Below are 57671 nucleotides of genomic sequence, written 5' to 3'. Positions count from 1 at the left end.
CTGCGCCGCCGCGGCTATACGCCGCAGGCACTGCAGAACTTTGCGGAAAAGTGCGGTGTGAGCCGTGCCGCGGGCGGCTGGATTGATTACAGCGTGCTTGAGCAGAGCCTCAGAGAAGATCTTGAAGCCACGGCCGTGCGCCGCATCGGTGTGGTAAATCCCCTCAAACTTGTGATCGACAACTATCCGGACGATCTCACCGAGGAACTTGAAGCCCCGAACCATCCGCAAAAGCCCGAGATGGGAAGCCGCAAGCTCACGATGAGCAAGACCCTCTGGATTGAGGCCGATGACTTTGCGGAAGTGCCGCCGAAGGGCTACCGGCGTCTGACGATTCCCGCGGACGGTACGCCCGCCAAGCCCGTGCGCCTGCGCTACGGCTATGTGATCGTGCCCGTGTCCTTTGAAAAGGATGAAAACGGCAAGGTCACCTGCGTGCATGCCAACTATCTCCCTGAAACGAAGACCGGGACAGCGGGCGCCGATTCGGTGAAGACGAAGGCTGCCATTCACTGGCTTGACGCCAAGACCGCGCGTGCCGCTGAAATCCGGCTCTATGACCGGCTCTTTACCGAAGCTCATCCCGATTCCGCGGACGACTTCACGACCGTCATGAACCGCGACAGCAAGCGTACCGTCACGGGCTATGTGGAACCGGCGGTTGCAGAGGCTGCCAAGGACGAGCGCTTCCAGTTTGAACGTACGGGGTACTTTGTCACTGACCGCGTCGATCACACGAGCGACCATCCGGTGTTAAACCTTGCCGTCGGCCTGCGTGACAGCTGGGGCAAGGCCGCGAAGTAAGGTAATGTTGAATTAAACAGTAAAAGGCCGACGGCGGGAAGAATCCTCTCCGGACGGCCTTTTCGTTTTTGGGAAAAGTTTGAAAAATGAAGAAGGTTTTCTTATCAGCTCTTACAACGGCTGCCGCAGCGGCCTTTCTTTCGGTCGGTACGGCTTACGCTGCCGGCAACACCACGATTGACTCCTTTAACGAAGCCAAGAAAACGCTGGAGCGAAAGGTCTACATGGATCACCGTGTGACTTTCTACTGCCGTGCGGTCTTTGACTCGCGCAAAAACATTACGCTGCCGGACGGTTTTACGACGCCCAAACACGAAAAGCGGGCGCGGCGCATTGAGTGGGAGCACGTCGTGCCGGCGGAAAACTTCGGGCGCTTTTTTAAAGAGTGGCGTGAGGGCGATGCCAAGTGCGTGGATAACCGTGGCAGGAACTTTAAGGGCCGCAAGTGCGTGGAAAAGGTGAACGAAGAGTACCGCTACATGCAAAGCGACATGTATAACCTTTATCCGGCAATCGGCGCCGTCAATGCGTTGCGCAGCAACTATAACTACGCGATGCTGCCCGCAGCCAAGGTGACATTCGGCACGTGTCCAATGAAGATCGAAGACCGCCGCGCTGAGCCCCCGGAATACACCCGCGGCACGATCGGCCGCACGATGCTTTATATGGCGGACAGTTACCCCAAGATGCGGCTTTCAGATCAGCAGCGAAAGCTCGCCGAAGCCTGGGCCAAACAGTATGCGCCTGACGCTTGGGAGTGCACCCGCGCCAAGCGTATTGCGCGGCTTCAGGGTAATGAAAACAAGTTTGTTGCGGAAGCCTGCCGTAAAGCAGGGCTCTACTGATCTCTGTTGTTTCGTCTGTGAGCAGGGCGGCGTGCCCGACGCTGCCTGCTCACAATCATCCCCTGCGGCCATCGCAAGACTGTGGCTGACGCCGTCAACCTGCAGCACGGAGACGAGGTCATACCAAGGTGCGTCCGATAAGCCGTCTTTACCGACAAAGAAACTGAAAGTCTTACCGTGCGCATCGGTGTTGCCGATGACGGTGTTAAAAAGCAGCCAGTCCAGAAGGGACGCAGCCGTCCGTGCCCGAAGTGCGGGATCAGCAAACCGCACGAGAGAAAAAAGCCGCACAAGACTCACGCCGGTACGGATGGCGGCAACATCGCGGCTGTCTCCGAACGGCCGCTCGTACTTGTAGGCAGAGGTAAGGCCCAAGGCCTGACAGGCGTCAATGACGTGCCGGCGCCACACGCGTTTCTTGCCGGCACGCAACTCCGTTTTTCTGTCAAAGCGAAAAACTTCTAGAACACGGTGTTCTCCCATGCGGAAAAGCCGGGCTTGAGCAACAGGATGGCCGAGTGCACGGGCGAGCTCCAGTGACAGAAATTCGTTGATGGCGAGAAACGGAGAGCCCTTCGGCTCAAACTTCAGAATCCGGTCGGAGGCAATTGTTGAGCCTTCCGCAAGCACATAGCGGCCGTCAGTCATCAGGAGGTTGAGTTTGGGCTGGGCGCCGGCAACCGTCACGCGCGGCCGGTTGTCCCAGAGATCCATGGGATGCGTGTCAGGCGCTTCGATGCGGCTTGTAATTTCAGCGGCCGTGACCGGGCGGATTGTCTCCCTGACTTCGCCAGAGGTACCGGCCGTGAGCCTCATGGCACCTGGAAGATCGTAGCCTAACTTAAGCACCAGGCCGATTTTGTTGCCTGCCGAGATCTGTGTTGCCAAAACCAGGTTTTCAAAGGCCCGGCTTTCAGGCAGCATGTTTTCAAAAAAGGCAGTGACGGCGCGGGAGTCGGCGGGCCCGGTGAGAGGAAGCGCCGGGCTTAAGGCAAAGCCCGAGGCTTTCCAGTCATCCGTGTAGGTAAGGACCGGATCTTCGGGCGTGAGTTGTACACGGGCGGCGAGCCGGTTGCCCACCCAAATGCCGGCGGACTCAGAACCAGACAATCTCATCCGCCTTTTCCGGCTCCGGAGCAGTGATATTGAGCGTGCAACCCAGAAGACCGCAAACGGCAAGCACTGTGGACACCCGCACATCGCGGCCTTTTTCCAGCGCAATGAGTGTCTTTTTGGTAATGCCGGTCATGTCGGAAACCGCATCGAGCGTGAGTTTCAAGGCTCTGCGCCTTTTGTATACCGCTTCGCCCAAAGTAGCGGCCGCCGTGTCTTCGGTAAAAAGCACGGGGGTTGTGCTTTTTTGTTGGCTGTCAGCGAAATAGTGTAGTAAAGGATACTTTTATCGTGTCCAAAACAAAAAGTGTAGAAAAAAGATACTTTCTGTTTTCCGGTCTGAATCGGACGGCTTCAGAGATCCGGGATGCAGGCAAAGACTGCAGCGGTGCTGTTTTTCTTTGTATGCAGCCGTTACCCGGCTACATGGCCTATGCAACGCGCTTTTATAATCTTTCCGCTTTTTCGGGCACGCCTTGGTGTGCTCTCATTACTGACTACGACACTCTCAGGAAGACTTTCCCATGTTTGAATACAGCAAAACTGCCGCCGTCACCGACGCCGAAGTCTGGAAGTACATCGAAGACGAAATGCAGCGTCAGGAACAGCACATCGAAATGATTGCAAGCGAAAACTATGCTTCGCCTGCCGTGATGTCTGCCCAGGGCAGTCAGCTCACCAATAAGTACGCCGAAGGCTATCCCGGCAAGCGTTACTACGGCGGCTGCCAGTTCGTCGACGAAGTCGAGCGCATTGCCATTGCCCGCGCAAAGAAACTCTTCTGCGAACCCGCGGGCGTTGAGATGGCCGTAAACGTGCAGCCTCATTCGGGCGCTCAGGCCAATGCCGCGGTCTTTATGGCGGTTCTCAATGAGGGCGACACCTTCATGGGCATGAGTCTTGCCGACGGCGGCCATCTCTCTCACGGCATGCACCTTAATTTCTCCGGCAAGTTCTTCCACTGCGTGCCCTACGGCCTCGGAGAAGACGAAAAGATCGACTACGATGAAGTCGAGCGCCTTGCCAAGGAAGCCAAGCCCAAGCTCATCGTGGCCGGGGCTTCGGCTTATTCCCTCAAGATTGATTTCAAGCGCTTTGCCGAGATTGCGCATAGCGTCGACGCCCTTTTGATGGTTGATATGGCGCACTACGCCGGGCTTATCGCCGCAGGAGTCTACCCGAGCCCCTTCGGCTACGCCGACATTGTGACGACCACGACGCACAAGAGCTTGAGAGGTCCGCGCGGCGGCATCATTTTCTGCCGTCCGGATCTTGAAAAGAAGATCAATTCCGCGGTGTTCCCGGGCATGCAGGGCGGTCCCCTGATGCACGTGATTGCCGCCAAGGCCGTGGCGCTCGGTGAAGCGCTTACACCGGAATTTAAGGCCTACGGCGAGCAGGTTGCCAAAAACGCGAAGGTCCTGGCGGAAGAACTCACCAAGCGCGGTCTGCGGATCGTTTCCGGCGGTACCGAAAGCCACGTGATGCTCGTGGACCTCAGAGCCAAGCACTTAACCGGCAAGGCCGCTGAAGCGCTTCTCGGAGAAGCCCACATCACGGTGAACAAAAACGCCATCCATAACGATCCGGAAAAGCCCTTTGTCACCTCGGGCCTGCGCCTCGGGACCCCTGCGATGACCACGCGCGGCTTTAAGGAAGAAGAAACGCGCGAAACCGCGAACCTCATTGCGGATCTTTTGGACGCCCCCGAAGATCCCGCGGTGCTCGCCCGCGTGCGTGAAGCCGTGGACCGGCTCACCGCGAAGTTCCCGGTCTATCGCATGTAATCAGTCTGTCAGCGGGCTTATAAGCCCGCCTGACACGGACCGTCCGAAGCATCCGCTTGCAAAATCGGTGCGCTTCGGGTGTTTTTTTTGCGGTTTACGGTCTCATCCCGCATACAATTAAAGGATGCACACCCGAAAGACACCATATCCAGTGGTTGCCTGCGGCGTGCTTCGGCACAGATTGCGCCGTTTGTTTTGGGAGAGAAGGCATGCGCTGCCCCTACTGTAAGGCCAAGGATTCGGCTGTTATTGATTCACGTGCGAGTGAGGACGGATTCTCGATCCGCCGCCGACGGCAGTGCGAATCCTGCGGTAAACGCTTTACAACCTTTGAGCGTGCTGAGCTGAACCTCCCGACGGTCGTTAAGCGTGACGGCGGGCGTTGCGAGTTTGACCGCGAAAAACTCAAGGGCTCGATGCGCCTTGCGTTAAGAAAGCGTCCGGTAACGATGGAGGCGATTGAAGCCTCGATTGACGCGATTGAACTGGCGCTCATGACCATGGGCGAAAAGGAAGTTCCGAGCGCCAAAATAGGCGAACTCGTTTTAAAAGAGCTCAAAAAGCTCGACAGCGTTGCTTACATCCGCTTTGCAAGCGTTTACTTTAATGTCGACAAACCCGAGGGTTTCCGCAATCTGATGCGCGACCTCGAAGCCACGCAGCACAACAAATGACGGACGTTAAAGACATTAAGGCTGATCCGGCCGATGAATTCTGGATGCGGCAGGCGCTTGAAACCGCGAAAAACGCCGAACTCATTGCTCCTCCGAACCCGGCGGTGGGCTGTGTGATTGTGAAAGACGGCGTTGAGCTCGGAAGGGGCTCAACGCAGGCGCCGGGCTCAGCGCACGCTGAAATCAGTGCGATTAACGACGTATACGCCAAGGGCATGACGCCTGAAGGTGCCACGTTTTATGTGACGCTTGAACCCTGCTCGCACTACGGAAGAACCCCTCCCTGCGCACTGCGCCTGATTAAGGAAAAGGCGGCGCGCGTGGTGGTGGGAACCACTGATCCCAATCCCCTCGTGGCCGGCCGCGGCATCGCGATGCTCAAAGACGCTGGTATTGCCGTCACAACGGGCGTTTGTGAAACCGAAGCGATTGAATCCAACATCGGCTTTATCACCCGCATGAAGCGGGGCACCCCCTGGGTACGGATGAAGCTTGCGGCCAGTCTTGACGGGCGCACGGCGCTTGAAAACGGGATGAGCCGGTGGATTACGTCAGAAGATTCCCGCGAAGACGGGCGGCTCATGCGCGCGCACTCTCAGGGGATTTTGACGGGTGTGGGAACCGTACGGGCGGACAATCCCCAAATGAACGTGCGGCTGCCCGGCAACTGGAAGGATCCGCCGAAATTTGTGTGCGACGCCCGGGGCTCGATACCCTCGGAAAGCCGGATTCTGGAAGGCGCCCCCTGCACGGTCTTTGTCGCCGAAAGCGCGTCAGAAGAAGCCGTGGAGCGGATCACGGCCGCGGGCGCTCAGACCGTGCGCGTTGCCGAAACCGAGCTCGGTAAGCTCGATTTGGGGGAAGTGCTTCACGAAATCGGGAAAAGAGAAGTCAATGTGCTTCATGTGGAAGCCGGAGCGAGGCTTTCGGGGTCGCTGATGACCGCGGGCCTTGTGGACGAAATTGTTCTTTATGTGGCGCCCTGCTTTATGGGCAGCGGCAAGGTTCTCGCGAGCCTTCCTCACTTTGAGCGCATGCAGGATATCTACCGCTGGCGGTATCACGCCGTGGCAACGGCCGGCAGTGACCTTAAAATCGTGCTTCGCCCGCAGTCGTAAGACTGCTGGTGCGTAACGAAAACAGATTTTCAGACATCAGAAAGGAGTTTCTTGAATGTTTACCGGGATTATTCAGGCTGTGGGTAAGGTGCGCGAACCGGAAAAGCTCGGTGACGGCGTGCGCCTCACGATTAAGACTCCTGCGGAATTTCACCTCGAAGAGGTGCATGTCGGGGACTCGATTGCAGTTAACGGCGCCTGCATGACCGTGACCGGCATTGAAGGCGACTCCTTTACGATTGACGTAAGTGCCGAGAGCCTCTCCAAGACCGTTGGCCTTAACACCTTCGGGTTTGTGAACCTTGAAAAAGCCATGCGGCTCGGTGACCGTGTGGACGGCCATCTGGTGAGCGGACACGTCGACGGCGTCGGTCAGGTCGAAGTGATGGAACCCAAGGCCGAGAGCTGGCACCTGGTGATTCTTGCGCCCAAAAAGCTCTCTCCGTACCTTGCCTACAAGGGCTCTGTGACGGTTAACGGTGTGTCGCTTACGATTAACTCCGTGGAAGACACGCCGGTGGGCGCCCGTATTTCCATCAATCTCATCCCGCACACCGTGGAAGTGACGACCTTAAAGAGTCTGAAACCTCAGGACGGCGTGAATCTTGAGATCGACACGATTGCCCGTTACGTTGAGCGCATGATCAGCCTGCGCGACAACACGGACGATCTTTTCTAAACGAGCATTTTGCAGCGGAGGCCTTCATGACGCTCTTATTTTCACCGCTCACACTGGGAAAACTGAAGCTTGTGAACCGCCTCTGTGTGCCGCCGATGTGCCAGTACCGCGCCAAAGACGGGGTGCTTCAGGCCTGGCACCGGGTGCATTATGGAAAATTGGCGGGGTCGGGTGCCGGGCTCGTCGTTGTGGAAGCAACGGCTGTGACGCCTGAGGGCCGCATCACGCCTGCGTGTCTCGGGCTCTGGAACGATGAGCAGACCGAGGCCTTTAAGGCGCTCACCTCGGAATGCCGCGCCGTAAGCCCCGAGACCAAACTCATGATTCAGCTCTCGCACTCGGGCCGCAAGGGAAGCCGTACGGTTCCCTGGGAAGAAAGCCGCTTTCTGACGCTTCAAGAGGGCGGCTTTGCGATTGAAGCGCCGTCCGCCGTCACGTGCGGAGAATCCGAAAGCCTGCCGCGGGAAATGACAGAAGATGATATTCACCGCGTGATTGAAGCCTTTGCGGCGGCCGCAAAGCGCGCTCAGGCTGCAGGTTTTGACGGTATTCAGATTCACGCGGCGCACGGCTACCTCATTCATGAATTTTTGTCGCCGGTGACAAACCGCAGAACGGACGGCTGGGGCGGAAGCCTCGAAAACCGGATGCGCTTTGGGCTTGCCGTCATTAAGGCCGTGCGCGAAGCCGTGCCCGATATGGCGCTTGCGGTACGCGTTTCCGCCACCGATTGGATCGAGGGCGGCTGGACGGTGGAAGATACCGTGGCGTTTCTCAAGGCCGCAAAGGCGCTTGGGTGCGACGCGGCGGATGTGAGTGCCGGAGGGCTTGATAAGGCGCAGCAGATGCCGGAACTCAAACCCGGCTATCAGGTCGAATACGCGCGCGTTGTGAAAAAAGAAACGGGGCTGGTGACCTTTGCCGTGGGACTTATTAAGGAGCCCCTGCAGGCTGAAGCCATCCTTGCCGCGGGGGACGCCGACGGGATCTGCGTCGGCCGCGAGATGCTCAGAAACCCCAACTGGGGGTGGACCGCCGCACAGGCCCTGCACGCCATGGTGGCCTTTCCGCCGCCTTACCTTCGGGCCTTCTGATTTTTCTGCGGTTTCTTAGTATTTCGGCCAAGGCGCAGTGCCCGTGGCACGGGTAAGATTCCGCCTCATCCGAATGTATGAATTAAACCGCGGCCTTGGTCCGCGGAAAAGTCTGATGGTACGACATTTTTCCTGCGTAGCCGCGCTCTGTCTCGGGGCCCTGGTTTTTCAGACGGCAGCCGCCGCTGACGCGCTTTCCTTTGACGAAGCCCGTGCGCTTTTTCACGAACGCTCCGATATCTTCCGCGCAGACGCCGCGGAAGTGGAGCGCGCCCGGTTAACGGCCGAAAGCGCCAAATGGCTCTCCGGTCCCAAGATCGACATGATGGCCATGCATATGGAAGGCCGCAAAGAGCTCGACCTTGATATTGACGTGCCCGCGAACCTGCAGGCGATGGGGCCGATGCTGGGTGCTGCTTTGGGCGTTGGTCCCATTTCCATCCCTTCAACGATTAACGTCGGCCAGGAGCTTGACTTGGGTGGGCCGCGCGCAACCATTCAGGCGTATTGGCCGCTTTATACGGGCGGGCGGATTTCCGCCAAGCAAAACGCGCTGGAGCAAAAAGTCCGGGAAGCCGATGCCGCCAGGAGTGAACGCTTTGAGATGAAGGACGCGGAACTTGCGGGCCGCTACTGGGGCGTGCAGCTTGCGCGTTCCGTGGAAAAGCTCCGAAGCGACATGCTCGCCGATGAAGAGGCGCAGCTCTTGCGTGCCGAGCGCTTTGAAAAGAAAGGGATGATTTCCAAAATTGAGCGCATGAGCGTGGAAGTTTCGCGCGATACGGCCCGCCGGGAACTGGCCTCAGCGCAGACGGGCGCGAGGGTCGCGGAAGCTGAACTCATGAGTGCGCTCAGAGAAAAAACGCTCCCGGAACTTTCAACGCCCCTTTTCGTTCTCACCGGGAACTTGGGCGTACTGTCCGAATGGCAGAAAAAGGCGCGGCTTAACGCGCCGCTTCTCAGAAAAATCGATGCGCAGCGAAATCAGGCCGAAGAGGGAGTGAAGGCCGCGGAAGGGAATTTTCATCCCCAGGTCTTTGCCTTCGGCATGAAAAACTTGGTGAAACACTACCTCACGCCGGTGGAGCCGGACTGGATGGCCGGAATCGGCGTGAAGTTCACGCTTTTCAGTAACAGCGACCGCATGTCCGACATTGCGGCGGCAAGGCAGCTCGTCACCAAAGCTGAAGCCGCGCGCGCTGAGGCCGATAATGCCCTGATGACCGCGGTTGAAGTGGCGTTTCTGCAGACCACGCAGGCCCGTGAGGAATATGACCTAACGGCCTCGACCGTGGCGCTCGCCGCGGAAAACCTGAAATTGCGGCAGATAAGTTTTAACGAGGGGCTTTCCACGGCCCTGGACGTACGGGAAGCCCGCACGCAGTTAATCGGCGCGCAGATCGCGCAGCGTGCCGCCGCCTTTAAGTTTGTCGTTGCCTGGGTGCGGCTTCATGCCGCCAGCGGCGTGATGCCGGAATTCATGCAGACGCTCACGCGTGCGGACCTTGTGCCTGTTAAGTAAACGGATTAAAAACAAAAATTGCAGTCAGCCAATCAGAAATTTTCCAAGATTCCGGCCGTTATCGGGGGCGCTGTTCTTTTGGGCGCGGCCGCCTTTATCGGCTGGGGAATCTGGCAGGCGATGGCGCCGGTGGCGGTTCCTCTTCAGGGGATGATTGATGCCCGTACGGTTTCAGTGGCCGCAAAGGTCCCGGGGCGCCTTGCCAAGGTCCTTGTCAAAGAAGGAGACACGGTGACGGCGGGGATGCCCGTTGCGGAACTGGCGTTACCTGAAATCAATGCCCGTGTGGCGCAGGCCAAAGCCGTGGAGGCTGCGGCGCTTGCGAAGTCCGATCTTGCACAGGAGGGCGCGCGCACGCAGCAGATTGAAGCGGCGAAGGCAGACCTTCAGCGGGCGGCCGCAGCGGCGGCTCTTGCCAAAAACACCTTTGCCCGTATTGATGCGCTTTACAAGGAAGGCCTTGTGAGCGAACAGAAGTGGGATGAAGTCAGGACCCAGCTTTCGGGGGCCGAGAAGGTCAGGAAAGCCGCGTTTGAAAAATTGTCTGCCTTAAAGGAAGGCGCCCGCACGCAGGAAAAGGCGGCCGCAAAGGCGCTTGCGGCGCAGGCTGCCGGGGGTGTGGCTGAAGCTGAGTCTTTGGCCGGTGAAGCTACGGTGCACGCCGTGACCGCGGGCGAAGTCACGCGCATCGTGATGCATGAAGGCGAAGTGGTTCCTGCGGGTTTTCCGTTGGTGCTTGTCACGGACCTCACCGACAGCTGGGCTGTTTTTAACGTCCGTGAAGATGAACTCCCCGGCATGGAAAAGGGAACGGTTTTAAACGCTTACCTGCCGGCCCTTAAAAAGACCGTCGCCTTTAAGGTCTACTGGATCAATCCCAGAGGCGAATACGCCGTGTGGCGCGCGACGCGACAGTCTTCCGGCTACGATATCCGCACTTTTGAAGTGCGGGCCCGCCCGGTTGAGCCCGTCGCAAACCTGAGGCCCGGCATGACGGTTGTGATTGAACGCAAGTAACCCGGGGGCACGATGCTCTGTTGGTTTAACCGTGTTGCGCGTGTGGCAGCCGCTGAAGTGCGGCAGGTTCTCGCGCACCGAGTGGAGTGGCTTACGGCCGTCGTTGTGCCGCTCATCTGGCTTGCGGTGTTAACGCTTGCGTTCGGGCCAGGGCTGATGACGCAGTTGCCCGTGGGGCTCGTTGACGCCGATAAGTCGGCTGCCTCGCGCGAAGTCGTTGAGACCCTGTCCGCCATTCCCTCGGTGCAGTTTAAGTCCTTTGAGTCCACACTGGAAGCCGATAGGGCGCTGCGCGGCGCCAAAATCTACGCAGCGCTTACCATCCCTCCTGACTTTGAGCGGGAACGCCGCCGCGGGGTGGGTGCCCCTGTGGTGCTTGAAATCAACAAGACCTATTACGCGATCGGCACGATTCTGGAACTTGACGTCAAAACAGCGCTTGCCGCACAGAAGGTCGCCAATTTGGCCGTGCGCATGACGCAAAAAGGCGGAAACTTCACGGAAAACGCCAAAAATCTGCGCGTGACGATGCCCGAAGTCTATTTTCTCGGGAACACCGGTTTTAACTTCGTGGCCTATCTGCTCCCCACACTCATTCCGGGCGTGATGGCATTGGCTGCCCTTTTGGCGTTTGTCAGTACGCTCGTGCGTGAGTGGCGCACGGGGCGCGTGAGAGGACTTCTGAAAACCGCCGGGGGATCGGTGACCGCGGCGGTTGCGGGGAAACTTGCGCCGTGGCTTGCCTTCTGGCTTTTGATGTCCTGCATCTGGGTCGCGGGCTTTGCGGGCTGGGGCGGCTGGGGAACGGCCGGCCCCGTGATTCTCTGGTTTACGGCCGCGTGGCTTCTCATACTTTCGATGGCCGCGCTTGCTGTTCTTGCGGTTGCCGTGTCGCCCACCTGGGTGATTGCGCTTTCCTGCTCGATCTGCCTCATTGCCCCGACCTTTCCCTTTACCGGGTTTTCGTTTCCGCTCGACTCAATGACGGCGGGCGCGCGTGTCTTCGGGATGCTTTTGCCTCTCACGCACTTTCTGGAAGCGCAGGGCCAGATTTGGGTGCTGGGGTCTCCGCTGGACGCCATAGCGAAAAAGGAACTTTTGATGTGCCTTTTCCCTGCGGTCTTTTTCACCGCGGGCCTTTTGATTCTTTCGGTGCGGATGAAGTCCTGGAAGGCCAACGAACTCGCCGCACGTGATGTGCCGGCAGTAACGGCAAAGTACCGGGAGGAACTCACGGGGTTTTGGCGCACCTTTGCGCTTACCTTAAAAAAGATATTCATTTCCCGCGACACCATTGCGGTATTCGGTGCGGCCGTTGCCTTTTACCTTCTCTTTTACGGCTGGCCCTACAGCACGCAGCAGATTGAAAACGTGCCGGTGGGGGTGGTGGACTTGGACAGAAGCCCGGCTTCAAGGTCGCTCATTTCTGAGCTTGACGCGGCAAGCACCTCCAAAATTGTGTTTGTGGTGCACGATGAAGCCGAAGGGCTTGACGCCTTTAAGCGCATGAATGCCGATACCCTCATCACGATTCCGCACAATTACGCCGAGGAACTTGCGCGCGGCAGAAACGTCACCGTAAACGTTTTGGGTAACGGCGCGTACCCCGTTAAAACCCGTGCCGTGCAGGCAACGATTGCCCGCATTGTCGGGGACACGGAAGAGCGCATGAATCATGCCTCCTGGATGACGGCGGGGGTTTCTCCGGAACTTCTTGCGGCGGCGTCCCGCCAGGCACCCGACATCATCGTGAAGTACCGCTTCAACGAGATTTCCGGTTACGGCAACTACACCGTGCCGATGGTGGGGCCGCTCATTATTCAGGCGGTGCTGTTTTTCGGCGTGGGGCTGTCTTTCGGAGGGTGGCTCAATGAAAAGCCGCGCCAGCGCTTTATCCGTGATGCGGTCAGAAACCCTTTTTACGGGGCCGTGGCGGTGTTTCTTGCGTTTTGGTCGGTGGCGCTCGGGTGGTTTTTGTACATGCAGGGCTTTGACTTCTCGTTCGGGGAGTACGGGGCCATGCAAAATCCGTTTGCGGTGTTTTTGGTCGCCTTTTGCTTTACGGCGGCCGTGACCGCCTTTGCCATGGCAGCGGCCACGCTGACCGGAAACGGGTGGACGGCGCCCGCGGTGGTCATCATGTCGGCGCCGGTGTTCTTTATTTCGGGGGCCGTGTGGCCCCTGGAAAACCTCAACCCCTTCGTGCAGGGCTTTGCGCAGCTTATTCCCACGACGCCCGGGATTGTGGCTTCTGCCGCTGCCGCGCAGGACGGTGCGGCGACGGCGGATATTCTGCCCGCGTGCCTGCAACTGGTGCTTCTGACGGCGCTTTACCTCACAATTCTCTTTTGGCGGCTGTTTGCGGTGCGCCGCAATGCTTTGTAAATACAGTAATTTTTCAATTTGCTCAATGCGCACGGGTAATTTACTCAGTCGGCTGAGTAAATTTACTCAATCGACTGAGTAAACGGCAGAAAGGATGTTTGAACGCGAAGAAGTTGCTGTTTTAAGAAGCCGTCTGGCTGAGCCGCGCCGCCGCATCCAGATCGTTTCCGGTCCGCACGGTGTCGGTAAGACAACAGCCGTGCAGCAGGCAACCGAGGGACTTCAGGTGCCCGTGCTCTTTGCGTCTTGTCCGCAGGACGCGCGACGAAGTCCGGTGTGAGTGAGGTTTGGCAGATGGCCCGGCAGATGATGGCGGCACAGAGGGCGCCGGAACTCGTTTTGGTTCTGGACGGCATTGATGCGGTTTTTGACTGGCGCGAGGCGGTGAAGTGCGAGTGGGATACGGATGGCCACAATGGAGGATGTAAGGTTTTTTGTGTCCGGGCGATAATAGCGCTCCCGTAGGGCGCGAAAGGAATCACGGTGGCACACCGTACACCCAAAATAAACGACACCGTAAAATTTACCGACCAGCAGCAGGCCATTCTGAACGATGCCGCAGAGCAACTGATGGAAGCCGGCGGCTTAACGGCCTTAACGCAGGCTCATTTCAACGAAGCGATGAAGATCGTAGCCCAACGCTTCATCAACGCCGCCCTGTAAGGGGAACTGAAGCACCATTTGACACAGGAAGACGAAAATCTCAACGAAGAGGAATCGGCGGCTGAGCGCGTTGAAAACAAACGCAATGGGTACAGCAAGAAAACGCTTCAGCATTGTGCACTCAGGCGCCGTCGGTCACCTTGTAGAAAAGGCGCGCAAGACTCATGTCGACGCCCTCGGGCGGCACAAGCGCGATGACAGCGAAAAAAGCAGCGCAAGCCACACGCAAAACTGAAGAAAGTCAGCAGGGCGCGCAATGCGGGGTAAAGAAAAAGAGAAGGCTTTCATGGTGAGTGAAAGTCTTCTCTTTGGTGCGTCAAAAACGCGTCAAAGTCGCGTTAAAGCCGCGTGAAATGCCGTAACAGAAGCAAAATCCGGAAAAACGCCCGAAGGCATTTTCCGGATTGTGAGAAAGGCTTAAATCAGTCCTTGTTCTTGCGGTTTCTGAAGAAGTTCGCTTTTTCGATGTCGTTGGTGCGCACCGTAAAGAGATCGTTCATGAGGCGTTCCACGAGCTCTTCGGTTTCGGCAAAAATCCGCACGCTGAAGTTCTGCAGAAGGTCGTCGGCAGCCTTCTTGTCCGTGGCGGCAAGTTCCGTGTAAGCCGTTTCAAAAACCTGCATGCGTGCGACAATCTGGGTTTCATGATCGGCAAAGGCCTTTTTGACGATCGGCGCAAGCTTCGGGTAGTCCGTCATCGCAAGCGTCTGAAGCTTGCGGAACTTCCAGTAAAGCGACACCGAGTCGGCGTGATCGGTCCCCATGCCGAAGTGAAGCGGCACGGACTTGAGGCCCTGATAGAAGGGCATGAAGCAGGAGAGATCGGCCATACCGAAGGCGATGTAAATAACGCAGCCGATTTCCTTGGGCATGTTGGGACGGACCTGCAGGATGTGCGCTTCATACGTTCTGAAAACGCTGATCGGACGCCAAGGTTCGTTGCCGTTTAAGCCGTTGGAATACGGATCGTGATCGGTGCCTTCGTAGTGGTTTCTGAGGCAGAACTTCAGATCATCCACCGTGATCTTCGCTTCGGGCTTGAGGTAAACCGCGAAGTTGCGGCCGTCGTCCACGGGCTGCTCGATCGAGGGGTTAAAGTGCTTCTGCATCACCCAGACGCGCGGATCGTTGTAGACACGGTCGCGGCTGTCGTCACGGGTGTAGGCCGCGGCAAAGTCAAAGTCGCCCTTTGCCGGATCGTAAAAGCCGTGTTCGGCGGCAAACTTCACGACGTTTTTGCTCGCCATCATCCCCGGGCATTCCGGAGAGTACTTCCTCAAACGGCCCTGGTTGCCGGTTGCCATGTACTTTTCCGGCGGGCAGCGGTGGGCAAGCCACTGATGCGCCGTGCCGGTTTCAAGGTACCAGACGTCCTTATCATCGATAAAGCCCACACCAAAGCCTTCAGCGGCACCGATCTCTTCGATGATGCTCCCCAAAAGTGCGCAGGCTTCTTTCGCAGACGACGCGCGCGGCAGAATCACGTCCGGAATATCGTCTTCGCTGATGCCGGTTTCTTTGTTCCAGGGATCAACCAAAAGGGCGTCATCGCGGGCAAAGATGGATTCGGTGCCGGTGAGACCGACGCCTAATTCATTAAAGCCCACGGCGCCGTGCAGCTGCGTTTTCCAGTTTGCAACCGTCGTAAAGCGCAGGCTGTGCGCAGGCAGCGGATACGTGAAGTTGTTGAGCCCGTGGTGTGCGGCGCAGCTGTAGACGCTGCCTACGGGGTTATCGCAGGATTCGTGAATGATGAAGTGCTGGGCCTTCATGGCGGAGCTGTCCGCGCTGCGGGCAATCATGAAGGAGCCGTCGGCGGTGGCTTTCTCTCCGACAACAACAGAAGTACACATGGGTGAAATTTCCTCTGTTTAAAAGTGGATTTTGAGAATAGGCAAAAAGCCTTAGATTCGGGGCATTGTAGAGGAAAGGAAGTGTTAGGGGGATTTCGAAAAAGGCTTGTGTCAGGAGAGGAAAGCGAGTGAAGGGATTCTTGGAAAAAGAAGCTGACGGTCGGAGCCGTCAGCTGCCTCAATGCGTTAAAGGGCGTGAATTACTCAGAGGCCGGTTTCGCGCGTTTTTTGCCGGTCTTTTTAAATTCTTCCCAATCGAGCGGATCCCCGTCATAACGAACCGACCCCAGGCGCGTGAAGTCATTGTCGCCGGCTTTTTTGCGAAGAAGCGGCTGCAAAAGCTTCAGGATTCTGTCGCCCGTAACTTTCAGTGAATGCTGCTCGGCATTTTTCCTGCAGCCCTCCTGCCACTTTTCCGTGTTGTCGTAAAGCTCATAGAGCGCATCGGCCCAGGGGCGACACTCTTCTTCGCTCGGCAGTACAAGCCAGTTTTCGTCTTTGCCCTGATTTGACTCAGGAACGGGAAGCGTAATGCCGCCCGTACCAACCGCTTCCGGAATGCCGCCGCTTTGCGAAGCAAGCACCGGAATACCGTTCATGGTGGCCTCCGTTGTCACGCGGCCCCAGCTCTCATACCAAAGGGAGGGCGCAACGAGCACCTTGGTGGTTGCGTAGATCTCGGAGACGTTAAACGTTGCATCGCGCAGCGCAATGTTTTTAAACGTCTGATTCTGAAAGGCCGAACCCACTTCGTCGCCCGGCTTTTTAAGTGCCCGCAGGGCATCGGCAAACTTCTTGCGGCTTTCTACCACCATAAAGGAGATGTCGGGCCGTTCTTTATTGGCCATGAGAATCAAGCGTGCAACAATCGCCACGCCCTTGGCAAAGGCCGGGTTAATGAATGTGACGGTCTGAGGATTGCGTGTTTTAGCGGTGACGAGATCCGCATTGATACAGATGCCGTACGGGTGAATGGTGAGTCCTTCGGTTTCTTTGTAGATTTTGGCTGTAGCTTCCGAGTCCGTGAGCACCATGTCGTGCAGCGGGAAGCGGTAATGATGATGGTTGCCGTTAAAGACGTGGTAGACGGTCGGGATACCGAAGGTGCGCGCTTCCATCCACAGGGACCGGCAAAGTGCATCACACCCGTAGCCCATCACGAGGTCGGGCTTAAAGGTTCTCAGCACCTCGGTGTACTTGTTGAGGAAGTTTGTTTCCTCTTCGTGCGTCATCTCATTCCAGACGGTCGAATGAAAGCCCGTAAAGAACCAGTGCGTGATGGGATTTTCGGGATTGGCGGAACTGTCCTTGTTGATCAGCACGGCCTTACCTTCGTTTTGCTTGATCTGTTCGGCAAGGTTTGGGATGCGGGCGGCACCCGCGGGATCATCAAACACACCGCCGCAGAAGGTGGCGGTGTCAATCCCGCGGCGGGAGAACTCCTGCAGCAGCGAATAGATCTGCATGGAGGCGCCGTTACTGACGTCGAAAACGGTCTGCGGACAGGCAAAAAGAATGCGGTAAGGACGTTTTGTGGCCATGATGGACTAAAAAGAAAAACAAATAAAACGGGTACAGGACTTTAGGTTGCCAATGCAAAGGTTCCGGCGGCGGAGATGGTCACGGCAGCAGAGCCGGAGGAACCGACAGACGATACAAAGCCGGCGAAGCGTTGTGCTTCACCGGCTTTGGAAAGTGATGGGGTGAGAAGCAGTGCATCGGGCAGAGTGTCCGCTGCGAAAGGCAGAAAGTTACTGTTCGGCTGACTTTTTGCTGATGGTGCGTTTCCTGCGGGCAGGCTGCCTGAAGTTTTCCCAGTCGAGCGGATCCCCGTCGTAACGCACGGACCCCAGACGCGTAAAGTCGTTGTCTCCGGCCTGCTTTTTGAGAAGCGGCTTGAGAAGCTTGAGCAACCGGTCTCCCGTCTTTTTGAGCGAATTCTTCTCGGCGTTTTTGGCGCAGCCGCTGTGCCCCCCCCCTCGCGTCCACTTCTCGGTGTGGTCGTAAAGATCATAGAGGGCATCAGCCCAAGGGCGGCACTCTTCTTCGGACGGAAGCACCAGCCAGTTTTCATCGGGCCCCTGGTTTGATGCGGGCTTTTCAAGCGTAATGCCGCCGGTGCCTACGGCTTCCGGCAGGCCGCCGCTCTTACTGGCAAGCACAGGGATGCCGTTCATCGTGGCTTCGGTTGCAACGCGCCCCCAGCTTTCATACCAAAGGGACGGCGCAAGGAGCACCTTTGTTGTCGCATAGATTTCGGAGACGTTGTAGGTGGCATCACGCAGCGCAATGTTCTTAAACGTCTGGTTCTGAAAGGCCGAACCCACTTCGCTGCCCGGCTTTTTAAGTGCCCGCAGGGCGTCGGCAAACTTCTTGCGGGTTTCAACGACCATGAAGGAGATGTCGGGGCGCTCTTTGTTGGCCATGAGAATGAGACGTGCAACAACCGCCACGCCCTTGGCAAAGGCGGGATTAATGAAGGTCACCGTCTGGGGATTGCGCTGTTTTGCAACCACGAGGTCGGGGTTGATGAAGTTACCGAACGGATGAACCGTGAGGCCGTCTTCATCCTTGTAAAGTTTGGCGGTGGCTTTGGAATCACACAGCACGATGTCGTGCAGCGGGAAGCGGTAGTGATGGTGGTTGCCGTTACAGATAATGTAGGCAGTCGGAATCCTGAAAGAGCGTGCTTCCATCCACATCGAGCGGCAGAGCGCATCACAGCCGTAGCCGATCACCAGATCGGGCTTGAAGGTGCGCAGCACCTCGGTGTATTTGTTGAGAAAGTTCGTTTCCTCTTCGTGCGTCATCTCGTTCCAGACAGTCGAGTGAAAGCCCGTGAAGAACCAGTGCGTGATGGGGTTTTCGGGATTGGCGGAACTGTCCTTGTTGATGAGCACGGCCTTGCCCTGATTCTCCTTAATCTGCTCAGCCAAATTCGGAATGCGCGCGGCACCCGCAGGATCGTCAAACACACCGCCGCAGAAACTGGCGGCTTCGATGCCGCGGCGGGAAAACTCCTGCAGCATCGAGTAGACCTGCATGGAGGCGCCGTTACTCACATCGAAAACGGTCTGGGGGCAGGCAAAGAGAATACGTGACGGACGGGCTGTCATGGCGGCGGCAAAAACAAAGAGTCGGGATAGAAACTACTTATTTTAAAGGCGGGGCCGAAATTTTGAATTCTTTCGGCAAGGGCGCGGTAGCAACGCTTTGCCCGGGCTTTTCGGAGCCTTTTCCTTTTCTGCCGACTTCCTGCCTTTTTCTCTCACGAGCGGATCAATTGCAGAATCGGACAGTAGCTTTGTATGCCAATAAATACGGGCCCAGGTGGTTTGTAAACACAATGTTCTGCTGATTTTTCGTCAGAAAATGTGACTTGCCTGAATCTCTCCGACTGAAGACAATATGCAGCAAAAGAGGTTTTTTCGGAGCAGAGAAATGACGGAATGCGCTTCCCCGATCATCGATGAGATCAGGCGCCTTGTGATGCAGTACGCGGCGGACAAGACCGGTCTGCAGATTGAATCCCCGATTGACGGGCTCTTTTTCTCCGTGCGCTACGGCAGCACGGGAACGTGCACGTGTTCGGTGTATGAGCCGTCGGTTGCACTGATGCTGCAGGGCCGCAAGATGACGACGGCCGGCACGCGCGTTTATACCTACGGCCGCGGAGACCTCCTCATCACCTCCATGGACGTGCCCACGACCTATCAGGTTTTGGAAGCCTCGCCCGACAAGCCCTTTGTCGGGATAGGCATCAGGATCGACGCGGTGGTGATGACGGACCTCATCCGGCAGCTGCCGTTGGAGGACGATGCAGCTGACGACGCCTTCGTGCGCGCGATTACGCTTTGCCGCGCCGAAGCCGCGCTTGAAGAAGACTTTCTGCGTCTTGTGCAGATTCTGGATTCCCCGCGGGAATGCAAGTTCAGGGCGCTGCTTATTATCCGCGACATCTATTCCCTGCTTCTTTTGGGGGAACACGGGGAGAGCATCCGCAGAATCTTCACCAATAACTCGCGCTCAAGCCGCATTTCGCAGGCAGTGGGCTGGCTGAGAGACAACTACCGCGAGCCCTTAAGCGTGGAGGCGCTCGCAGACCGCGTGCATATGTCGGTGTCGTCCTTTCACCGACATTTTAAGAGTGTGACAAGCGTCAGTCCCCTGCAGTTTCAAAAGCGCCTGCGCTTGAGCGAAGCCCAGCGGCTCATGCTCACCGAAGGCAAGGACGTTGCCACTGCGGCCTACGAAGTGGGCTACGCGAGTCCCACGCAGTTTTCCCGTGAATATAAGCACGCCTTTGGGGAAGCCCCGGGCAGAGACATTGAAGCGCGCCGCAGGCTTGTGGAGTGCCCCGTGTGCTGTCAGGCGCCGCAGGCGGCTTAAGCCTTCGTTTTTTCGCTGATGCGCTCTGCGATATAGGTAACGACAAGGAGCATTCGGTAGCGGGCCACGGCAGAAAGAGTGAGACCGATTGCGACAAGCACCATGTCGCTGGCGTACGAGGCGGCTTCAGGCTTGTCGGTGTAACCGAAGGTCATCGCGAGCATAAAAATCACGGCAAAGACGGTGACCGCGAGCGCTCTGCGGAAGGCCGAGCGGCAGATAATCCCGGGCTCATCCGTGATGTTGCCTTTGAGAAGCCCTCTGACGGCTGCGTCCACGGGCACGGCCCGCATCAGTTCTTTTTCGGAGAGAAAGACGCCCGCGGCGCGCATTCTTTCCTGCACTTCGCGGTATTTTCCTTCAAAGCGCAGCGCCCACTTGGGGTAAAAAAGGCGCAGACACTGAAACAGCAGGTAAAAAAGCGCCAGCGCAAAGCAGAAGGTGGTGATGAGCGTGTCGGTCTGATCGGTCATGGAAAAAGGAAAATGCGTTGCCGGGATTGCCCGCTATTGTGCCACCGCCGTCAGCGCGTACCGAAAAAAGAAGGCCGGACGAACGCAAAACCGGTCGGCAGCCCGCTAAAATAGGTCTAACAGAGAAAATGGAGCACCTGTGGGCGGCAGGCCTTGAATTTAAGGCGCCGTGCCCTCACGTATGGGTGCGGATTTATTTTAGGAGCTCAGTCAGTTATGGCAGTCGACGTTATTGAAACCAATCTTGACGGTACCGGCCTTTCGATCGGTGTCGTTGTGTCCCGCTTTAATGAATATGCGGGCAAAGAGCTCTATGCCGCCTGTCTGGCTGAATTGAAGCGCCTGGGCGTCATGGAAGAAGACATCACCTACGTGACGGTGCCCGGGGCGCTCGAGATCCCGTTTGCGCTCTCGCGCCTTGCCGACACCGGTGACTACGATGCGCTGATTGCTCTCGGAGCCGTGATCCGTGGTGAAACGTATCACTTTGAAATCGTCTCTGACCGTTCTTCCGAAGGCATTGAACGCGTGAGCTACGACTTTGACATCCCCGTTGCCAACGGTGTTCTCACCTGCGAAAACGACGAGCAGTGCAAGGCCCGTACCGCGATGAAGGGTAAAGACTGCGCGCAGTGCGCCGTGGAAATGGCGCGGCTTGCGGAAAAGTTCCCGAGCGACTTCGCCGACTACGATGAAGATGACGACAATGATCGATAAACAGCATCTGCCGCTTGCCGGTCAGCGCCGCAAGGCCCGTGAGTTCGCCCTTCTTGGGGTGTATGAATCCCTGATCAATAAGGATGCGGACTTTGCGGAAATCGATGCGGGGCTCCTTTCTGTGATCACCGACGCCGATGGCCCGATTGCGGGCTGTGACCTCATGCCCGAAGACTTTGATCACTGTGATCAGGCTTTCTGCCGCGAGATTCTGGCGGGCGTGATCGACAACCGTGCCAAGCTCGAAGAAGTGCTCTCACACCACGTTGACCGTGAGCTCACAAGGCTCTCCATGATCGAGCGTGCGTGCCTGACGATCGGGACGTGGGAACTCATGAACTGCCCGGAGACGCCCTACCGCGTGGTGATTAACGAAGCGGTGGAACTCTGCAAGCAGTTTGGGTCCGATAAGGGCTATAAGCTCGTGAACGGTGTTCTTGATAAGGTTGCCGGCGAAGTGCGTCCGCACGAGGCGGCAGCAAAGAAGTAAGCAATGCAAAACGGACGGATGCGGATTGTGCTCAGCAAAGCGCACCCGCAGACCGTCCGAAAGGCAATATTCGAAAGGGCGTGTTTCGGCTTCAAAATTCGGCCGGATCGCGCTCTTTTGCTTTGGTGCGTGCGCCAAGGCAAAAGTTAAAGGTGAAGAAAATGGCTCAAAACGGTGAATTTTCCATTATTGCGCAGTACTTCACGCACAACACGTTCGGTGCCTGGAAAAGCAAGGGCGTGGGAGACGACTGCGCCATCATCGATATGCCGGCAGGGCGTATCGCGGTCACGGCCGACATGATGGCGGTGGGCACGCACTTTTTGCCCGACACGCGCCCGGAAGACATCGGCTATAAGGCTCTCGCCGTCAATCTCTCGGACCTTGCGGCAGCGGGAGCTCTGCCGCGGGCCTTTTTCCTTTCGATTGCGTTGCCTGACCGTGACGACGCGTGGCTTGCGGGCTTTACGGCGGGGCTGATGGAACTTGCGCGTGAAACGCAGTGTCCGCTGTTGGGAGGCGATACAACCCGTACGGCAAGCGTGGGAGACGTCAGAGCCCCTGCCACCTTTTCCATTACCGCGATGGGAGATCTGCCGCCGCAGATGGGTTTGACGCGCGCCGGAGCGCACCCGGGGGACGACATTTGGGTTTCAGGCTGTGTGGGCGGGGCCTATGCCGCATTAAAGCACCGCTGGGGTGAGTGGACGCTGCCCGCGGAACTTTATCCGGCTGCAGCACAGTGCATGGACCGCCCGCAGGCGCGTCTCGCGCTCGGCCGCGCGCTTTTGAGTTCCGCTTCGGCCTGCGCGGACGTCAGCGACGGCCTGGCGCAGGACCTCGGGCACATTCTGGAAAGAAGCGGTGTGGCAGCCGACATCCTCTGGGACGCGGTGCCGCTGCATCCGGCAGTAAAAGCCCTCAGCGCCGACCGGCGCATTGAAGCGGCGATGAACGGCGGCGACGACTACGAACTCGTCTTTACGGCGCCGCATGAGAAAAAGGGCCTCATTGAACAGGCAAGCATCTCAGCGCTGACACCCGTGACCTGCATCGGCCGCATCCGTGAGGCGGACGACGCGACCGAGCGCCTCCTCATGCATGACGACAAGGGCAACACCGTTCTTTTGCCCGCGGGCGGCTATGATCACTTTGCATAAGTCAAACCATCTGCTGTAGCTGCCATGGGTCTGAGAGAAAAATATTCGTCTGATAATCCCGCCAACCGCGTGCGCCCGGGCTGGGTCTTTACCTACCAGCATCCGGCGCATATGCTCGCGCTTTTTTTCGGGGCGGGGTGCCTGAGACCCGGGCCCGGCACCTGGGGAACGCTCGCAGGCGTCATTGTCTGGGCGTTTCTCGTGCAGTTTTTTGACTGGAAGGCGCTGCTTCCCATCATCATCGCGGGCTTTTTCTTAGGTGCCTGGGCAAGCCAAAAAACAAGTGACGACCTGGGTGTAGAGGACGCGGGCTGCATTGTGATTGATGAAGTGATCGCCGTCTGGGCCGTGTGCCTTTTTCTGCCGCAAAACTGGCTCGGGTGGCTTTCGGCCTTTGTGGCGTTCAGAATTTTCGATATCGTGAAGCTGCCGCCCGCTTCAATCATTGACGCGCGGCTTCACAACGGCTGGGGCGTGATGATTGACGATGTGCTTGCGGCCGTCTGGGCGCTTGCGGCGGTGCTTGCGCTTGACTGGGCCTGCACAACGCTCGGCATTTCCTATCTCGGTATTTTCTGACGGGTGACAACGATGGATTTAACGGCCATTGACAGACTTTCTGAGGAGCTCGGGCGCGCGGCGCAAAAAGCGGGCGCCGTTTTTGCCACGGCCGAAAGCTGCACCGGGGGCGGTATTGCGGCGGCGATTACCGACATTCCGGGGTCAAGCGCCTGGTTTGACCGCGGGTTTGTCACCTACAGTAATGCCGCCAAAACGACCTTGATCGGCGTAAAGGAAGAAACACTGAAGGCGCACGGCGCGGTAAGCGAAGAAACAGCGCATGAAATGGCGGTGGGGGCGCTGACGCGCTCGCTTGCTACCGCCGCGGTTTCCGTGACCGGCATTGCAGGACCAACGGGCGCCGTGCCGGGTAAGCCTGTCGGAACCGTGTGCTTCGGGTTTGCAGAGCGCCGCAACGGCAAAGTCACGTGCCGCACGGAAACCATGCACTTTACCGGTGACAGGGCAGAGGTGCGGCAGCAGACGGTTGCGCATGCGCTCAAAGGGCTGCTAACCATTGTTAAGGCGGCATAACCGAAATAACTCAATTTGGAATTGACTTAATCGGACATTGACTCAATCTGAGATTGAGTAACTTCTTCAGCGACTTGCTCCGGTTTGGTCGGCTTGCCGATGAAATCTGAAAAACGCGCTCCTTTTTGAAGGGCGGCCGTCGGCAACCGGCGAAAAGCCCTATAACCCGATGGCGTCTACCGGTACCAACATGGCCCAGAGTAATCCGGACCTGCAGAAGGCCGTGAAGTACTGTCCCGCATGCAGCATAATTGTCTTTCCCGCAAAAAGACGCGGTGACTCAGTTGCGGTCACAGTGGCTGATAACGGTCCGGGGCTTCCTGACGGAAATCCCCAGCGGCTTTTTGATCCCTTCCGGCGCGGCAAACGTGAAACGGCGGTTTCGGGGACCGGGCTGGGGCTGGCGATCTGCCGCACGATTGCGCGTGTGCACGGCGCGGAAATTTTTGCGACCGATTCGGTCTGGGGCGGGGCGGCCTTTACGCTGGTGCTCCCTCACGTGCCGATGGCCGAACTCGATGACGAAGATGCAATTGACGATGCAGACGATGTGTCTGCAACTGAAGCCGGCGGCGGCCGTGGTTCCGCACTTCCGGCAGGAGGTGGAAAATGACCGCTGATATGCCGGCAGCCCGGATTCTCATTGTGGAAGCCGAAACGACGATTGCGCGTTTCGTGTCGGATGCCTTAAAGGAAGAGGGCTTTACCGTCTTTATCGAGGGGACGTTGAAGGAGGGCCTCACCGCCTGCTCAACGCGCCAGCCCGATCTCGTGGTGGTGGATCTGGGGCTTCCGGACGGCGACGGCCTGGATCTCATCGGGTCGTTCCGCACCTTTTCTACGGCCCCGGTGATTGTTCTGTCGGCCCGCACCGATGAGAAAAACAAGATTCAGGCCCTGGACCTCGGGGCGGACGATTACATCGCAAAGCCCTTCGGGATGGGGGAGTTGCTCGCGTGTGTGCGGGCGCAGCTGCGGCGCCGCGCGCTCATTAATCCGGAGACACCGGAACCGGCGGTGGATATCGGGGATGTGCATGTGGACCTCGGGGCCCGTACGGTGACGAAAAACGGGGAGCCCGTGCATCTCACAAAGCTCGAATACCGGTTGTTGCAGACCCTCATTGAGTCGCGCGGCAAGGTTCTGACGCAGCGGCAGCTGTTGCAGCGTGTCTGGGGGCCTGCTTACGTCGAGCGCCCCCACTATCTGAGAATTTACATGTCGCGGCTTCGCGCCAAGCTCGAGGACGACCCCGCACGCCCGAAGTGGCTTTTAACCGAAGTGGGCGTGGGGTGCCGGCTCGCACTCTGAGGTATTAACCGCGTGCCGCGAGGGCTTTGGCCTTTGCGGCGTTAATGGCGTCGCGTGTGGCCTTAGCGGCAGCAGCGGAAGCCTGGGCAAACATTTCGTCCTTGCCCGCGTAAAGAATTGCGCGGCTTGAATTGACGGCAATGCCAAAGCCTGCGGCATCAAGCCCTGCAGCCACGGCGGCGTTCACGTCACCGCCCTGAGCGCCGATTCCAGGGATTAAAAGCGGCAGTGTCGGAGCAAGGCTTCGGATACGGGCAAGTTCCGAGGGCTGTGTGGCGCCCGCAACGAGCCCGAGCTCACCGTTCTTGTTCCATTCCTTCTGCGCTTTTTCCGCGACGATTTCAAACACCGTGCGACCGTCGGCGGTCTTGAGTTCCTCAATGTCGCGCCCGCCGGGGTTGGAGGTGCGGCACAAAAGGAAAATGCCTTTTTCCGGGAAGTTCTCCATGTAGGGCTCAACCGTGTCAAAACCCATGTAGGGCGAAAGCGTCACGGCATCGGCCTTGTAGCGCTCAAACGCTTCCCGGGCGTACTGTTTGGCGGTTGACCCGATGTCGCCCCGTTTCGCGTCCAAAATCACCGGAATGCCGGGATGGTTGGTGTGGATGTAATCGATGAGGGCTTCCAGAACGCTCTCAGCGCGCAGCGCGGCAAAGTAGGCAATCTGCGGCTTAAAGGCGCAGGCGTACTGAGCCGTTGCATCAATCACGGCGCGGCAGAAGGTGCCGACGGGATCGGGGCCGTTTTTGATGTGTTCAGGAAAGCGGCTGATGTCGGGGTCAAGTCCCACGCAGAGCAACGTCTCGGCGGAACGGGAGCGGGCGGAAAGCGACTCGGTAAAGGTCATGATTATTCTCTTGAGTCCGTGAGGTTGGGCGCGTCAGAGCGCCTGAAGTGACTGTAATTCTAAAGAGGTTGATATGACAGGCGGTCTTTTTACCTTCCTCAGCTGAGAAGAGGCAGACGCGTGACAGATGGCCTGGAAAAATTGTTGTAAAAGTTACGACAAAAAAGGAAATTGTCGCTTTATTTATGACGCCGTGGAGAACGACGTAAGTTTTGCGACAAAATTTTCGTCTGAAAACATTGAATTAGAGGGCTGTTTTGCAGAAATAGGTATCCGGGCTCAAGGTCGAATCATGAGGAAAATACGGAGAAGTTAGCCTTCTCCTGCACGACATCAGTGCTTTTCATGGCGCGCACGCGTTTCTTTGCCGTTCCAAGAACAGCATTGAAGAGCTGGCGTGCATCGGAGAAGTAGGTCTCCAACGCACTTTCCTGATCCTCTCCGGTTTTCAGGCCCAGCTCGATGACAAAGGACGGTGTGCGCGATTTCATAGCGGCTGAATATCCCTTAAGCGAAAACTATGTGCATGGTTTGGCTGCGTTTGGGCCAAGATTAAAAAATTTCGAAAGCCCGCATTCCTCCCGGGGCTCAAGCCCCGGGCTTCCTGCGGGAAATTCTGTGAAAGGCGCCGGTCACGCAGATGACCCCTGGTTTCAGCTCCAGGCGATTGCCCGTGTTGTAAACTGGCTCAAACTGAAACTCGGCGGCGAAAAAGCTCGCGAGAGCAAGTAAGCGCCGCACTCATCAAACCTTTGATTCTTTTCAATGGCTCAGTACAAACGTTCTGACTTTGAACTCATGGCGCCCGCAGGGAGCCGCGAGTCCCTCGCCGCTGCCATCGCCGGAGGCGCCGACAGCGTCTATTTCGGTGTGGGGCGGCTTAACATGCGGGCGCACGCCGCAGGAAACCTCATGGCCGAAGAAGTCCCCGAAATCATGGGGATCGTTCACGGGGCGGGGAAAAAAGGGTATCTCACCGTCAACACCGTTATTTACGATGAAGAAATCGGGGAGATGGAAAGCTTGGTCGACGCAGCCGTCACTGCGGGCGTTGATGCGGTCATAGCGTCCGATATGGCCGTCGTGCTTGCGTGCCGCAAACGCGGCATGCCCGTGCATCTTTCAACGCAGCTCAATATCTCCAACGCCGCAGCATTGGCCTTTTACGCGCAGTGGGCGGACGTGGCGGTGCTCGCGCGAGAGCTCACCCTCACGCAGGCCGCGGCCATTGCCCGGGCTGTTCAAACGCAGCCCATTACGGGGCCCTCGGGCGCGCCCGTGCGGCTAGAGATGTTCTGCCACGGGGCGCTTTGTATGGCCGTGAGCGGCAAGTGCTACATGAGCCTTCACACACGCGGCAAAAGCGCAAACCGCGGGGAGTGTCTGCAAAACTGCCGCCGAACCTATGATCTCGTTGACCGTGAACGGGGCACGCAGTTAAGGCTTGAGAACGGCTACGTGATGAGCCCGCAGGACTTAAAGACGATCGGTTTTTTGGACAAGATGGTTGCCTCGGGCGTCAGAGTCTTCAAAATTGAGGGGCGCGCCAGGGGCGGCGACTATGTTCGTACGGCCTGTGAGTGCTATGACGAGGCACTTAAAGCCATTGCCGACGGGACTTACACGGAAGCGTCACGCACGGCCTGGGACGATCGTCTTGCAACCGTTTTTAACCGCGGCTTTTGGTCTGGCTACTACCTGGGTGAAGAAACGGCAAAGCTTGTTTCCTCCTACGGGTCATGCGCCACGGAAAAGAAAGTTTTTGTCGGCCGCTGCATCAACTTTTTTGCGAAGAAATCAATCGGGCAGTTTGAGCTTTTAGCCGGCAGCATCCGCCCCGGCGATAAGCTCCTTGTCACCGGTCCCACGACGGGCGCGGTGTATGTAACGCCCGCACTCATCATGGATGATGCGGGTGAAGTGAAGGAAGTCGGCAAGGGCGTGTCTGTGACGTTTGCGGTCCCTGAGACCGTGCGGGCTAACGATAAGCTCTATCGGATTGACGCGACGCCGCACCGGGCTAAGGAACAGTAAGTCCACTACCCCTGACTGAAGTCAGAGGCTTGGCAACAAGTCTTGGTTGACTAGCCTCAGTCCGTTTTCGGACGGACTCCGTTGGTTGGGAATCCGTTCCGTCGCAAGACGGGACGCAAACAGGCACCGTGGGATGTCGATCCTAGTCCCGCGCTCTGCGGTCTGCGGTTAAAAGCTCTGAGAGGTAGGAGCAGTGCTTCAGACAACAAACCCCTTCCAACATTGGCGAAGGATCACCACCGACCGCAAGGTCGAGCAGACGGAGCCCGTGAGGTATCCGTCAATGGAGAACACTTTGAAAGTTTTTGTGTTGAATATGCGCGGGCAACCGCTCATGCCGTGCTCCCCGCCCAAGGCGCGTAAGCTCCTTCGGGCCGGGAAGGCCGTGCCTGTGCGCCGAACGCCCTTTGTGATTCAACTGACGGTGCCGACGGGCGAAACCAAGCAGCCGATCACCTTGGGTGTGGATGCGGGCTACAAGCACGTCGGCCTGAGCGCAACGACCGCCAAGGAAGAGTTGTTGGCTTCCGAGGTCGAACTGCGGCAGGACGTGACGGGCTTGCTCTCGAATCGCTTGGCACTTCGCCGCGCCCGACGCAACCGCAAGACCCGCTACCGTGCGCCGCGTTTTGATAATCGCGTTCGATCAAAGCACAAGGGCTGGCTTGCGCCGTCCGTGGAGAACCGCATTCAGGCGCACATATCGCGCATTGAAGCGGTTTGCCGAGTGCTTCCGATCACCAAAATCGTGATTGAAACCACATCCTTCGACATTCAGAAGATCAAGAATCCCGAAGTCGAAGGCACGGACTATCAGCAGGGCGAGCAGCTTGGCTTTTGGAACGTGCGCGAATATGTGCTGTTCCGCGACGGTCACGTTTGCCAAGCCTGCAAAGGCAGATCGAAAGATCTGATTCTCAACGTGCATCACATTGAGAGCCGGAAAACGGGAGGCGACGCGCCGGGCAATCTCATCACGCTGTGCGAGGCGTGCCACAAGGCGTATCACGCAGGCAAGTTGAAGCAGTTCAGTCCCCGGCGCGGCGCTTCTTTCAGGGCAGAGACTTTCATGGGCCTCATGCGTTGGACGGTGCTCAACCGCCTGCGCGAGCGCCATCCCGAATTACCTGTCACGAATACCTACGGGTATCTGACCAAACACAAGCGCATCGTCGCGGGCTTGCCGAAGACGCATTGCGCGGACGCTTTCTGCATTGCTGGCGTCCTCGACGCAAAACGTCGGGGCGAATACCTGTTTCAGAAACAGACGCGCCGCCACAATCGCCAAATCCACAAGCTGACGATTCTCAAAGGCGGTGTGCGCAAGCGCCATCAGGCTCCGTACCTCGTGCACGGCTTCAGGCTCTTTGACAAGGTGCTGTGCAAAGGGGAAGTCGGCTTTATTTTTGGCAGACGCTCCTCGGGTGCATTCGATGTGCGCCGTCTGAACGGTACAAAGATTTCTGCCGGTATTTCGTACAAGAAACTTTCGCTTCTTGAGAAGCGAAAGACGTTTTTAACCGAACTGAGAAAGGAGGACCGCGATTCCTCCCGCGTCTGAAGACGCGGGTTTCCTCGCGGAATTTCTATGAAGAATATTCTCGTCATCGGCGCAGCCGGTCAGATCGGCAGCGAACTCGTGCCGGCCCTCAGAAAACTCGGCTTTATGACGGTCGCAGGCTTTTCCAGAACGCCATTGACGCCAGAGCTGGCCGCTGGCGGCCCTTCGGAGAGAATCGATATTCTCGACGGCACGGGGCTCGTTGACGTCATCCGCCGTCACCGCATCGACACGGTCTTTAACCTCGCGGCGATGCTCTCGGCAAAAGCCGAAGCCCAGCCTTTGTCAGCCTGGAACGTGGGTGTAAACGGCCTGTTAAACGTCCTTGAAGCCGCCCGTATCGAGCATTGTGCGGTCTTTACGCCGAGTTCAATCGGCGTCTTCGGGGACTCGACCCCGCACGCGAAAACGCCCCAGGACACGGTGTGCCGTCCCAAAACCGTCTACGGCATCACGAAAGTCACCGGAGAGCTTCTTTCTGACTACTATTTTCTGAAGTACGGTGTGGATACGCGCTCGGTGCGTTATCCCGGGCTTATCAGTTCCGTGACCCCGCCCGGGGGCGGCACCACGGACTACGCGGTCGACATTTTTTACAGCGCCGTGCGCGGTGAAACGTATGTGTGCCCGATTGCGGCGGGGACCTTCATGCCCATGATGTACATGGATGACGCCGTTGATGCGGCCGTCAACCTCATGACCGCGGATCCCGCCGGCCTCATCCACCGCAACAGCTTTAACGTGACCGCGTATTCCTTTGATCCCGAGGGGATCGCGGCTGAAATCCGCCGCGTCATACCGGACTTTTCGATGCGCTATGAAGTCGATACGATGAGACAGGGTATTGCCGAAAGTTGGCCGGATTCGCTCGATGACACCGCGGCCCGCAGCGAGTGGGGATGGGCGCCGAAGGTGACGCTCTCCGACATGACTGAACGGATGATTGCCGCTTTAAGGCAGCGCCTGTAAGACAGCAGAGAGGCGTTGGACTCAGTTATTTTTGGTGGCACAAAAAAGCCGCGGATCCCGAAAGATCCGCGGCTTGGAACTACTTGGATTCGTCAGAGACGACGGGTGATTACATCATCCCCATGCCGTCCATGCCGCCCATGCCGGCCGGAGCCGCAGCGGGCTTATCTTCCGGATAGTCGGCGACCATGCAGTCGGTGGTGAGGATGAGGCCGGCGACGGAAGCCGCGTTCTGCAGCGCCGTGCGGGTCACCTTCGTGGGATCAAGCACGCCCATGGCGACCATGTCACCGTATTCGCCGGTCTGAGCATTGAAGCCGTAGTTGCCTTCGCCCTTGCTGACGTTGTTCACGACAACGCTGGGTTCGTCACCGGCGTTGGCAACGATCTGGCGCATCGGTTCTTCCATGGCGCGCAGCACGATCTTGATGCCGGCGGTCTGTTCGTCGTTGTCGCCCTTCATATCCTTGATGGCGAGCTTGGCGCGCACGAGAGCCGTGCCGCCCCCGGGGACGATGCCTTCTTCAACGGCAGCGCGGGTGGCGTGCAGAGCATCTTCAACGCGGGCCTTCTTTTCCTTCATTTCGACTTCGGTCGCGGCACCAACCTTCACAAGGGCCACGCCGCCGGCGAGCTTGGCAACGCGTTCCTGAAGCTTTTCACGGTCGTAATCGCTCGTGCTTGCTTCAATCTGCTGACGGATGTTGGCAACGCGGGCAGCGATGGCATCGGCCTTGCCGGCGCCGTCGATGATCGTGGTGTTTTCCTTCGTGACTTCGATGCGCTTGGCGGAACCCAACTGCTCAAGCGTCGTCTTATCGAGCGACAGGCCGAGGTCAGAGGTGATGACCGTAGCGCCCGTGAGCACTGCGATATCTTCGAGCATGGCCTTGCGGCGGTCGCCGAAGCCCGGGGCCTTCACAGCCACAACCTTCAGAATGCCGCGGATGGAGTTCACAACGAGCGTGGCAAGGGCTTCACCGTCAACGTCTTCAGCGATGATGAGAAGCGGGCGGCTCGCCTTGGCGACCTGTTCAAGAACCGGGAGCAGATCACGGATGTTGCTCACCTTCTTGTCGTGCAGCAGCACGAAGGGATTCTCGAGCACGGCGGCCTGACGTTCCGGCGTGTTGATGAAGTAGGGCGAGAGATAGCCGCGGTCAAACTGCATGCCTTCCACGACTTCGAGTTCGTTGTTGAGGCTCTTGCCGTCTTCGATCGTGATGACGCCTTCCTTGCCGACCTTTTCCATGGCCTTGGCAATGATGTCGCCGATTTCAGTATCGGAGTTCGCGCTGATGGCGCCGACCTGAGCCACTTCCTTGTTGGTCGTGGTGGGCTTGGAGAGCTTCTTGAGTTCAGCAATCGCGGCGGCCACGGCCTTGTCGATGCCGCGCTTGAGATCCATCGGATTCATGCCGGCGGCAACGTACTTCATGCCTTCGTCAACGATGGCCTGCGCGAGAACCGTGGCGGTCGTCGTGCCGTCACCGGCGTTGTCGTTGGTTTTGCTCGCGACTTCGCGGACCATCTGAGCGCCCATGCTCTCGTACTTGTCCTTGAGATCGATTTCCTTGGCAACGGTCACACCGTCTTTGGTAACGAGCGGACCGCCGAAGGCGCGTTCAAGCACCACGTTGCGGCCCTTGGGACCCAACGTAACCTTAACGGCGTTGGCAAGGGTATTGATGCCGCGGACCATGCGCACGCGGGCGTCATCACCGAAAAGAACCTGTTTTGCAGCCATTTTGACTACTTCTCCAAAAAATGATTTGTGTTCAGAAAATTCCGTGCGGTGTCAGAGGCAATCAGCCTTCCACAACACCCATGATGTCTTCTTCGCGCATCACGAGGAATTCCTCGCCGCCGACCTTCACGGTCTGGCCGGAATACTTGCCGAAGAGCACGCGGTCACCGACCTTCACATCCATCGGCAGAAGCTTGCCGGCTTCATCGCGCTTACCCGGGCCCACGGCGACCACTTCACCCTGATCGGGCTTTTCACCGGCGTTGTCGGGAATAACGATGCCGCTGGCGGTGGTGCGCTCAACTTCCAGGCGCTTGACAATAACGCGATCGTGCAACGGACGAATCTGCATTTTTTGAACTCCAAACTGATATTGAAATCTTCATGTGGACGGGTTTTTGATTTCCGCCCGCAACTTTGATTGGTTGGGAGCCGGTACCCGTGAGGGCCCCCGGCTCAGGCTTTTGGCTATATGGGGACTGGGCCTGTTTTTTTCAAGGGGCGCACCCGCTAAACTGTTAAAAATCCTCTAACGGCCTTCGTCTTGTCCCGATGTTTTCTTCGAAATTTATTAAAAATCAGACCTGTGCGTTGGTTCTGTCTGCCGCAGCGGCCGCGGCCTGCGCATCGCAGCTTCCGCCGGAACTTGCGGCCGCCGCCAAAAAAGCGGGGATTACGGAGACCTCTCTCGGGCTTTGGGTGTCGAAAGCCGGGGCGGATAAACCGGTATTGTCCGTCAACAGCCGGCGTCCGATGAATCCGGCAAGCGTGATGAAGGTCGTGACCACGTATGCGGCGCTTGACCTTCTGGGCCCGGCGCACCGCGAAACCACCACGCTTTATTCCGCAGCCGGGATTGATGAAAAGGGCGTTCTGCGTGAAGCGTTTTTAAAGGGGACCGGGGACGCGCATTTTGTCGCTGAAGACGTCTGGCTTTTTGCCGAGCGCCTCGCGGGCCTGGGCGTAAAGCGCATCGCCGGCAACATCGCTGCCGACCGCACGGCCTTCGATGCGGCAAGCCGTGTGGAGGACCAGGGGAGTTTTGACGGGGCAGCCTCGCGGCCCTACAACGTGGGGCCCGACCCATTGGCTGCCAACTTTAAGACGGTGTCGCTCACCTTTACGCCGCAAACTCAGGGCCGCGTGCGGGTTTCGGCGCTGCCGCGCCTTTCCGGCATCACGGTTCCCGAAACTATCCGGGGAGTTAAAGGCTTCTGCGGGGACGTGAAAGCCAAGGTGGGTGTGACGCTAGAGGGCAGCACGATCCGTTTTTCCGGGCCGTATCCGGTTTCCTGCGGCGTAAAGACCGTGCACTATGCGCTTTTTGACGAAAACGTCTATCTCACGGGGATTTTGAGGGACGCTTTGGCGCGCGCGGGGATCACCTGGAGCGGCCGTATCGTCGACGGGGAGGTGCCCGCAAGAGCCAAAGCAGTTGCTTCGGCTGAGTCGGCGCCCCTTTCTCAGACCGTCACCTGGATCAATAAGTTTTCCAATAACGCGATGGCGCGGCAGCTTTTTATGACGCTTTCCTTTGCGGACGCGGACGGCATGACGCGCCCCGCAACTCTGGCAAGAAGCCGCGCGGTCGTTACCCAGTGGCTTCAAACGAAGGGCATCAACCCCAAGAGCGTTACGATCGATAACGGCTCGGGCCTTTCGCGCACCGCACGGATTTCAGCTGAGACACTCGGGCGCGTGTTAAACCGCGCATGGATGAGCCCCGTGATGCCCGAGATGATGGCGAGTCTTCCTGCCGCGGGCGTTGACGGCACGATGAAAAAGCGGGGCCTAAAGACGGGCTCAGCGCACATCAAAACGGGCTATCTGAAAGACTCGCGCTCGGTGGCGGGGTGGGTGACAACACCCGCGGGTGACCGCTACACCGTTGTGATGATGGTTAACAGTAAGCGCCCTGATGGCGCCAAGGCGTTTTCTGACGCCGTTCTTGCTTGGTGCGCCGGGCGCCGCTAAGCAGCGTGTAAAGAAAAGGCCCGGTTTGTTTTCCCGGGCCTTGTCGCGACTAGTTCGCGTTTTCTTCAAGCGCCTTAATGAACGCGTCTTCGGTTAAGAGTTCCGGCAGGATCGTGGCCTTCCCCTTCGTGTTGTAAAGAAGGTAAAGGGGAACGCCCGTGCGGCCGAAGCTGTTTAAGGTCTTTGTGATCGTTTCATCGCGGCTTGTCCAGTCGGCGGAAAACCGTTTGTAGCCCAAGCGCGACATCACGGCTTCGCTCTTGTCGGTCCGGATGGCGGTTGCCTTGTTGTACTGACAGGTCACGCACCAGGCGGCGGTGAAGTCAACCATCACGGGTGCCCCGCTGTTTACCGCTTCGCTTACCGCTTCCGGAGACCACGGCTGCCAGCCGTCTTCTGCGTCCCCTGACGCTGTTGACCGGGCATCAAAAAGGCCCGCGGCAATCAGCCCCACGCACACGAGCGTGAGAATGCCGCCGAAGTACTTCAGAACCGTTGCTTCACCCCGGCCGTACTGCTCACGGCCCACGGCCCAGAGGCACGCGGCAAGTGCCCCTGCCGCAAGAAGCACGGCCACCAGGCCGTAGCCGTTCACCTGGCGCGACAAAACCCACACAAGCCAGAGGGCGGCCGCAGCCATGGGAATTGCCATGATCTGCTTAAAGCGCACCATCCAGGGGCCGGGCTTCGGAAGCCAGCGCGTCCACACGGGCACAAGCGTCAGGATGAGCCAGGGCAGAGCCATGCCAAGGCCCAGCGCAAGGAATACGGCCGAGGCCGTCACCGTGCTCTGCGTCACGGCGTACCCGAGTGCCGCACCCATAAAGGGCGCCGTGCAGGGCGACGCAACAACCACGGCAAGCACACCGGTCCAGAAACTTCCGGCCGGCCCCGTTTTAGGCAGTTCCCGCGCCGCGCGGCTGTCCGCGAGATGGCTTGCCGCCGTAAATTCAAAGGTGCCGATGAGGTTCATCGTAATTGAGGTGAAAAGGAGCGCCAAAACGGCAACTACCCACGGGCTTTGCAGCTGAAAGCCCCAGCCCACGGCGCTCCCCACTCCCCGAAGCACCATCAGGGCGCAGGAGAGAAGGAGCATGCACACCAAAACGCCCGCGGTAAACATCGCTCCGTGCAGCGCCAGAGATCCTTTGCGGCGGCTGCCGTCCACAAGCTGCAGAATCTTGAGGCTTAAGACCGGAAAGACGCAGGGCATGAGGTTCAGAATGAGGCCGCCTAAAAACGCAAAGGCAACGGCGGCTTTCACCGACATCGAAACCGAAGACTTACCCTCAGCCCCGGCCTGCACCGTGATGCGGGTGTCCGCAACAGGCGTAGAGGTGCCTGAGACAGCGGCGGGCGCAATGCCCGCGACTTCACCGGCCGCAACCGGAAGCGTCGTCTGAATCGCCCAGCCGCCGGCTAACGGCCCGTCGTCCGCGACAATCACACCGGTGAGAGCCTTCGTTTCCTTACTTTCCACAAACTTTTTGTGGGCGGTGAGGTAAAGCGACGTGCTTCCGCCCGACTTTTCAATGCGCGTGGGCTCTTTGAGGTCAATGACGTTACGCTCAACGGGATAAAACGCGACCGTCTTATCGATCTTTCCGGCTAACTGCGTGAAGTCAATGCGGATGCGGTTTTCTTCCATCACCGCCTTAATGCGGTCTGTCTGCACCGTTTCCGGGGTGTTGCGTTTGGTTTTCTCAAAAAGGGGCGCTGCGTCAGAAGGTTCAGAGGCAACGCGCACCGGCACGGAGAATTTGAGCTCGGCTTCGCCCGGAATGCAGACGTCCTTGCAGGCAAGCCACTCGACCTTGGCGCTGATGCGGCCTGAGGTGCCGTAGGGCGTGCCCCAGGGGATATCAAGATTAAAAGGCAGAAGCGCTTCGCCCGAATACACAAAACTTGTGAGGTGTCCTGTCTTCTGTACTGAGGGCAGCGGCCAGTCCAAGGGCGTTATCTGCCAGTTTCTCGGCAGTTTCCACTTTATTTCCGTGGGGTAGCCGGTGTCCCCAGGAAACTTCCAGTAGGTGTGCCACCCCGGTTCGTGCTTTAAGCGGATGCCGACATGGTAGGCCGCCTTGGGGGTGCCTGCCGTGCGGTCGGCAACAATTTCCGCCGTGATCGTTTTGGGAGCGGCCGAGGGCCCGAAGGGCGAAGACTGAGCCAGAGCCGGAAGAGCGGTAAGGCCCAGTGCCGCAGCGCCAAAGGCGCAGGCGGCACTTTGAAGACGGGATAAAAACGTCATGCAGGTTTACAGCAGTTTGAAGGATTCACGGGCCGCGGCAATCGTGGCGTCAATGTCGGCATCAGTATGCGCCGCCGACACGAACCCGGCTTCGAAAATTGACGGAGCGAGGTAAACGCCTCTTTCAAGCATCGCGTGAAAGAACGTGCCGAAGACCTTGGCGTCGGCCTTCATCACATCGTTAAAGCCCTGCGGCAGCGCCGGGAGGAAAAAGAGCCCCATCATGCCGCCGATGCTTCTTGCGCAGAAGTCAACGCCCGCGTCTTTGGCGGCTGCCGTGAGCCCGTCGGTGAGTTTCTTCGTCTTGGCGCCGAGACTTTCATAGCACCCGGGCTTCTGGATTTCCTTAAGCGTTGCCAACCCGCAGGCGACCGCGACGGGGTTGCCGGAGAGGGTGCCTGCCTGATAAACGGGGCCCAAGGGAGCGATTTTGCTCATGATTTCGCGGCTTGCGCCGAAGGCTGCAACGGGCATGCCGCCGCCGATCACCTTACCCATCATCGTGATGTCGGGAACGACGTTGTAGATGGACTGCGCACCGTGCAGCGCCACGCGGAACCCCGTCATCACTTCGTCGACAATCAAAAGCGCACCGTACTGGGTGCAGAGTTCCCGCATCGTGTTGATGAATTCCTGCGTGGCAGGGACCATATTCATGTTGCCCGCGACGGCTTCAACGATTACGCAGGCAATGTCTTTGCCGTGAGCCTTAAAGCAGTCAACAAGCGCCTGCGGGTTGTTGTATTCGAGAACGAGCGTGTGTTCGGTAAAGCTGGCGGGCACACCGGCAGAAGAGGGGTTTCCGAACGTGAGCATGCCCGAACCCGCTTTCACGAGCAGGCTGTCGGAGTGACCGTGGTAGCACCCCTCAAACTTCACGATCTTGTTGCGGCCCGTGTAGCCGCGCGCAAGGCGAATCGCGCTCATGCCGGCTTCGGTGCCGGAACTCACCAGACGCACCTGCTCGATGTTGGGCATGATCTTGACGATTTCTTCCGCGAGCTCCGTTTCCCCTTCGGTGACGGCGCCGAAAGAAAGGCCTTTTTCAACGGCTTCCTCAACGGCCTTAATTACCGCGGGGTGATTGTGCCCGAGAATCATCGGGCCCCAGGAGCCGATGTAGTCGATGAACTGCTTGCCTTCAGCGTCCCACATATAGGCGCCCTTGGCCTTACGGATAAAGCGGGGAGCGCCGCCCACGCTTCTGAAAGCACGCACCGGGGAATTCACGCCGCCCGGAATCGTTTTCTGAGCGCGTTCAAACAGTTCTTCATTAATGCCCATTTTTGTTGCCTTTTTGTTCTGTACGGGATCGGCAGACTGTCCTTGCGGCAGGCTGCCCGCGCCAAAGCCTTGTTAAGAAGCCTTCGGCAGGAAAATGTTTGCTTTCGGACTGACTTTTCGGGGTCGCTCCGACAGGCGGCAACAGTCTAGCAATCTGAGGGCGGGTTTTGCCTTAAGGAAAACGGTGCGGAAAGGGGATGTAAGGCTTTTTGTGTCCAGGCGATAATAGCGCTCCCGTAGGGCGCGAAAGAAATCACCGTGGCACACCGCACACCCAAAATAAACGACACCGTAAAAATTACCGACCAGTAGCAGGCCATTCTGAACGATGCCGTAGAGCAACTGATGGAAGCCGGCGGCTTAACGGCCTTAACGCAGGTTCATTTCAACGAAGCGATGAAGATCGTAGCTCAACGCTGAACTCCGTCCGACTGACGCTGCCCTCAGTATTGCCGGGAGCCAGAGAGTTGGAAGCGCTTTTCAAGGTATCGATACTCTGATGCCTGAGCGTCCCCGACTCACAGAGCGTGCCATGGGGGCATTGCACCCAAAATCGAGCCCCGCGTGAATTTTGGCCATGCTGTCCCCCCCCCCCAAAAAAAAAATTTTTTCTCGATTTTTTGCCTCGAATTAGCCTGCCTTTCTGAAAAAACAGACTGGTGCTAAATTCAGGTTAGAACGCAAAGCCCGCGCCGAGGTAAAACTGAACGGGTGACGGACGGAAGGTGTTGTCATTGGCCGGCGCCACATCATGAAAGCGCGGGAAGTGCACGTTGATGCCGCCCAAAATACGGGTGTTCTGGGTCGGTGCCCAGGTAATGCCGCTCTGAATCGTCGGGTACACAGAGTCCGAAGACTGGTCCGTATCCTTGTTTTCGAGCTCCGAGTAACCGATACCAAGACCCGCATGCAGGCGGATGCTTTCAGCCATCCGGAAGTGGTACTGGAGGCTTGCGGTGTAGTTTGTCTGCTTCCAGGAGCCGGTCTTTACGCCGCTTTGCTTGGTGTCGTGATCCGCACGGCTTGCTTCAAAGTCAACGGCCCAGCGTTCCGACACAAAGTGGCGGATACCGACAAGGCCGCCCGCGTCCGAGGTAACCGTAAAGCCCTTTTCCGAGGCAGAGTCAGTCTTTTCCCAGAGACCCGCGCCGTAAATTTCGGTGCGTGCCGCAAAGCGGTCGCTGCTTGTGAGCGGGAAGAGACTCGTTTCCTTATCGTCCGTGCTGATGCGGGAGAAGAAGAAAAAGACGTTCGTAAAGGGGATGTACGTCATGTAGACGTCAACGGGACCGGCACCCGCGCCGATCAAAGGCAGAGGCGCCGGAACCGGCAGCCACTTGTAGTCGTCGCGGAAGGTGAGCCCCAGAAGGTAACCCGCACCCACATGAAAACTTTCCGTGAGGTTCCAGCGCGAGAGCCACGCATACCCCATGAAGGGTTCAAGCTTGTAGTGCGAATCTGAAAACGCGAGGAAATAGGTCATGCGCTCGTTGCCGCGCTCGTCAATGACGGAGCGCACCACGCCGCCCCCGTAGGGAAAAGCGTTTTCTTCATGGAGGTTATCGTAGTCCCAGGCCGGGTGAATCGTGTAAAGCGGCAGGATCAGGCCCGTGTTGCCTTCGCTTATGACGTTTTTAAAGCCCTCGACCTGCTTTTGGAAAAAGCCCTGTTCTTCGGAGGTGTTGTAGCCGCCCGGAAGGGTATCAACGGCAGCAGACCAAAAGCCCGCGTGAGCAGGCAAAGCGAGGGCCGCAGCGCACAAGGCAGCCGCAGCGGAAATACGGTGAAAAGCCACTTTTCGCAAAATTCTGAATAGATAAAGTCGGCCAAGAAGGGGCGGGCCGGCATTGTTATTGTTTTTGAGACCGCAAATATACCAGTCGAAACAAAGACCTGCCCATAAACGGGCGTAAAAAATCCGGCGATTGACAGGGATATAGGTCAAAGAAGCAGCCGGAGTATGCAAAACTGGGAGCCCAACCGGTCGCTGCGGTACAATGCCGGGCGCTGCAGCCGGACAGCTGATCGCGGGCAAGATTGTTTTGCATGAGGAAAGTCCGGACTCCGCAGGGCACCGTAGCAGGTAACGCCTGCCCGCCGCAAGGTGAGGATCAGAGCAACAGAGACGAGCCGGTTCAGTCCGGGTGAAACGGGCAATCTCTACGGGGAGCAACATCAAGTAAGCAGTCGTTTGATTTCGGCCCGAAAGAAGACTGCGGGTAGATGGCTTGAGGCGCCGCGTGAGCGGCGTCCTAGATGAATGATCGGCAACGCGCTTCCTTCGGGATCTGCGTCACTGAATCCGGCTTACAGTCCGGCTGCGGCTTTTCTCTTCCAAACTCAACCATATCCTTTGAGAATGCATCAGGCACAATGCGTGCTGCTGCAGGATTGAACCTGCGCGGAGTGTGCTGTGTATCTCAAACGAAAAATTGACGGGTGCCTTGAGGATTGGAAAGCGGATCCAGACCGGCTGCCGCTCATTCTGAACGGGGCGCCGGGCGTCGGAAAAACCACCGCCGTGCGGCGCTTTTCCGAATCGCATTACGCATCCGTCATCACCGTCAACCTCCGTGAGCCGCGCTTTCACAGAATTTCCCGCAGGAAGCCCGGGGCTTGAGCCCCGGGAGGAATGCGGGCTTTCGAATTTTTTTAACCTTGGCCCAAACGCAGCCAAACCATGCACATAGTTTTCGCTTAAGGTATATTCAGCCGCTATGAAATCGCGCACCCCGTCCTTTGTCATCGAGCTGGGCCTGAAAACCGGAGAGGATCAGGAAAGTGCACTGGAGACCTACTTCTCCGATGCACGCCAGCTCTTCAATGCTGTTCTCGGAACGGCAAAGAAACGCGTGCGCGCCATGAAAAGCACTGAAGCATGGAAGCTGACGGCCGCGATGCCCAAGGGCAAAGACCGCAACAAGCGGTTTAAGGAAATTCAGAAGTCCGCCTGCCTTTCCGAGTATGCCCTGCATGATGTCGTGAAAGAGCACCGTGCCAAGGGCGGCTTTACAAAGCGCATTGGCATCAACGAAGCGCAGAAAATTGCCACACGCGTCTGGCAGGGCATTGAGCGCTGGCTGCTTCATCAGGGCGGTCAGCCGCGGTTTAAGAGTGCTAAACGGGGCTTGCACAGCGTTGAGGGAAAATCAAACAAAACAGGGTTGCGTTGGAAGGCTAAGACGTGGACGCTCGAGGTTCTGGATCTGGTGATAAAGGCTGAAGCGCCGGATGCCTGGCAGAAAGAAGCTCTTCTTTCAGCAACAGATCCGTCCGGTTTTAAGCGTGTCAAATACTGCCGTCTTGTCCGGCGGATGATCCGCGGCCGTATGCGCTACTTTGTTCAGCTCATTGTCGAAGGCGTACCGCCCGTCAAGCACGTTTATGCTCCCAAAGATCTCAAGGTGGCTGTTGACCCGGGCCCGAGGACCATGACTTTTTACAGTCCCGAGTGGCAGCAAAAGATTTTGGTGAGCGCGGGCACTGTCTCTCAGGAAAAGGAGATTGCGCGTCTTTTACGTGCCATGGACCGCTCCCGTAGAGACACGAATCGGGAGTGCTACAACGCGGACGGCACCGTTAAAGCCGCCGGAAAAAAGATTGTCTGGAAGGAATCCAAGACCTATAAGGCAACAAAGGCAAAACTTGCGGATCTGTACCGCCGCCAGGCGCAAACCCGCCGTTGCCTGCACGGCGAAGTGATTAACCAGGTGTTCGGCAGGGCCGGCACCGTCATTGTGGAGAAGAACTCATACAAAGCATTTCAGAGAGCCGGATACGGCAAGAGTTTGGGCAAAAGCGGTATTGCAGGATTGATAACCCGGATGACAAGTAAGGCTGAAAGCGCCGGCTGTTGTGTGGTGGAGGTCAGTCCCCGGAAACTGCGCCCGAGTCAGCACGATCCCGAAACGGGAACGCACCGTAAGAAGGCTCTTTGGGAGAGAAGTCATCAGTTGGGAGATACGGGCTGGTACATGGACCGCGACCTTGCGGCCGCCATGAACCTGTATTTTGCGGATCCCGCCACTGACAGCTACGATCTGAAGGCTGAGCAATCAGCGCTTGCGAGGCTCAAACAAGTCTCAGGGAACGCCGGATCGATAGTGCAGTACAAACCAGCGAATCGGCAAGACGAAGCAGTCCTTCGCCGGAACCGACGGATCGAGCTGATGAAGCCCGTACCCGTAGAGCGGTTGCGTTTTAAATGTTCCTGTGGTGCAGGGGACGCCCGGGCAGACAAGGCCTCAAAAACCTTGCCTGTTACGGGAAAGCCTGCACCGTGTCAGGAAACCCCGCGCTTTCAAGCGCGGGTTGTTTAGGCGTGTCGAGAGCGTGAGCGTTGGTTATCAGACGCGCCTGCAGCTTAATGCCTTCGACATTGAAGAGTTTCTTTGGACGAAGGGTTTGGGCGGGGCCGTCACAGCTTTCTTTGCTTCAGCATGTGCTGGAACTCAAACCCTTCGCGCCGGAAGAGCTTTCCCGCCTGAACACGCTTTTCCGGACGTATGTGCGCGTGGGCGGAATACCTGCCGTCGTGCGCCGGTATCTGGAAACAGGCTCCTTGGAGGCGGCCGCAAAAGAGCAGAGGGTGTGCCTTAAAGCGGTCCGCGACAGTGTCCGGTGGTGTCCGGTGGTTTCCGGCGGGCGCAGAGCAAAGGCGGTCTCTTGCCGTGATTGACGAAGTGCCGCGGCAGCTTCAAAACCGCAACAAACAGTTTGCCGTGTCGGGAATCGGCCCGCACGCAAGGCGAAGGGATTACATGGGAGTCGTTGAACGGCTTACTGACGCCGGAACTGCCGATCCGCGGCAACCGAGATCCCGAGCGGATGAATCTTTATTTCCACGATACCGGTCTTTTGGCGGCAGCAATGAAAGAGCACGCCCGAGAATCTTGTGCCGGCGGAGATTGCGGCAGGGGCTTCGCCTCACACGAAGATGCTGAAAACGCTGATTGAAAGCCCGGACTATCCCGACATCACCTGGGGACTGCGCTTGGCGGAGGCCAATATCAGCCGCAGCGGCAAGATCCTCTCATTTCCGCTTTTCTGCGTCTTTCTGATGCGACGCATCCTGAGAGAACTCGATTTTCCCGCATAACGAAAAACCCGCCGGCCGGTGAGCCCGCGGGTTTCTCAAGCATTTCAAAGCGGCAGTGGGTTACGCCAGACGAATACGTCCGTCCACGGCAATCGCTTCACCATTCTTTTCACTGATCATCAGCGGATTGATGTCAAGTTCTTCAATCGCCGGGAAGTCGGTGACAAGCTGCGAAATCCGCTGAAGGGTTTCTTCGACCTTGGCGATATCGGCGGGTGTTGTGCCGCGGGCGCCTTCAAGTAACTTATAGGCCTTAACGGAGCGCACCAGGTCGTGCGCGTCGATGTCGGTGAGGGGCGCGAGCGAAAAAGACACGTCCTTTAACACCTCAACAAAGACGCCGCCCAAGCCAAACATGATCATGGGCCCGTACTGGGGGTCTTTGGCTACGCCGCAGACCATCTCGCGGTTACCCTTGACCATCTCCTGGATGATGACGCCTTCAAGCCCTTCGAGAATGCCCTTGGCCTTCAGTTTCGCGATGAGGTCCTGATACTGGACTTTAAGTTCTTCCACGGACTGGATGTTCACACGCACGCCGCCCACATCGGTCTTGTGCGAAGTGGTTTTGGAGGTCATCTTCATGACAACGGGAAAGCCCACAGCTTGAGCGGCCTTGCAGGCCTCTTCTTCGGTGCGTGCAAACTGTGCGCGGCAGACGCGGATACCGTAGGCGTCGAGCACATCAATACTTTCGCGCGTGGTGAGTTCACTGCGCCCGTCGGCTTTGGCCGCGGCAAAAATGCCTTCGGCGCGAGACTTGTCGACCGTAAAGGTCTTGACGGCCCCGGCAGGGCGCGCAATCCAGCGCCGCTGCTGATCGAGCCGAGCCAATGCGTCCACGGCCTGTTCGGCGTACATGAAGAAGGGCACCGTCACGTCCATGTCGGAAAGTTCCGTAAAGAACCGGTTTTCCGTCATGAAGACGCCCACGATCGGCTTTTCAGGGTGATCAGCGCGGATGCGCATCAGTTCCTTCGCAACGTCAATGTCTTTAAGACCCAGGAACGGCAGATAGATGACGATCACCATATCGACGTTCGGATCTTTGAGAATCGTTTCGGTTGTGCGGCGGTAGTGTTCAAGGGGCGCGGAAGCGATCATGTCGACCGGGTTTTTCACGGAAGCCGCCGCGGGCAGGAACGTTCTGAGTTCTTCTTTTGTGGCGTCCGTGATCGGCGCCATCACCATGCCGTGCTCACAGATGGCGTCCGTGGCCATGATCCCGGGACCGCCGGAATTCGTGATGATCGCCACACGGTTACCCTTGGGGATCGGGCAGTTGGCAAAAACCTTCGCAGTCGCAAAGAGTTTTTCCAGAGAAAATTCACGGATCACGCCGCTCTGACGCAAAAGGGCGTCGGCGGCACGGTCTGACCCCGCAAGGCTTCCCGTGTGAGAGCTCGCGGCGCTTGCGCCCGCGGCGGAGCGCCCGGATTTAAGCGCCAGAATGGGTTTCTTTTTGGAAACGCGTGCGGCGAGGTTGCGGAAATTCGCCGGGTTCTGGATCGATTCCATGTAAAGGAGAATCTGCCGGACGTCGTCCACGTTTTCCCAGTATTCAATCGCGGTCTCGGCGTTCACATCGGCCTGGTTGCCGATGGAGATGAACTGCGAAAAGCCGATGTTGAGATCCTTAAGGATATTGAGAATGCCGCCACCTAAGGCCCCCGACTGCGACACAAAGCCGATGTCGCCGCGCTGTGGGAGGCTTTCTGCGAAACAGCCGTCCATGCGCACGGCCGGGTCGGTATTGACAACACCCAGGCAGTTCGGGCCCACACAGCGCATGCCGTAAGCCTTCACCTTGGCAGCAAGTTCTTTTTCCAGAGCCGCACCCGCTTCATCGGTTTCCTTAAAGCCCGCGCTGATCACCACAAGACCCGTGATGCCTTTTTCATGACACTGATCAATCGTGGAAAGCACAAAGGTGTTTTTCACAACGATGATCGCGAGATCCACGTCACCCGGGATATCAAGAACCGACGGGTAGGCCGTAAGCCCCTCAATGACGCCGCCCTTGGGGTTGACCGGGTAAATCTTTCCGTTAAAGCCGTACTCAATGAGGCGCTTTAAAAGGTCTGAGCCGATCGTGTTGGGCTTGGTGGAAGCGCCCACCACAGCAATCGAGCGCGGCTTCATGATGGAGTCAAGACTGGCCATGATGCGTTGGTCTCCGGTAGAAAATCAATTCGGGTGTGAGTGCGCAGCCTGTGAAACATCGGGGCACGCAGAAGGTGCCGGCAGGCAGGGCAGCTCAAAGGCAAAAATAATCTTTCGAGCATATCACAGCCCGAAGCTCATGGAAATCGTCCTGACAGACGAAAAAAGCCGCCCGAAGGCGGCTTTTGGTAAATGCCGGCAACCCGGTTACGGACGTTTGGCCGAGAGTTTGACGTTTAAGTCTTCCGTGGGCAGCGCCCCCTGAACGATGGTGCCGTCGGCAAAAATGATGGAGGGGGTGGACGTAAACCCGAACTTTTCCCCTAAGGCGAGGTTGCGGTCAAGAACCGAGGCATCGCACTTATCAGCCGCTTTTGCTGGTTCCGTGCCGTCCAGCATATGCGCCTGCCAAGCGGAAGCGGGGTTTTTCGAGCAGACGATGTCGCGGGCCATTTCCTTGGAATTGAGGATCGAATAGATGAAGTTGTAGACGGTGACGTTACCCGCGGCCTGAAGGTTACGCTCAAGCATCGAGCAGTATGTGCAGCGGGCGTCCGTGAACACCACAACCTTGCGCTCGCCGTTACCGTAGGTGACTTTGATCGCGTCGTTTAAGGGCAGGGTCTTCCAGTCCACACGGGAGAGTTCCTTCATGCGCTCGGCGGTGAGGTCGGTTTCCGTCTTCGTATCAAAGATCCGGCCGACAATGAGGTACTTCGCGGACTTATCCACGTAAAAGACGCGGCGGTTCATGAAGACTTCCCAGAGGCCTTCAATCGGAGCGGGCGTCACTTTGTCGACCTTCATGCCGGTCGTGGAGAAAATCCGGGCGGCAATTTCCTTTTCCTGAGCCCCGGTATCGGCGGCATTCACGGCGGCGGTGGTGAGAAGTCCTGCGGCAGCAACAGCGGCCGCGGCGGCAAAAGTACGAATACGCATGAGTGAGCTACTCCGTCAGAGAGGCCGCAAGTTTAGCGGGTTTCAATCAAAAGCCTGAAAACCAATTGCAAACAGATTTAAAGCGCCAGATAACGAAAGCCGCCCGACTTGGGGGCGGCTTTTATCGTGCATCAGATCGTGGGTTTTGAGTGATCGTCTCTGTTTTTCATTTCGACAATCAGGTCCCGCGCCCGCTTTTCCGCAAAGAGCATGTCGGGCACGAGATTTGCGCCCAAGGTCTGCGCAATCCCCGTGCGGTTAAGCTGGCGCAGGGGGTGGCCCGCAGCGCCAGCGATGATGAGCTCGTGCCCCCTGCGATGCAGGGCTCTCAGGTACACCTGGAGAATGTCCATCGCGGAGTTGTCGATATTGAGAAGATCTGTGAAGTCCAGAATCACGACCTTGGCGGCGTTCGCAGCCGTGATGCGCTTGGGATCGGTGACGCCTTCCAGTTTACTTACAGAACCGAAAAAGAGGGCGCCCGTCACCTTCCAGGCTTCAACGCTCGCGGGCATGTCAAAGGGCAGCGTTGTCTGTACCACGCGCGTGAGCGTGTTCATGCGGTAGATGAAGAACACACAGGAAATCACAAGCCCCACTTCCACGGCAACCGTGAGGTCAAAGATGACGGTGAGAAGGAACGTTGCCACAAGCGTCACCTTGTAGCTCATGGTCATCGCTCTTAAGCGCGAGAATTCCTTCCAGTTACCCATGTTCCAGGCCACAAACATGAGAATGGCCGCCAGGGCCGCAAGCGGAATGTCGCTTGCCAGGGGCGCCGCCGCGAGAATCACCACCAAAAGCGTAATTGCGTGCACGACGCCCGCCACGGGGCTGGCCGCACCGCTTTTGATGTTGGTGACCGTACGGGCAATGGTGCCGGTTGCGGGAATGCCGCCGAAAAAGGGCACTACAAAGTTGGCAATGCCCTGGCCCATCAGTTCCTGGTTGGGGTCGTGGCGGTCATCGGTCATCGCGTCGGAAACACGGGCGCACAAAAGGCTTTCGATGGCGCCCAAAAGCGCAATCGTGAGCATCGGGCCGATCAGCCCGCGCAAGGCTTCGAGACTGAAGTCAGGAAGCTGCAGATCGGGTAACTTCTGCGGGATTCCCCCAAACTTCGTGCCGATGGTTTCGACGGGCAGATTAAAGACGGAGACCACAACGGTGGAAAGCACCAGCACAATGACGGTTCCCGGCAGGTGCGCGATCCACCGCTTCCACGCGGGGCCTCCCATGGCGTAGCCCTTGGGCCAGAACTTCACCACCAGAAAACTCACCAGTGCCACCGCAAAAGCCCAGGGGTTAAAGGTCGCAATGTGAGAGGCAAGTGCTTCAATCTGACCGAAAAAGCCCGCGGGCATCTTGTCGATCGTAAGGCCCAGAAAGTCCTTGACCTGGCTTAACCCGATCAGAACCGCAATACCGTTGGTAAAGCCGATGACGATGGAGACCGGAATAAAGCGGATGAAACTTCCGAGCTTAAAAAGCCCCATGAGGAAAAGCAGAATTCCTGAACCCACGGTCGCAAGGAGGAGGTTTCCGAGTCCGTACTGCGCAATGATGCCGTAGATGATGACGATAAAGGCGCCGGCGGGACCGCCGATTTGCACGCGGCAGCCGCCGAAAACGGAAATGAGAAACCCTGCAATGATCGCGGTGTAGATGCCCGCTTCTGGCGGCACGCCGCTGGCGATACCGAAAGCCATGGCTAACGGGAGCGCCACCATCCCGACCGTCAAACCGGCGCTGATGTCACGCGTGAGCATGCGCGTGTTGTAGTTTTTGAGCGTATCAAGGCTTACCGGGTGAAAGGGCGCCATCGGCAGGTGACTTAACGCCCCTTTGATCGAAGCAAACAGAGACATGGTGGTCTTCGGGCAACAGTCGTCTCACGACGAGGTTTTTATGTACGAGTGTCCCCGCGAAAGAGAGCGGACTCTTTCGAACAAACAGACTGACGGGGAGAAAGCGTGATTGTAAAGGATTGCAACAGAAATTTCGCCTGTGGTTTCCGTCGCGGCGGACATGAAAAAGGGCGGAGATTATTTCCGCCCTTGGGTTGCTTAAGGCTGTTTCTCAGTGAGGATAACGGCAGCCGAGGATGCGGGGGCCCGCGGCGTTGGTGACATCGGGGAGGTTGCCGGCATCACGGTTGATGTAGGCCCAGGCAAGCCAGGCAAAGGCCATGGCTTCCACATGCATGGGCGAAACACCGAGCGTTTCGGTGCTTCGCACAAGGATATCGTCGCCTGCGGCGTGCCGCAGGGCCTTCATGAGCGCCCCGTTTAAGGCGCCTCCGCCGCAGACATAGATTTCCCGGGTGCGGCCCGCAAACTTTCTGACGGCGTCCACAATCGTGCGGGCCGTGAGTTCGGTAAGCGTTGCCTGGACGTCCGCGGGTTCTTCGCCCGAGAGCTTTCCTTCAAGCCACGCAAGATTAAAGTACTCCCGCCCCGTGCTCTTCGGGGGTTCCTTCGTGAAGTAGGGGTCTGCGAGAAGCTTTTCCAAAAGTTCCGGGCGCACGGTGCCCGTGTCGGCCCAGGCGCCGTTGGCGTCAAAGGCGCGGCTGAGGTTTTTCTGGCACCAGGCGTCAAGCAGAATGTTGCCCGGGCCGCAGTCAAAGCCAGTTACCTTGCCGTAGCTCTTTTTCGGGGGCAGGAACGTGATGTTGGCGATGCCGCCGATATTGACGATGCTTCTTGCGGTGTCGCTTGTGAAGACCTGGCTGTGAAAAGCCGGCACCAGGGGCGCACCCTGGCCGCCCGCGGCCACATCGCGGCTTCTGAAGTCGGCGATCACGTCAACGCCCGCAAGTTCCGCGATCCACGCGGGGTTATTAAGCTGCAGCGTCCAGCCTTCTTCGGGGCGGTGGCGGATTGTCTGGCCGTGAACGCCCGCCGCCGCCACTTCCATGCGCGGAATGTCGGCTTCGTTCAAAAGTTCATGAATGGCCTGCGCGTAGAGTTTCGCAAGCGTCACGGACATGCGGCCCGCGCGGTCAATTTCGTTGTCGCCCGGAGAGCACAGGCTTAAGAGCTCGGCGCGGACTTCCTTCGGGAAGGCCTGGTAGTGGTGTCCGAGAAAAACGGGCGACGTACCCGCAAAATCAACGGCGACGGCATCAACGCCGTCAAGACTCGTGCCGGACATCAGTCCGAGGGTAATGGTTTTTTTCATAATGAAAGCGGTTTCGGGCGGACAAATCAGAGAGGGCGCCATCGGGCACCCCGACCGGCCTCATTTTAGTGCCCTGCCGCTTTTTCGTCTGAGGACTTCTGAGCAGATGCTTTGGCGGAAGCCGCCTGCACGCCTTCGAGCATGGCGAGTTTTTTCTGCAATGGGATCGAACGCACTTCCATCTGTGCGATCTGATAGGGGGTTAACACCGGCTGGTCGGGGAGGTTCGCGGTCATGGGGTTGATCTGCACGCCGTCCACCTTGAGTTCGTAGTGAAGGTGCGGGCCTGTGGCAAGCCCCGTCTGTCCTACTTTGCCGATGATTTCACCGTACTTCACGGTGTCGCCCTTTCGTAAGCCCTTTGTGATGGAGGAAAGGTGTGCGTACACGGTCTGGTATTCCGGTCCGTGCTGCAGACGGATGTAGTTGCCGTAACCGGTGCCCGCACCCGCGAACACCACCACGCCGTCGGCGGCGGCTCTCACGGTTGCACCCCAGGGTGCACGAAAGTCCGTTCCCTGGTGCGGGCGCACGATGCCTGTGATCGGATGGCGCCGCAACGGCGCAAATTCCGAGCTCACGCTCTTGACGTCAAGCGGTACGCGCATAAAGACGCGCTTGGCGATATGGCCCCGGGCGTCATAGTAGTGTCCGCCCTTACCGTCGTTACCAAACCAGAAAAGTTCAGTGGTTTTGCCTTTGTGATCAAGCGCCATCGCAAGGAGCTTGCCGTAGCGCACGAAATTGCCTTGTGCGTACTTCGTTTCGTAGATGAGGCGCCAGGTGTCGCCGGGCACGAGTTCCGAGACAATGTCGCGGTCAAAGTCAAACGCATCGTGCATCTGACTGACAATATTTTTGGGAATGCCGGCGCGGGTGAGGCTCGCCTGGGGATTATCCTCTACGCGGCCGCTTGCGAGGTTTTGCTGCACTTCGTAGCGGAAAGGCTTGATTTCGGCCGTGAGTTTGCCGGCCGGATTGCGCGCAATATTTAAAACGCGGCCCGCTGTCTCATCGCTCCCGTCGGTGTAAAGGTCAAGCGTTTCAAGCCGGCCGTCGGCGCGGATGGAGGCCATCACGAAGTTGCCTTCAGCCGGGCTCACCAGGCCCCGGGCATCGGGATTGGTTTCAATAAAGCGGAAGGCCTCAGTATCGCGGATACCGAGGCGGGCCATGAGTGAGGTAAGCGTATCGGCGTGCTGCGTAAAGCCGCTTCGCACAACGGGTTCATCGGCAATGGTGATTGAGGCAACCTGATGCCTCAGGTCGGGCATGCGGATCGGGATATAGGCCGTTCTCTGATAGCTTTCCAGGGGCGCTGAGTCCTGCGGCACCGTTTTCCAGAGCGCCCAGGCGCCGGCCGCAGGAAGAAGCACAACGACCGCACCGGCCGCAAGGCGCGAGCGCAGCATGCGCCGCGTCTGCGGCGTGTTGCGTGCATAGTCCGACGCCGTTTTTAAAACGGCGCGGCCCAGGCTGCGCAGGGCGGAACCCATGAGTCTCGGAGAGGTCATTGCAATGAGAAACAGTGGAAAAACCGTGTCGGGCTCCATTATAGATGGGCGGTATCTGCGGGCCCTGCGGCGTTACAATCTCTCATTTACGGTTTACATGCCGCTTCCTTTACATTCGCAGACGGTGCATCATGGCTGAAAACAAGCGTCCGGACACGGGTTCGGAAACCACGGAAACGAAAAAATACGAAGTAACGCCCGACATTGTTGAGGCGATGAATACCATCCGCCGCGGAACGGATACGCTTTTAATCGAAAGCGAACTCGAGCAGAAACTCGCCCGCAGCAAAGTGACCGGTGAGCCGCTGCGCTGTAAGCTGGGTCTTGACCCCACGGCCCCCGACATTCACGTGGGGCACACGGTGGTTTTAAATAAACTGCGGCAGCTGCAGGACCTCGGGCACACCGTGATCTTTCTGATCGGTGACTTTACGGCCGCCATCGGCGACCCCTCGGGCCGCAACGTGACGCGTCCGCCGCTTTCTCCCGAGCAGATCAAGATTAATGCGGAGACGTACCTTAATCAGGCAGGGCTTGTGCTGGATCTCACGAAGACCGAAGTGCGCTACAACAGCGAGTGGAATAACGCTTTGGGCGCAACGGGGCTCATCCGCCTCGCGTCGCGCTATACGCTTGCGCGTCTTCTGGAGCGCGATGATTTCGCAAAGCGCTTTGCCGCGGAACTCCCCATTGCCATGCATGAGCTCATCTATCCCCTCATGCAGGGTTATGACTCGGTGGCGTTAAAAAGCGACATTGAATTGGGCGGGTCGGATCAGCGCTTTAACCTTCTTGTCGGCCGTGAACTGCAGCGCCAGTACGATCAGGAACCGCAGTGCATTCTGACGATGCCGCTTCTAGTGGGCTTGGACGGCGTCGAGAAGATGAGTAAGAGTAAGCACAACTACATCGGCATCACCGATACCCCGAACGATATGTTCGGCAAGGTGATGAGTATTTCGGATACGCTGATGTGGAACTGGTACGACCTCTTAAGCCTCAGGCCCAACGCCGAGATAGCAAAATTGAAGGAAGAATGCGCCGCGGGACGTAATCCCCGTGACGCGAAGGTCCTGCTTGCCAAGGAAATCATCGCGCGCTTTCATTCCGCCAAAGAGGCTGACGCCGCGGAAGCCGAATTTAATGCGCGCTTCAGAGGGGGCGCTGCGCCCTCGGACATGCCCGAAGTCACGGTGCAGGCTGAAACCGCGGACGGCATCGGCATTTTGCAGATGATTAAGGAAGCGGGGCTCGCGCCGAGCAACACTGAAGCCGGCCGCAACGTTGCGCAGGGCGGCGTGCATTTGAACGGCGACAAGGTCTCGGACAAGGGCCTGCGGCTGAAGGCCGGTACCTACACGCTTCAGGTCGGTAAGCGTAAGTGGGCCAAGGTCACGGTGGTCGTGAAATGATCTGCATTCTGCAGCGCGTGCGTGAAGCGCAGGTGACGGTCGATGACGCCGTTGTCGGAAAAATAGGCCGGGGCCTCATGGTTCTCGTCTGCGCCGAGCGCGAAGACACCGAAGAAAAAGCGGTGAAACTCGCGCAAAAGCTTTTGCGCTACCGCGTTTTTTCGGACGATGCGGGGAAGATGAATAAGTCCGTGAAGAACATCGCAGGCGACGTGCTTGTCATCTCGCAGTTCACACTTGCCGCCGACACCAATTCCGGCAACCGCCCGAGCTTTACGCCGGCAGCCGCGCCTGATGTCGGACGTCACCTCTACGAAGTATTTTTGAAGGAAGTGCAAGCCTCGGGCTTAAAGACCGAACACGGGATTTTCGGTGCGCACATGATGGTGTCGCTTACCAACGACGGCCCCGTCACCTTTACGCTCAGAAATTAAAAAGGCCTCCGGCCCGAGCTGAAACAATCGGGTCGGGAAGCCTTATTCAGCGGGAGAAAGCTTTAAAAGCAGCCTTCTCCCGTTTTTACTGCCTGCGTCAGTCCTCTTCGTCCTTACGCTGATAGTGCGACGCAAGTTCCTGCGCCTTCTGCGCGGGCACCGTGTGGTAGTCCGCGAGATCCATCGTAAAGGCTCCGGCGCCCTGCGTGAGGGCATGAAGCCTTGCGGCGTAGCCGGTGAGTTCGGAAAGCGGGACCAGAGCCTTGATTTCCATTACGCCGGGCGCGAGGTTGTCGGTGCCCTGCACCTGACCGCGGCGGGCGGCAATGTCGCCCGTGATCGCACCCATGGTGCTTTCCGGAGCCGATACCGCAATCTCAACAATGGGTTCGAGAATCTGCGGCTGGGCTTTGGCAAGCGCATCGAGCATGGCTTTGCGGCCGGCGGCCACAAAGGCCACTTCCTTACTGTCCACGGGATGGGACTTGCCGTCATAGACCGTCACACGGATATCGGTGATGGGGTAACCGGCCATATAGCCCGTGGCAAGCACTTCCCTCACGCCTTTTTCCACGGCCGGAATGAGGTTAAAGGGAATGACGCCGCCCTTAACCCTATCCACAAACTCAAAGCCGGCGCCGCGCGGCAGGGGTTCCACCTTAAGAAACACTTCCCCGAACTGGCCGGCACCGCCCGTCTGCTTCTTGTGGCGGGCGTGGCCTTCGGCGGCTGCCCCGATCGTTTCACGGTAGGGAACAGAAGGCGCGCTTGTCGTCACTTCAAGCTTGAACTGATCCTTCATGCGCTCAAGCACCGTGCGCACGTGCATTTCGGTAAGTCCCCGCAGCACCGTTTCGTTTAATTGCGCGTCATGATCCACCGCAAGCGTGGGGTCTTCGGCAAGCATCTTCTGCAGAACTTCGCCCATGCGGCTTTCGTCCCCGCGGCGTGCGGGTTCAATCGCAAGGCCGAACATCGGACGGGGATAGGGCGGGCGCGGCAGCACAATGCCGGCGTCGGCCGGGTCTGAATGCAGCACACAGCCGTAGTAGAGGTCGTCCACCTTACTTAAGGCGCCGATGTCGCCCGCGTGCAGTTCATCGGTGTCCGCTGTGTTTTTGCCCTGCAGTAAGAGGGGATGCACAATCTTAAAGGGTTTCTTGGCGTCTCCGGCGTAGAGCTCGGTCCCTGCCTTAATGCGGCCGCGGTGCACGCGGAAAACGCCGATCTTGCCGACAAACGGGTCGCTCACCACCTTAAAGACACGGGCAATCACGGGCTGGTCCGGATCGGGGGCAATATGCACGGGGTTACCCTGTGCGTCCACAAAGGGCGCGGCATTGGCTTCCACAGGTGCGGGCATATGGCGGATGATGACCTTGATGAGGTCGCGGATACCGATCAGGTTTTTGGCGCTTGTGAAGCACACCGGGATGATGTGGCCTTCGCGGAGGGCCTTGGTGATCGGAGCGTGCAGCGTACTCGGATCGGCGTCGCCTTCTTCGAGGTACTTTTCCATCGTGGCGTCGTCGACTTCCACCACGCGCTCAATAAAGGCGCGGTGCACGTCCGAGACCGTCATGATGTCGCTTTCGCCTGTGTCGCGGTCAAAGCAGTCGATGACGCGGGTCATGCCCTTGGCGGGAAGGTTAATGGGAAGCACGCCGTCACCGAACGCTTCTTTGAGTTCGGTAAGAAGCTTCGGCAGATCCACGCCCTCGGCATCAATCTTATTGATCACAATCATGCGGCAGTGGCCGCCGCGGCCCGCCCACTTCATCATGCGGCGGGTCATGAGTTCAATGCCCTTGGCGGCATCAATCACCACGACGACGTTTTTAACGGCATCAAGCGCTGACAAAGCCTGACCCACATAGTCCGGGTATCCCGGGGTGTCGATCACGTGCACGCGCACGGGCGTCAGGTCAGGCATCGCGGTGTCAAGATGCACCACGGCTGTTCTCAGAGAATGACCGACCGCTTTTTCCTGCGGGTCGTTGTCACAGACCGTTGTCCCTTTTTCGATGCTGCCGCACTCGGCGATCGCGCCCGTGCGCATGAGCATGGCTTCAATCAGACTCGTTTTGCCGGCCCCGCCGTGGCCGACCAGCGCTACGGTACGAAGGTTCTCAGTGGAGTAATTGGACATAGGTCTTTCTCCTTATCTGTCGATTGGTTCCTCCATTGTGCGCTGTGTCGACTCAAAAAGAAAGGAAAACGGCAAAGTTTTTTCGCACCGGTAAAGAATTTCGGAATATCAGGCCTTCGGACAGCAAAAAAGCCCGACCTTGCGGACGGGCTTTCAGCGGAAATTGCTCCTTAGGTCAGAGCAATTCAGACCGATTAGATCTTACCGACGAGATCGGCACCGGGTTTCAGCGTCTTGGCACCCGGGGTCCAGCGGGCCGGGCAGACCTCACCCGGATGCGCGGCAACGTACTGAGCGGCTTCGAGCTTACGCAGAAGTTCCTTGGCATCGCGGCCGATGTTGCCGTTATGAAGTTCGATCACAACGATCTGGCCTTCGGGGTTGATGAGGAACGTGCCGCGTTCGGCCATACCGTCGGCTTCGATCAGAACACCGAAGTTACGGGAGATGGTGAGCGTCGGGTCACCGATCATCGGGAACTTCACCTTACCCACGGCCGGGCTCGAAGAATGCCAGGCCATGTGCGTGAAGTGGCTGTCGGTGGAAACCGCGTAGATTTCGCAGCCGAGCTTCTTGAAGGTGTCGTAGTTGTCAGCGAGGTCTTCGAGTTCGGTCGGGCAGATGAAGGTGAAGTCGGCCGGGTAGAAGAACACCACGGACCACTTGCCTTTGAGTTCCTTGTCGGTGACCTGAACGAAGTCGTTGTTGAGGTAGGCCTGTGCCTTAAAAGGCAGCACGGTCGTACGAAGAAGAGACATTGTTAACTCCAGTATTTAATCATTGGTGTGAAGGACAAAACAAAGGAAAGTGACGCCCGAAGGCGATCGCTTTTTCCTTCACGGACGGCCGTGACGATAGCATGAGGCTTAGCCCTCAAGCCTTACGTTTTTTTCTGCGCAGGCTGAGCAAATGTTTCAAAACGCGATTTCGCTTTAAATTCAGTGCGCAAAAAAATCTGCCGATTCGTGGAGCTTAAAACAGCCAATAGCCAAAAGCAAAAATCGAATTCCGCCACCTCCGGAAGTGTCTTATGAAGGCGAGGCCTGTGAAGCCGCTTAAAATGAAAAGACTCAAAAACAGCCGGAGGCTTATCTTGGCACGCACGACTTACACCGCTCCGATTTCCGCGGAAGAAAAAGCGGAATTTGTTCCTTTTCTGAACCGCCTCATTGACACGGCTTTTGATGAGATCGTGCCGCGGTTTCTCACGGGTATTGCCGTTGAGGACAAAACGAACGGGACGCCCGTGACGCAGGCCGATAAGACCGCGGAGGAAAAGATGCGGCTTCTCATTGAAGAGACGTACCCCGAGCACGGTATTTTCGGTGAGGAGTGGGGCGAAAAAGAGGTAAGCCACAACAGTGAGGGTGTCCGTTACCGCTGGATTCTGGATCCCGTGGACGGCACAAAAAGCTTCATCACTAACTCTTTCCTTTTCGGCACATTGATTGCTCTTGAGCGTGATGACGGCACGGGCTTCAGGCCGATTCTCTCGTCCATCAGCCACGCGGCGGCCAACGTCCGGACAATCGGGACGCTGGACGGCACGCACATGCACCTGGAAAACCGCGGCACGGTTGTGGACCGCGATCTGCATGTGCGGCACTGCAGGCGGCTTGAAGACGCCACGCTTCTGGCGACAAGTCACTGGACCACGCCCGAGCAGCACGGCTCAGCCAACATCCAGAAACTCATTGACCGCGTCAAGATGTATCGCACGATGGGAGACTGCTTCGGCTACTTTGCGGTGGCAAGTGCCGGGGCCGACATCATGATCGACCCGGAACTCTGCTACTGGGATGTGGCCGCACTTCTTCCTGTGGTGGAAGGCGCGGGCGGCGTCATCACGTCGATGACGGGCGGCAACCCCTTAAAGGAAATCAACGCGGTCTGCACGGCAGGCGACATTCACGGTGAAGTCATTGCCCTTCTTAACGCCTGATACTTAAGCGGCCGGTACCGTGAGCGTCATGATGAGGCCGTGGGGCTTGCGGTTGACGGCCGCAAGGCTCCCGCCGTGGCGCTCTGCGGCGCGCTTGGCAATCGCAAGACCCAGCCCAAAGCCCGACCCTGTGGCTTCATTTTTACCGCGCACAAAGGGCTGAAAGATTTTGGCAAGGTCCTCGGGGTCCATCCCGGGACCTTCGTCAGAGACGCGGATCACAAAGTTGTCGGCTTCTTTTTTCGCGGTCACCGTAACCGTGCCGCCCTCAGGCGAATACCTCAGCGCATTGCGGATGATGTTTTCCGCAGCGCGCCCGAAGCTGTCCACATGAAGTTTCAGTGTCTGCGCGGCAGGTGCGTCAAGCGTCACCGCCACGTGCCGCGGCGTTCCCTCAAAGCGCGCGTTTTCAACGATGTCTTCAAGCAGCGGCACAACATCGGTTTCCACAAAATCCATCGGGGCGTTGTCGTCAAGCCGCGCGTAGGTGAGAAGTTCATCAACGAGGGCGTCTAAGGCCTGCACGTCTTTTTCAATGCGCGTTAAAAGTTCCCCGCGGCGCTCGGGATTTTTTTCGGCAATTGCAACCGCAATTTCAATGCGCGCCAGGGGGCTTCTCAATTCGTGGCTTACGTCATGAAAGAGGCGCTTTTGCCGGGCAATGAGGCCGTTAATCTTTTCAGTGGTTGCGTCAAAGCGTTGCGCCAGAGCCCCGATTTCGTCGTAGCTGTGCCCGACTTCAGGCGCCACACGGACGGTCAGGTCGCCTTCGGAAGCCCGCCGCATCGCCCAGTCGAGTTTTTTGATGGGGCGTGCAAAGCGCCAGGCAAGAAGCCCTGCGGCAATGCTTGTCGCCAAAAGCGCAAAAAGGATGTGCACCCAAAGGGGCGTGTGCCAAAAAGCCGAAAAGAGGTTTCTCGGCGGCAGGTCCGTGCGTACGGCAAAGAAGTTAAGGTTGAGGCAGTCGATGTTGTTGCCCCTCATATG

The 57671-nt window shown here is 57.9% G+C and carries 50 protein-coding genes, 1 other RNA gene and 2 pseudogenes (2 of these 53 cut by a window edge); 32 read left to right on the top strand and 21 right to left on the bottom strand.

Translation table 11 applies throughout. The features are described from left to right. Together NXF97_RS04935 and NXF97_RS04930 are read left to right on the top strand one after the other, a co-directional pair. Positions 1-804, top strand: partial view of a glutamine--tRNA ligase gene (locus NXF97_RS04935; protein ID WP_084765846.1) — the 3' end only. The gene continues 1296 nt to the left of window position 1, outside the view; the window shows 804 of its 2100 coding nt (coding positions 1297-2100); its start codon lies beyond the left edge, outside the window; the stop codon is at positions 802-804. Positions 805-890: 86 nt separating this feature from the next. Beyond that, positions 891-1649 (top strand): endonuclease, encoded by a 759-nt coding sequence (locus tag NXF97_RS04930; protein WP_274956659.1) that lies wholly within the window; start codon positions 891-893, stop codon positions 1647-1649. Positions 1650-1718: 69 nt separating this feature from the next. On the opposite strand, the pseudogene NXF97_RS04925 reads toward NXF97_RS04930, so the two are convergent. Then, positions 1719-2765 (bottom strand): annotated as a pseudogene (locus tag NXF97_RS04925) (HipA domain-containing protein); the annotation flags it as partial. Next, positions 2746-2994, bottom strand: a complete 249-nt coding sequence (locus NXF97_RS04920) for a helix-turn-helix domain-containing protein (protein WP_274956658.1) — start codon at positions 2992-2994, stop codon at positions 2746-2748. The pseudogene NXF97_RS04925 and the gene NXF97_RS04920, both read right to left, overlap by 20 nt. Positions 2995-3286: 292 nt before the next feature. On the opposite strand from NXF97_RS04920, the gene glyA reads away from it, so the two are divergent. From glyA to NXF97_RS10770, 11 genes and pseudogenes are all read left to right on the top strand, one after another. Beyond that, complete coding sequence (gene glyA / locus NXF97_RS04915) at positions 3287-4549, top strand: serine hydroxymethyltransferase (RefSeq protein WP_274956657.1); 1263 nt, start codon at positions 3287-3289, stop codon at positions 4547-4549. A 209-nt stretch (positions 4550-4758) separates the two neighbouring features. After that, the gene (nrdR, locus tag NXF97_RS04910; RefSeq protein WP_022373921.1) at positions 4759-5223 is read left to right on the top strand and encodes a transcriptional regulator NrdR; all 465 of its coding nucleotides are present in this window, start codon (positions 4759-4761) and stop codon (positions 5221-5223) included. Next, entirely contained in the window at positions 5220-6341 is a 1122-nt protein-coding gene (ribD, locus tag NXF97_RS04905) for a bifunctional diaminohydroxyphosphoribosylaminopyrimidine deaminase/5-amino-6-(5-phosphoribosylamino)uracil reductase RibD (RefSeq protein ID WP_074009711.1), read from the top strand. The genes nrdR and ribD overlap by 4 nt, the downstream gene beginning before the upstream one ends. Positions 6342-6396: 55 nt before the next feature. Beyond that, on the top strand, positions 6397-7020 hold the full coding sequence (locus NXF97_RS04900) for a riboflavin synthase (protein WP_022373919.1): 624 nt from the start codon (positions 6397-6399) through the stop codon (positions 7018-7020). Positions 7021-7046: 26 nt separating this feature from the next. Beyond that, entirely contained in the window at positions 7047-8114 is a 1068-nt protein-coding gene (locus NXF97_RS04895) for an NADH:flavin oxidoreductase/NADH oxidase (protein ID WP_274956656.1), read from the top strand. 115 nt (positions 8115-8229) lie between these two features. Next, positions 8230-9636 carry a TolC family protein gene (locus NXF97_RS04890; RefSeq protein ID WP_274956655.1) on the top strand — a complete coding sequence of 469 codons (1407 nt, stop codon included), beginning with the start codon at positions 8230-8232 and terminating at the stop codon, positions 9634-9636. Between the two features lie 18 nt (positions 9637-9654). Next, positions 9655-10653 (top strand): HlyD family secretion protein, encoded by a 999-nt coding sequence (locus NXF97_RS04885; protein WP_274956654.1) that lies wholly within the window; start codon positions 9655-9657, stop codon positions 10651-10653. Positions 10654-10665: 12 nt separating this feature from the next. Further along, complete coding sequence (locus tag NXF97_RS04880; protein WP_274956653.1) at positions 10666-13038, top strand: ABC transporter permease; 2373 nt, start codon at positions 10666-10668, stop codon at positions 13036-13038. A gap of 94 nt (positions 13039-13132) precedes the next feature. Further along, on the top strand, positions 13133-13318 hold the full coding sequence (locus NXF97_RS04875) for a hypothetical protein (RefSeq protein ID WP_274956652.1): 186 nt from the start codon (positions 13133-13135) through the stop codon (positions 13316-13318). Next, complete coding sequence (locus NXF97_RS04870) at positions 13315-13503, top strand: hypothetical protein (RefSeq protein WP_274956651.1); 189 nt, start codon at positions 13315-13317, stop codon at positions 13501-13503. Before NXF97_RS04875 ends, NXF97_RS04870 begins: the two co-directional genes overlap by 4 nt. Positions 13504-13542: 39 nt before the next feature. Then, a pseudogene (locus NXF97_RS10770) lies at positions 13543-13809 on the top strand (IS256 family transposase); the annotation flags it as partial. A gap of 314 nt (positions 13810-14123) precedes the next feature. Here the strand turns inward: NXF97_RS10770 and NXF97_RS04860 are convergent. The 3 genes from NXF97_RS04860 to NXF97_RS04850 all read right to left on the bottom strand — a co-directional run bounded on the left by NXF97_RS04860 (position 14124) and on the right by NXF97_RS04850 (position 18670). Continuing rightward, positions 14124-15554 (bottom strand): C69 family dipeptidase, encoded by a 1431-nt coding sequence (locus NXF97_RS04860; RefSeq protein WP_274956649.1) that lies wholly within the window; start codon positions 15552-15554, stop codon positions 14124-14126. A gap of 200 nt (positions 15555-15754) precedes the next feature. Beyond that, a complete protein-coding gene (locus NXF97_RS04855; RefSeq protein WP_274956648.1) occupies positions 15755-17095 on the bottom strand; it encodes a glycosyltransferase in 1341 nt (446 codons plus the stop codon). A 210-nt stretch (positions 17096-17305) separates the two neighbouring features. Further along, positions 17306-18670 carry a glycosyltransferase gene (locus tag NXF97_RS04850; protein ID WP_274956647.1) on the bottom strand — a complete coding sequence of 455 codons (1365 nt, stop codon included), beginning with the start codon at positions 18668-18670 and terminating at the stop codon, positions 17306-17308. A gap of 325 nt (positions 18671-18995) precedes the next feature. Here NXF97_RS04850 and NXF97_RS04845 point away from each other — a divergent pair, with 325 nt between their 5' ends. Next, complete coding sequence (locus tag NXF97_RS04845) at positions 18996-19943, top strand: AraC family transcriptional regulator (RefSeq protein WP_274956646.1); 948 nt, start codon at positions 18996-18998, stop codon at positions 19941-19943. Here the strand turns inward: NXF97_RS04845 and NXF97_RS04840 are convergent. Beyond that, the gene (locus NXF97_RS04840; protein ID WP_274956645.1) at positions 19940-20416 is read right to left on the bottom strand and encodes a hypothetical protein; all 477 of its coding nucleotides are present in this window, start codon (positions 20414-20416) and stop codon (positions 19940-19942) included. The two genes, NXF97_RS04845 and NXF97_RS04840, sit on opposite strands and share 4 nt — an antisense overlap. 216 nt (positions 20417-20632) lie before the next feature. On the opposite strand from NXF97_RS04840, the gene ribH reads away from it, so the two are divergent. The 7 genes from ribH (at position 20633) to NXF97_RS04805 (ending at position 25189) form a co-directional block, all read left to right on the top strand. Next, positions 20633-21133: a 6,7-dimethyl-8-ribityllumazine synthase gene (ribH, locus tag NXF97_RS04835; RefSeq protein ID WP_022373908.1), complete on the top strand. Its 501-nt coding sequence runs from the start codon at positions 20633-20635 to the stop codon at positions 21131-21133. Next, positions 21123-21623 (top strand): transcription antitermination factor NusB, encoded by a 501-nt coding sequence (gene nusB / locus NXF97_RS04830; protein ID WP_274956644.1) that lies wholly within the window; start codon positions 21123-21125, stop codon positions 21621-21623. Before ribH ends, nusB begins: the two co-directional genes overlap by 11 nt. 161 nt (positions 21624-21784) lie before the next feature. Continuing rightward, entirely contained in the window at positions 21785-22783 is a 999-nt protein-coding gene (gene thiL, locus NXF97_RS04825; protein WP_274956643.1) for a thiamine-phosphate kinase, read from the top strand. Between the two features lie 24 nt (positions 22784-22807). Then, a complete protein-coding gene (locus NXF97_RS04820) occupies positions 22808-23362 on the top strand; it encodes a phosphatidylglycerophosphatase A family protein (protein WP_022373905.1) in 555 nt (184 codons plus the stop codon). A 12-nt stretch (positions 23363-23374) separates the two neighbouring features. Further along, on the top strand, positions 23375-23878 hold the full coding sequence (locus NXF97_RS04815; RefSeq protein WP_274956642.1) for a CinA family protein: 504 nt from the start codon (positions 23375-23377) through the stop codon (positions 23876-23878). Between the two features lie 106 nt (positions 23879-23984). Further along, the gene (locus tag NXF97_RS04810) at positions 23985-24491 is read left to right on the top strand and encodes a sensor histidine kinase (RefSeq protein ID WP_337627394.1); all 507 of its coding nucleotides are present in this window, start codon (positions 23985-23987) and stop codon (positions 24489-24491) included. Further along, on the top strand, positions 24488-25189 hold the full coding sequence (locus NXF97_RS04805; protein WP_235836779.1) for a response regulator: 702 nt from the start codon (positions 24488-24490) through the stop codon (positions 25187-25189). The genes NXF97_RS04810 and NXF97_RS04805 overlap by 4 nt, the downstream gene beginning before the upstream one ends. Before the next feature lie 4 nt (positions 25190-25193). Here the strand turns inward: NXF97_RS04805 and pyrF are convergent, their stop codons facing one another. Beyond that, the gene (pyrF, locus tag NXF97_RS04800; protein WP_022372423.1) at positions 25194-26036 is read right to left on the bottom strand and encodes an orotidine-5'-phosphate decarboxylase; all 843 of its coding nucleotides are present in this window, start codon (positions 26034-26036) and stop codon (positions 25194-25196) included. Between the two features lie 290 nt (positions 26037-26326). Next, positions 26327-26527, bottom strand: a complete 201-nt coding sequence (locus NXF97_RS04795) for a hypothetical protein (RefSeq protein WP_274956640.1) — start codon at positions 26525-26527, stop codon at positions 26327-26329. A gap of 274 nt (positions 26528-26801) precedes the next feature. On the opposite strand from NXF97_RS04795, the gene NXF97_RS04790 reads away from it, so the two are divergent. The 3 genes from NXF97_RS04790 to NXF97_RS04780 all read left to right on the top strand — a co-directional run bounded on the left by NXF97_RS04790 (position 26802) and on the right by NXF97_RS04780 (position 30600). After that, the gene (locus NXF97_RS04790) at positions 26802-28070 is read left to right on the top strand and encodes a peptidase U32 family protein (protein ID WP_274956639.1); all 1269 of its coding nucleotides are present in this window, start codon (positions 26802-26804) and stop codon (positions 28068-28070) included. Between the two features lie 283 nt (positions 28071-28353). Continuing rightward, on the top strand, positions 28354-29631 hold the full coding sequence (iscB, locus tag NXF97_RS04785) for an RNA-guided endonuclease IscB (RefSeq protein ID WP_274956638.1): 1278 nt from the start codon (positions 28354-28356) through the stop codon (positions 29629-29631). A gap of 27 nt (positions 29632-29658) precedes the next feature. Beyond that, a complete protein-coding gene (locus NXF97_RS04780; protein WP_274956637.1) occupies positions 29659-30600 on the top strand; it encodes an NAD-dependent epimerase/dehydratase family protein in 942 nt (313 codons plus the stop codon). Positions 30601-30709: 109 nt separating this feature from the next. Here NXF97_RS04780 and groL read toward each other — a convergent pair whose 3' ends face one another. Then, the gene (gene groL, locus NXF97_RS04775; protein WP_022373526.1) at positions 30710-32347 is read right to left on the bottom strand and encodes a chaperonin GroEL; all 1638 of its coding nucleotides are present in this window, start codon (positions 32345-32347) and stop codon (positions 30710-30712) included. Between the two features lie 61 nt (positions 32348-32408). Then, complete coding sequence (locus NXF97_RS04770) at positions 32409-32699, bottom strand: co-chaperone GroES (RefSeq protein WP_022373527.1); 291 nt, start codon at positions 32697-32699, stop codon at positions 32409-32411. A gap of 200 nt (positions 32700-32899) precedes the next feature. Between NXF97_RS04770 and dacB the strand changes: the two genes are divergently transcribed. Continuing rightward, positions 32900-34321: a D-alanyl-D-alanine carboxypeptidase/D-alanyl-D-alanine endopeptidase gene (gene dacB / locus NXF97_RS04765; RefSeq protein WP_274956636.1), complete on the top strand. Its 1422-nt coding sequence runs from the start codon at positions 32900-32902 to the stop codon at positions 34319-34321. Positions 34322-34370: 49 nt separating this feature from the next. Here dacB and NXF97_RS04760 read toward each other — a convergent pair whose 3' ends face one another. The 3 genes from NXF97_RS04760 to NXF97_RS04750 all read right to left on the bottom strand — a co-directional run bounded on the left by NXF97_RS04760 (position 34371) and on the right by NXF97_RS04750 (position 39648). Then, on the bottom strand, positions 34371-36569 hold the full coding sequence (locus NXF97_RS04760; protein ID WP_274956635.1) for a protein-disulfide reductase DsbD family protein: 2199 nt from the start codon (positions 36567-36569) through the stop codon (positions 34371-34373). 6 nt (positions 36570-36575) lie between these two features. After that, positions 36576-37853 (bottom strand): glutamate-1-semialdehyde 2,1-aminomutase, encoded by a 1278-nt coding sequence (gene hemL / locus NXF97_RS04755; protein WP_274956634.1) that lies wholly within the window; start codon positions 37851-37853, stop codon positions 36576-36578. A 673-nt stretch (positions 37854-38526) separates the two neighbouring features. Beyond that, positions 38527-39648, bottom strand: coding sequence for an outer membrane beta-barrel protein (locus NXF97_RS04750; RefSeq protein ID WP_022372476.1), 1122 nt, complete (start codon positions 39646-39648; stop codon positions 38527-38529). A 214-nt stretch (positions 39649-39862) separates the two neighbouring features. Between NXF97_RS04750 and rnpB the strand changes: the two genes are divergently transcribed. The 4 genes from rnpB (at position 39863) to NXF97_RS04730 (ending at position 42951) form a co-directional block, all read left to right on the top strand. Then, positions 39863-40179: RNase P RNA component class A (gene rnpB, locus NXF97_RS04745), an RNA gene on the top strand. Positions 40180-40266: 87 nt separating this feature from the next. Further along, entirely contained in the window at positions 40267-40473 is a 207-nt protein-coding gene (locus tag NXF97_RS04740; RefSeq protein WP_274956633.1) for a hypothetical protein, read from the top strand. A 97-nt stretch (positions 40474-40570) separates the two neighbouring features. After that, positions 40571-42172: a transposase gene (locus NXF97_RS04735; protein WP_274956632.1), complete on the top strand. Its 1602-nt coding sequence runs from the start codon at positions 40571-40573 to the stop codon at positions 42170-42172. Between the two features lie 575 nt (positions 42173-42747). Further along, positions 42748-42951, top strand: a complete 204-nt coding sequence (locus NXF97_RS04730; RefSeq protein ID WP_274956631.1) for a hypothetical protein — start codon at positions 42748-42750, stop codon at positions 42949-42951. Between the two features lie 60 nt (positions 42952-43011). Here the strand turns inward: NXF97_RS04730 and NXF97_RS04725 are convergent, their stop codons facing one another. From NXF97_RS04725 to NXF97_RS04705, 5 genes are all read right to left on the bottom strand, one after another. Beyond that, the gene (locus tag NXF97_RS04725; RefSeq protein ID WP_274956630.1) at positions 43012-45114 is read right to left on the bottom strand and encodes an acetate--CoA ligase family protein; all 2103 of its coding nucleotides are present in this window, start codon (positions 45112-45114) and stop codon (positions 43012-43014) included. A 207-nt stretch (positions 45115-45321) separates the two neighbouring features. Beyond that, positions 45322-46053, bottom strand: a complete 732-nt coding sequence (locus tag NXF97_RS04720; RefSeq protein ID WP_274956629.1) for a DsbC family protein — start codon at positions 46051-46053, stop codon at positions 45322-45324. Positions 46054-46184: 131 nt separating this feature from the next. Further along, positions 46185-47921: a SulP family inorganic anion transporter gene (locus NXF97_RS04715; protein WP_022372480.1), complete on the bottom strand. Its 1737-nt coding sequence runs from the start codon at positions 47919-47921 to the stop codon at positions 46185-46187. A gap of 211 nt (positions 47922-48132) precedes the next feature. Beyond that, the gene (locus NXF97_RS04710) at positions 48133-49233 is read right to left on the bottom strand and encodes an anhydro-N-acetylmuramic acid kinase (protein ID WP_274956628.1); all 1101 of its coding nucleotides are present in this window, start codon (positions 49231-49233) and stop codon (positions 48133-48135) included. A gap of 65 nt (positions 49234-49298) precedes the next feature. Further along, positions 49299-50786: a M23 family metallopeptidase gene (locus NXF97_RS04705; protein WP_274956627.1), complete on the bottom strand. Its 1488-nt coding sequence runs from the start codon at positions 50784-50786 to the stop codon at positions 49299-49301. 92 nt (positions 50787-50878) lie between these two features. On the opposite strand from NXF97_RS04705, the gene tyrS reads away from it, so the two are divergent. Further along, a complete protein-coding gene (gene tyrS, locus NXF97_RS04700) occupies positions 50879-52159 on the top strand; it encodes a tyrosine--tRNA ligase (protein ID WP_274956626.1) in 1281 nt (426 codons plus the stop codon). After that, positions 52156-52593 carry a D-aminoacyl-tRNA deacylase gene (gene dtd / locus NXF97_RS04695; protein WP_022372484.1) on the top strand — a complete coding sequence of 146 codons (438 nt, stop codon included), beginning with the start codon at positions 52156-52158 and terminating at the stop codon, positions 52591-52593. Before tyrS ends, dtd begins: the two co-directional genes overlap by 4 nt. Before the next feature lie 97 nt (positions 52594-52690). Here the strand turns inward: dtd and fusA are convergent, their stop codons facing one another. Both fusA and ahpC read right to left on the bottom strand, forming a co-directional pair. Further along, on the bottom strand, positions 52691-54742 hold the full coding sequence (gene fusA, locus NXF97_RS04690; protein WP_274956625.1) for an elongation factor G: 2052 nt from the start codon (positions 54740-54742) through the stop codon (positions 52691-52693). Between the two features lie 194 nt (positions 54743-54936). Next, positions 54937-55500, bottom strand: coding sequence for an alkyl hydroperoxide reductase subunit C (ahpC, locus tag NXF97_RS04685; RefSeq protein ID WP_074009737.1), 564 nt, complete (start codon positions 55498-55500; stop codon positions 54937-54939). Between the two features lie 335 nt (positions 55501-55835). On the opposite strand from ahpC, the gene NXF97_RS04680 reads away from it, so the two are divergent. Then, the gene (locus tag NXF97_RS04680) at positions 55836-56684 is read left to right on the top strand and encodes an inositol monophosphatase family protein (RefSeq protein ID WP_274956624.1); all 849 of its coding nucleotides are present in this window, start codon (positions 55836-55838) and stop codon (positions 56682-56684) included. Between the two features lie 3 nt (positions 56685-56687). Here NXF97_RS04680 and NXF97_RS04675 read toward each other — a convergent pair whose 3' ends face one another. Next, a protein-coding gene (locus NXF97_RS04675) for a sensor histidine kinase (RefSeq protein WP_274956623.1) crosses the window boundary here: on the bottom strand, positions 56688-57671 show its 3' portion. 441 nt of this gene lie beyond the right edge of the window; 984 of the gene's 1425 nt are visible here — the last part of the coding sequence; its start codon lies off the right edge, out of view; its stop codon occupies positions 56688-56690.

Source organism: Duodenibacillus massiliensis, assembly GCF_928721995.1.
In the GTDB taxonomy this organism is placed as follows: domain Bacteria; phylum Pseudomonadota; class Gammaproteobacteria; order Burkholderiales; family Burkholderiaceae_F; genus Duodenibacillus; species Duodenibacillus massiliensis.
Note: the sequence above shows the minus strand (reverse complement) of the source record. Positions and strands in the feature narration are given on the sequence as shown.

Excerpts from the sequence above, each read along its gene's own strand:
- NXF97_RS04930 (WP_274956659.1), top strand. The coding sequence starts at position 891 with ATGAAGAAGGTTTTCTTATCAGCTCTTACAACGGCTGCCGCAGCGGCC.
- glyA (WP_274956657.1), top strand. The coding sequence starts at position 3,287 with ATGTTTGAATACAGCAAAACTGCCGCCGTCACCGACGCCGAAGTCTGG.
- nrdR (WP_022373921.1), top strand. The coding sequence starts at position 4,759 with ATGCGCTGCCCCTACTGTAAGGCCAAGGATTCGGCTGTTATTGATTCA.
- ribD (WP_074009711.1), top strand. The coding sequence starts at position 5,220 with ATGACGGACGTTAAAGACATTAAGGCTGATCCGGCCGATGAATTCTGG.
- NXF97_RS04900 (WP_022373919.1), top strand. The coding sequence starts at position 6,397 with ATGTTTACCGGGATTATTCAGGCTGTGGGTAAGGTGCGCGAACCGGAA.
- NXF97_RS04895 (WP_274956656.1), top strand. The coding sequence starts at position 7,047 with ATGACGCTCTTATTTTCACCGCTCACACTGGGAAAACTGAAGCTTGTG.
- NXF97_RS04890 (WP_274956655.1), top strand. The coding sequence starts at position 8,230 with ATGGTACGACATTTTTCCTGCGTAGCCGCGCTCTGTCTCGGGGCCCTG.
- NXF97_RS04880 (WP_274956653.1), top strand. The coding sequence starts at position 10,666 with ATGCTCTGTTGGTTTAACCGTGTTGCGCGTGTGGCAGCCGCTGAAGTG.
- NXF97_RS04875 (WP_274956652.1), top strand. The coding sequence starts at position 13,133 with ATGTTTGAACGCGAAGAAGTTGCTGTTTTAAGAAGCCGTCTGGCTGAG.
- NXF97_RS04860 (WP_274956649.1), bottom strand. The coding sequence starts at position 15,554 with ATGTGTACTTCTGTTGTTGTCGGAGAGAAAGCCACCGCCGACGGCTCC.
- NXF97_RS04855 (WP_274956648.1), bottom strand. The coding sequence starts at position 17,095 with ATGGCCACAAAACGTCCTTACCGCATTCTTTTTGCCTGTCCGCAGACC.
- NXF97_RS04850 (WP_274956647.1), bottom strand. The coding sequence starts at position 18,670 with ATGACAGCCCGTCCGTCACGTATTCTCTTTGCCTGCCCCCAGACCGTT.
- NXF97_RS04845 (WP_274956646.1), top strand. The coding sequence starts at position 18,996 with ATGACGGAATGCGCTTCCCCGATCATCGATGAGATCAGGCGCCTTGTG.
- NXF97_RS04840 (WP_274956645.1), bottom strand. The coding sequence starts at position 20,416 with ATGACCGATCAGACCGACACGCTCATCACCACCTTCTGCTTTGCGCTG.
- ribH (WP_022373908.1), top strand. The coding sequence starts at position 20,633 with ATGGCAGTCGACGTTATTGAAACCAATCTTGACGGTACCGGCCTTTCG.
- nusB (WP_274956644.1), top strand. The coding sequence starts at position 21,123 with ATGATCGATAAACAGCATCTGCCGCTTGCCGGTCAGCGCCGCAAGGCC.
- thiL (WP_274956643.1), top strand. The coding sequence starts at position 21,785 with ATGGCTCAAAACGGTGAATTTTCCATTATTGCGCAGTACTTCACGCAC.
- NXF97_RS04820 (WP_022373905.1), top strand. The coding sequence starts at position 22,808 with ATGGGTCTGAGAGAAAAATATTCGTCTGATAATCCCGCCAACCGCGTG.
- NXF97_RS04815 (WP_274956642.1), top strand. The coding sequence starts at position 23,375 with ATGGATTTAACGGCCATTGACAGACTTTCTGAGGAGCTCGGGCGCGCG.
- NXF97_RS04805 (WP_235836779.1), top strand. The coding sequence starts at position 24,488 with ATGACCGCTGATATGCCGGCAGCCCGGATTCTCATTGTGGAAGCCGAA.
- pyrF (WP_022372423.1), bottom strand. The coding sequence starts at position 26,036 with ATGACCTTTACCGAGTCGCTTTCCGCCCGCTCCCGTTCCGCCGAGACG.
- NXF97_RS04795 (WP_274956640.1), bottom strand. The coding sequence starts at position 26,527 with ATGAAATCGCGCACACCGTCCTTTGTCATCGAGCTGGGCCTGAAAACC.
- NXF97_RS04790 (WP_274956639.1), top strand. The coding sequence starts at position 26,802 with ATGGCTCAGTACAAACGTTCTGACTTTGAACTCATGGCGCCCGCAGGG.
- iscB (WP_274956638.1), top strand. The coding sequence starts at position 28,354 with ATGGAGAACACTTTGAAAGTTTTTGTGTTGAATATGCGCGGGCAACCG.
- NXF97_RS04780 (WP_274956637.1), top strand. The coding sequence starts at position 29,659 with ATGAAGAATATTCTCGTCATCGGCGCAGCCGGTCAGATCGGCAGCGAA.
- groL (WP_022373526.1), bottom strand. The coding sequence starts at position 32,347 with ATGGCTGCAAAACAGGTTCTTTTCGGTGATGACGCCCGCGTGCGCATG.
- NXF97_RS04770 (WP_022373527.1), bottom strand. The coding sequence starts at position 32,699 with ATGCAGATTCGTCCGTTGCACGATCGCGTTATTGTCAAGCGCCTGGAA.
- dacB (WP_274956636.1), top strand. The coding sequence starts at position 32,900 with ATGTTTTCTTCGAAATTTATTAAAAATCAGACCTGTGCGTTGGTTCTG.
- NXF97_RS04760 (WP_274956635.1), bottom strand. The coding sequence starts at position 36,569 with ATGACGTTTTTATCCCGTCTTCAAAGTGCCGCCTGCGCCTTTGGCGCT.
- hemL (WP_274956634.1), bottom strand. The coding sequence starts at position 37,853 with ATGGGCATTAATGAAGAACTGTTTGAACGCGCTCAGAAAACGATTCCG.
- NXF97_RS04735 (WP_274956632.1), top strand. The coding sequence starts at position 40,571 with ATGAAATCGCGCACCCCGTCCTTTGTCATCGAGCTGGGCCTGAAAACC.
- NXF97_RS04725 (WP_274956630.1), bottom strand. The coding sequence starts at position 45,114 with ATGGCCAGTCTTGACTCCATCATGAAGCCGCGCTCGATTGCTGTGGTG.
- NXF97_RS04720 (WP_274956629.1), bottom strand. The coding sequence starts at position 46,053 with ATGCGTATTCGTACTTTTGCCGCCGCGGCCGCTGTTGCTGCCGCAGGA.
- NXF97_RS04715 (WP_022372480.1), bottom strand. The coding sequence starts at position 47,921 with ATGTCTCTGTTTGCTTCGATCAAAGGGGCGTTAAGTCACCTGCCGATG.
- NXF97_RS04710 (WP_274956628.1), bottom strand. The coding sequence starts at position 49,233 with ATGAAAAAAACCATTACCCTCGGACTGATGTCCGGCACGAGTCTTGAC.
- NXF97_RS04705 (WP_274956627.1), bottom strand. The coding sequence starts at position 50,786 with ATGGAGCCCGACACGGTTTTTCCACTGTTTCTCATTGCAATGACCTCT.
- tyrS (WP_274956626.1), top strand. The coding sequence starts at position 50,879 with ATGGCTGAAAACAAGCGTCCGGACACGGGTTCGGAAACCACGGAAACG.
- dtd (WP_022372484.1), top strand. The coding sequence starts at position 52,156 with ATGATCTGCATTCTGCAGCGCGTGCGTGAAGCGCAGGTGACGGTCGAT.
- fusA (WP_274956625.1), bottom strand. The coding sequence starts at position 54,742 with ATGTCCAATTACTCCACTGAGAACCTTCGTACCGTAGCGCTGGTCGGC.
- ahpC (WP_074009737.1), bottom strand. The coding sequence starts at position 55,500 with ATGTCTCTTCTTCGTACGACCGTGCTGCCTTTTAAGGCACAGGCCTAC.